Here is a 57,671-nt window from a genome sequence, read left to right on the forward strand (position 1 = left end):
GGGACAGCGATTTGCGGATGCGAAGAAAAAACATTAATTTTGATTTTCACAACTTTCGATTGCGACCGGAACCATTCGGTCGTTCGAACCAAGATTCGATTCATGTTATGGATTTCAGAATAGGACACGGATATGACGTGCACGCGCTGGCCGACGACCTGAAGCTGGTGCTGGGAGGGGTGGAGATACCCTACACAAAAGGGCTGGTCGCCCACTCGGACGGCGACGTGGCGATTCATGCGGTGTGCGACGCACTCTTGGGTGCAGCCGCATTGGGCGACATCGGGCTTCATTTTCCGGACACTTCGTCCGACTATTCGGGCATCGACTCGAAGATTCTGCTGCACCGCACGGCCGCGATGGTACGGGAAAAGGGATATGAAATCGGCAACGTCGACTGCACGATCCGCATGCAACGGCCCAAGCTGCGCCCTTTCATCGACGCCATGCGCCGCGCCTTGGCCGATGCTATGGGTGTAGACGATGACCGGGTGTCGGTCAAAGCTACGACCACAGAGCATCTGGGCTTCGAAGGACGCGAAGAAGGGGTTTCGGTGTCGGCCGTAGCACTGATATTCAGGCCATAAATTCAGCTTCGATGTTCAGGCCCTGAGAATCCGCACACCAGCACGCTGTCTCTGCCGACCGGCCCGAACCGGCAAAATGCAACCCGCCGAACGACATCTGCGGGCAGCCAAAAATCCGGAATTCAATCCAGTCTGCGGAATTTCGGATCGCCCATGCGCTTGTTCCAGAGCCAACCTGCATAGCGCATGGATGTTTCAGGCGTATCGAGCATCAAAACGGTCTCTCCGGTAACCGTGGAGACGGTCAGTTCGGCACGATATTCCTCGGCGCCGTCGACGAACCCGAACGAAACCTGCCAGGCCGATGCTCCGCGCACGGCCCGATAATCGCGGATCGACGGCGCATCGAAATTGAGCATCCCCACATATTGGGTCGCGCCGGTCTCGACGGGCAAATGCACCTCGACACGATCGACCAGCAGACCGAAAAAGAAATAATCCGCATAAATCGAGCGTATCAACCCTTTCGGCCGTTGCTGCATCGAATTGGGATAGAACAGATAGTTGCGCGACTGCACGAGCGAATCGATGCGCGCGGCATAGACCCGGGCACGATAGGCCCGACGCTCGGGCCGGGTCATATGACGGGTCGGCTCCTCGTAGACGGTCGTATGCTCGGTAATATGCACGGGTGCCTGCTGCACAGGGACGATCGTCGTCTGCGGCACGCTGTCGACCGCCGCGGTGCCTATGGCGATCTGCGGGTTTTGAGCAAAAACGGCACCGGCTGCAAAAAGCAGCGCGGCGCCGAACGACAAAGAAAACTTCATGTCAATATAACTGCGAAATGCTTCCCGAATACTCCACGGCGTTGTACCACGGATTGGTAATCGTCAGGTTGGCACCGCCCGTGCGGGAGAAAATCTCGAACGTGAACGTATAGGTCGACGACGAGTAAAGCGACGTGCTGAAAGTCACCATCCATCCTTCGTGGGTCTGTTCGGTGGTGTAGCCCTGAAGATCGGTAACCGTATAGTTGAGCACCGTCACGAAATAAGGCTGGACGTAGCCCTTGATGTAAGGCAGGCAGATGTCGGCGGTTCCGTCCCAGATGGCGACGTTGAACGAAGGGTTCATGATCTGACGCATGGGGCCGGCCGGCTGGCGCTGCATAGTCTGGGGATTGAACTGGAAGCTGTGCGAAAGGACGATCGAGTCGACCATCTTTTCGTAATCGGCGATCCGCTGGGCACGGCGTTTCTCGCGCACCTCGCGGCGCTCCTCCTTGGGCGAAAGCATCTTCTTCTGGCCGATGACCGTGACGGCCGCCACACAAAGCATCAGGCCGCAAAGAAGAATGGCTGTTTTTTTCATGGCACGTAATGGTTTGGTTTTGCGGCCATGATTGCAATTTCGGTGCCGAAGAGCAGACAAAAAAAAGACCTCGCAGTTTTTGCGAGATCTTTTCACTTCGACACATCAAATATTATCGACGGAACACATATTAGCTGCTAAATATTCAAATGGATCGACATCATTCGAGCTATCTACCGATTCAGTAAGTTCTGCAACCGAAGAGGGCATAACTGAATAACACCGAAGATCGAAGAATGGGAAACCTTTTATTTCATCCTGAAACCTTTGAAATCTGTCCGTTGTCGGGTTCCATCTGAATGCGACGGCACTTGCCACCATATCCGCAACCTGAATTCCGAAACAATCTTTAGAATCAGTCATTGTAAGCTTCGTTATCGGCAGTGGAAACAGTTGCTTGCGGGAATCATATCCTACCTCTTGTTTATTGGGAATAGACATTAAACCATTTATGATATTTTCATGGGCTTCTATCTGTTTTGAATTGTCCGTCAATATGTTCAAATATGTTCCCGTCTTCTTATGCCAATAGTTAGTCAGCACTAATAAAGAACTAATAGTAACATCCAACGAATAGGTTTTATCCCCGGTAAGTACAACATCCAACATCTGTCGGCTCATTAGTATGTATTCCAATAACTCGCTGAAACGGGAAGCCGCTTGTTCTTTCAATTGAATAACGACTTGATAAAAATCTTCAGCAGTTTCTATCTGCGGCTCTCTCATCATTCGTTCAAAAGTCTCCCTAAATTTTTTAACAAGTGCTTTATCGGAATGATTCTCCGCAAAAACATAAAGGCAATTGGCCAAAACCATATTTCTTCTTTGCGTATATAAGTCTTGCCGCAAAACATAGTGAATAACAGGTTCGATGAGCATGTCTACCATTTTAGCATATATGCAAAATCGCTTATGCGTGAACGCGTAATAGACATGTTTGTCATCTATCAATTCATGTTGCAGAAATTTCTTAATCGCCTCGCGGCCTTCGTGGCTCTTTTTCATCTTAACGAAGTGCATTTCGCGATCGTATCCGATGTCGTTCTTGATCCGATCCAGTTCTTCTTCAGAAAATTTGACAGCCGATAATACGAAATATTGCCGCCTTTCATCGGTTAGGTTAGAGCCCGTATTGCCGGCGTCGTCTACATAGATCGTTGTCTCCTTGTTCATAATTCTGCGGATTTTGTCAAAAGAAAATATTAAAAATAAATGTATCTAACATTACCGAATCTTACGGTATTCGATATCAATAGTATGACCGTTATAGGTCCAGCTACCAGAAGTAAATCGATAATCATAGTCAGGATCGCTCGGGCTCGGCCCCGTCGGGATAGTATTATTATCGAACCACGCCGTTACATAGAAAACATATCCCTTCCCAGGGTTGGAGTCGCACTGCAAAGACTCCAACAATGTATTCTTCGAGATATCCAACGATGTTAATTTATTGGAATGACAACCCAACCACATCAACGCAGTATTCCTCGACACATCCAATGAGGTTAACTGATTGTAGTGACAATACAACTTTGTCAAAGCAGTATTCCTCGATACATCCAACGAAGTCAACTGATTGTATTCGCAGTTCAAATGTATCAACGCCAAATGATTCGATACATCCAACACATTTAACTTATTATAGGAACACAATAAATACTCTAACAAAGTATTTTTCGAGATATCCAACGATGTTAATCTATTGGAATGGCAACCTAACCGCCTCAAAGCAGTATTCCTTGACACATCCAGCAAAGTCAACCGATTGTAAGAAATATCCAAATTTGTCAATGCCAAGTTATTCGATACATCCAACGCTATTAACTGATTGTATTGACAATCCAACGAGGTTAACGCAGTATTCTTCGACACATCCAACGAGGTCAACCGATTGAGGTAGCAATTCAACGTCGCCAAAGCAGTATTCCTAGACACATCCAACAAGGTTAACTCATTGTTGCGGCAATTCAACTTCGTCAAAGCAATATTCCTCGACACATCCAGCAAGGTCAACCGATTGTAAGAAATATCCAAATTTGTCAATGCCAAGTTATTCGATACATCCAACGAATTCAATTGAGTACTACTACAATCCAAGTATTCCAATGCCGTACAACCGGAAATATCCAATGATATCAATTGATTGAAGTAGCAGATCAAACTTGTTAATGCTGTACATCCGGACACATCCAACGAGGTTAACTCATTGTTGCGGCAATTCAACGATGTCAAAGCCGAGAAATACTCAATACCCTGTAAAGAGGTAAGACCTCTTCCAGAAACATTCATTTGCGTAATATTCCTAACCTCCTTATAGGTAATATGGTTCGCATCGGCAATATACCCACGGCTCTGTAACGTTCGGGCAAAAAACGGATCGAAAGCCGCAGTGATATCCACGTCATCATCATTTTCCGACTGAACGACAGATAATTCACATGATTGCTCTCCATAAAAAATACGAACAGTAGCTTTGCGTTGTAAAGAATTGAGACCGCTGCCAGTGATAGTCAATGCGACTTTTCCCGCCTTTCCGCTTTCAGGCGTCAAAGTCAGCCATCCGGAATCGCCTGCTGCATATTCAATCGAAGTTTTCCAGTCGACATTTACCTCGAACGGCACTTCTACGGAACCGCCCTTGGCTGCAACCGCATAGTCTGTATACTCAATCTTCAAAGTTGGAATTATGGCCGACTGGATAATAGTCAATGTGTTGTATTTTTCGCCATAAAGAATACGAACGAACGCTTTTCGCTGCTCGGTAGTAGAATTTGCTTCGGCTGTTATAGTCAATACGACATTTCCGGCTTCTCCGCTTTCTGGCGTCAAAGTCAGCCATCCGGAATCGCCTGCCGCATACTCGATCGAAGTTTCCCAATCGACATTTACCTCGAACGATAGCTGCCTATAATCGCCTTTAGCTAAAAAATAATGTATCGCAGTCACATTTGGAGTTAAAACAGGGGGTTCTGGTGTTCTGGCGGACTGAATGACAAATACTTCGCATAATCTCCCGCTATAAAGAATATGAACGGTAGCAGTCCGCTGCTCGGTAGCGGAATTGGATTCGGCCGTTATGGTCAATACGACATTTCCGGCCTCGCCGCTTTCGGGCGTCAAGGTCAGCCATCCGGAATCCTCCGTGCGGTACTCGATCGAAGTTTTCCAGTCGACATTTACCTCAAATGGTATCTGCACAGAACCGCCCTCGGCAGGAAACGTGTATTTTGTAGTCCCGATTGTCAAAGCAGGAGTCTCTCCCGGTGTTTCGGAAGGTTGTCCCGGAGTTTCTCCGGGCCGGTTCGGACTTTCAGCTATCGCATCATCTTTTTCACTGCACCCTGCGAAGATCATAGCTGCAAGAAAAAATAGCGCACAAAATTTCTTCATACAATTCGATTGTAGTTTAGAAAAATACTCGGTTTGTCCTTTTCGAGGTCGAGGCACGCACATAAAAAAAGCGCGGACAAAACTCTTTATCTGTTCTTGAGGTCTTAGGATACCATGCAACCAAATAAATGAGTAAAGCCCACGCCGTGAGGGCGTGAGCGTCACCGCTTTACTCTTGGTTGCTCTGTGAAGTTTCCTAAGTTTCAAGAACAAGAATAAAAGCTAACGCTTTTTCCGAATATGTCTACAATGTGCGCACAGGCACCACTATTTCATAGGCAGCAGAATTGAATACTATGCAAATATAATCATTTTTAAGACAAAATAATTTACAGCCCCATCTTTTTCAAGAACTGCCCGGTGTGGCTGCGGGAACACTGCGCCACTTCGTGGGGCGTACCCGTGGCGACGACTTCGCCGCCGGCAGCGCCGCCCTCGGGGCCGATGTCGATCAAATGATCGGCAACCTTGACGACATCTAAATTGTGCTCGATGACGATTACCGTATTGCCGCGGTCGACCAGTTTGTTGAGCACCTCCAGCAGCAGCCGGATGTCCTCGAAATGCAAGCCCGTCGTCGGTTCATCGAGGATGTAGAGCGTGCGCCCGGTGTCGCGCTTGGAGAGTTCCGCCGCCAGCTTGATGCGCTGGCTCTCGCCGCCCGAAAGAGTCGTACAGGGCTGCCCGAGGGTCAGGTAGCCCAGCCCCACTTCCTGTATCGCGCGCAACTTTTGATAGATGTTCGGGATGCTCTCGAAGAACTCCACGGCCATGTTGACCGTCATGTTCAGCACATCGTCGATCGACTTGCCCTTATACTTGACCTCCAGCGTCTCGCGGTTGTAGCGGTGTCCGCCGCATGCTTTGCAACGTACATAAACATCGGGCAGGAAGTTCATCTCGATGGTCTGCACCCCCGCCCCGCGGCACTCCTCGCAGCGGCCGCCCTTGACGTTGAACGAGAAGCGCCCCGCTTTGAAACCGCGGATCTGCGCATCGGGCGTCGATTCGAAAAGTTTGCGGATGTCGGTAAACACATCGGAATAGGTGGCCGGATTGGAGCGCGGCGTCCGCCCGATGGGCGACTGGTCGACAACCACAAGTTTGTCGACATGCTCGATCCCCTCGACGGCATCGTATTCGAGCGGTCGGTCGAACGAGCGGTAGAGCGTCTTGGAGAGAATCGGACGCAGGGTCTCGTTGACCAGCGTCGACTTGCCCGAACCGCTCACGCCTGTGACGCAGATCAGCTTGCCCAGAGGGAATTCGACGTCGATATTTTTCAGGTTGTTGCCCCGGGCGCCGCGAATGACGATGCACTGCCCCGAACCGGGACGCAGACGCTCGGGAATCTCGATTTTCCGCCGCCCCGTGAGGTAATCGGCCGTCACGGAATCGGCGTGCAAAATATCGTCATAACAACCTGCGGCTACGATATGCCCGCCCCGACGGCCCGCCTTTGGACCTACGTCGACAATAAAATCGGCGGCACGCATCATCTCCTCGTCGTGCTCGACGACGATGACAGAATTGCCGGCATCGCGCAGTTCCTCCAGGCTGCGGATGAGCCGCTGGTTGTCGCGCTGATGCAGCCCGATGGAGGGTTCGTCGAGGATATAAAGCACGTTGACCAGCTTCGAGCCGATCTGCGTGGCCAAGCGGATGCGCTGGCTCTCGCCGCCCGAAAGCGACCGCGACGACCGGGCGAGCGAAAGGTAGCCCAGGCCCACCTCCATCAGGAACCGGAGCCGCTCGCGAATCTCCTTGACGACCTCCTGGGCGATGCGCCGCTCCTTTTCGGTCATCCGCTCCTCGACATGCTCCATCCAGGCAGAAAACTCCTCGATCGAGAAGGCCGAGACCTCGGCGATATTCTTGTCGGCAACCCGAAACTGCAACGCCTCGGGTTTGAGACGTGAGCCGCCGCATGCCGAACAGGTGCGGTAGACCAAAAACTGCTCGCGCCACTTGCGGCCGCGCGCCGTATCCTCATCCTCGCTGCGTCCGATATATTCGGCAACGCCCTCCCACGAAAGGAACTGCCGCCCTCCGGCGGGCGCTCCGAACTCCGAAAGATCGACGGCCAACGGCTCCGGATCGCCGTAGAGCACGGCATGGAGCGCCGCCTCGGAGAAAGTTGCGACCGGATCGTCGAGCGTGAAGTCGTAGCGGCGGCCCAACATCTCCAGCAAGGCGAAAAGCGTATTGTTGCGATACTTACCCAATGGCTCGACCGCCCCCTCGCGCAACGAAAGGCCCTTGTCGGGGATGATCTTGGCAATGTCGAACACAGCCTCCTCGCCCAGCCCGTTGCAATGGGGGCAAGCTCCCTTGGGCGAGTTGAACGAAAAGGTGTGCGGCGCAGGATCTTCGAACGCCACGCCCGTAGAGGGGCACATCAGATGCCGCGAATAGAACCGCTGCTGGTCGGTGCCGTAATCGTAGAGGGCCATCGTGCCCTTGCCCTGCCGCATGGACTCCTTGAGCGAGGTCATGAGCCGCTCGCGCGACTCCTCGCCCACCGTCAGGCGATCGACGACCAGATCGATCGTGTGTATCTTATAGCGGTCGAGGCGCATGCCGGGCGAAATTTCGCGAATCTCCCCGTCGATGCGGGCATAGATATACCCTTTCTTGGCCAGGGTCTCGAACAACTCGCGGTAATGACCTTTGCGCCCCTTGACGACCGGCGCCAGGAGGGCGATTTTGCGCCCTGCGAAGTTTTCGAGGATCAATTCGGCGATCTGCTCATCGGTGTAATGCACCATTTCTTCGCCGGTAACGGGCGAATAGGCACGCGACGCCCGGGCATAGAGCAGACGCAGAAAGTCGTTGATCTCGGTCACGGTGCCCACCGTGGAGCGGGGATTCTTGTTGGTGGTCTTCTGCTCGATGGCCACGACGGGGCTTAAACCCGTGATCTTGTCCACGTCGGGACGCTCCATCGCCCCGACGAACTGCCGGGCATAGGTCGAGAGCGTCTCCATGTAACGCCGCTGCCCCTCGGCATAGATCGTATCGAAAGCCAGCGACGACTTCCCGGAACCGCTCAACCCCGTGACGACGACCAAACGGTCGCGCGGAATCTCCAGGTCGACATTTTTGAGGTTATGCACCCGAGCACCGAATATTTTGATCGAATCTTCTTTCATCCTCATTACGCTTTCAGTTCGAAATCGTCCGCATCCTGCCATGCAGGAAACGAGTCGCGGAAAGCGCACTGCTGATCGAGGTCGAGCGTCACAACCATCGTCCACTCGCCGCTGTCGGCCCCGGCAATGGTGCGGCCAAGGAAGTCGAGCGCCATCGAGTCGCCGATGTACACCGCATCGGGATCGGTGCCCACACGATTTACGCCGATCACATAACACTGGTTCTCGATCGCCCGGGCACGCAGCAGCGCACACCAGGCATCGCGCCGCTTGTTGTCCCACGAGGCACAATAGATGATGGCGTCGTAGTCGCCCCGATTGCGGCTCCAAACCGGGAAACGCAGATCGTAGCAGATTTGCAGCAGAAAGCGGAACCCCATGTATTCGACCACCACACGCCGGTCGCCCGGGGTGTAGTCGCGCCCCTCGCCGCCCGGGCGGAACAGATGGCGCTTGTCGTACCACTCGGTTTCGCCCGAGGGTTTGACAAAGAACATCCGGTTGCGGTAGGTGCCGTCATCGAGAATCACGGCACTGCCCACGATCGCCTTGCCGTAGGTCGCGGCCCAGCGGCGCATGGTCGTAACGACCAGTCCGTCGGCGGGTTCGGCCACCACCGAAGGGCGCAGCTTGAAACCGGTGGCGAACATCTCGGGCAGCACCACGACATCAGCATCGGCGGCCGCCACCACCGGCTCGATGCGTTCCAGATTGCGGGCCGTATGCTCCCACTCCATATCTACCTGACAAAGCGCAATACGAATCTTCATAAATCCCAATATTTACATAAATCCCTTTATAAGCAGACCTAAGTATGATTCAAAAAGGGTTGTCTCCCTTCTTGCAAAATTAACCATTTTTCGGATACGCGCAATCCCTGCCCGGCAAATTCGCCGGAAAGTTGCGATCCAACGAAATAAAACGTACTTTTGCAACCTAATCCCACGAACCATGCTCAAAGCAGGCCGCAACCACACCCTTACCGTCAGCCGCATATCGGACTACGGTCTCTATCTGGAAAACGAAGACCACGACGAAGTGCTGCTTCCGAACCGTTATGTTTCGCTCTCGGACAAACCGGGCGACACCAAGGAAGTGTTCGTCTACCACGATTCGGAAGACCGCCTGGTGGCAACGACCGAGACGCCGCTGCTGCGCGTCGGCGAAGCCGGGTTCCTCAAGGTGGTGGATAAGACCGTGCACGGGGCTTTCCTCGACTGGGGACTCACGGGCAAGGACCTCTTCCTGCCCAACCGCAACCAGCAGGGCGGCATTCTGGCCGGCCACAGCTACCTCGTCTACCTCTATGAAGACAGCGTGACGGGCCGCTGCGTGGCGACGAACAAGCTGAAAACCTTCATCGACAACGATGAAATAACGGTGCGCCCGCGCGAAGAGATCGACCTGCTGGTGGCATCGGAAAGCCCGATCGGCTATCGGGTAATCGTCAACAACCGCCACTGGGGCATGATCTACCGCAACCAGATTTTCCGCCCCGTGGCTGTCGGCGACCGCCTGCGGGGCTACGTGCGCCGCATCACGGAGGACAACCGCATCGACGTGAGCCTGCAACAGACGGGTTTCGCGCAGGTCAAGGATTCGGCCCGCACCTTGCTGCAACTGCTGCGCGACAACGGCGGGCATCTGCCGCTCAACGACGCCAGCGACCCGGCCGAGGTACAGCGCCTGACGGCGATGAGCAAAAAAGTTTTCAAACGCTCGGTAGGCATGCTGCTCAAACAAGGCGACGTGGAGATGACCGACCGCGAAATCAAAATCCGCAAACGATGAAAAGCATCCGAACCGCCGAACGGGTTTCGGGCGAGGCTTCCGACAATTTCGTGTTCCAGCGCTCGCTGTTGGCCTACCATGCCGCCGCGGAGCGCATCAAGGGCGACGTTTTGGAAATCGGCACCGGCTCGGGATACGGCATCGAAGTCGTGGCGCCGCATGCCGCGCGCTTCATTACCATCGACAAGCATGTTCCGGCCGTGGATCCGGCCCGATTCCCGGGCGTAGAATTCCACCGGGCGACCGTGCCGCCGCTGCCCTTTGCGACCCACTCGTTCGACTGCGTGATTTCGTTCCAAGTCATCGAACACATCCGCCGCGACCTGGAGTTCGTCCGCGAAATCGAACGCGTGCTGCGCCCCGGCGGCCGTTTCATCGTCACGACGCCCAACGCCCCGATGTCGCTCACGCGCAATCCGTGGCATGTACGCGAGTACACGGCCGAAGAACTGCAAGGGTTGTTGGGCAGCGTCTTTCCTCAAGTCGAGATGCTGGGCGTCTTCGGCAACGAGAAAGCGATGGCTTACTACGAGAAAAACCGCCGGAGCGTGGCCCGTATCACACGCTACGACATCCTCGACCTGCAACATCGCCTGCCGCGCCGCCTGCTGCAACTGCCCTATGACATACTGAACCGCATGAACCGGCGCAAACTGCTGCGGGACAACACCGAGCTGACCGGCTCGATCCGCATGGACGACTACCGGCTGGGGCCGGTCGACGCCGCATGCTTCGACCTCTTTTACATCGCGCAAAAATAAACGGCGGAACAATCCGGTCTACAAAAAACAATCGAATCTGCGGGACATAGCCGGCAGGGCGAACGTCTCGAAACAGGCAAAGCGGAACGAATCATCGTTCCGCTCTTTTTTGTCTGTCCCAAAAGACCTTACGCAGTCTTGATCAACGAGCGGCCCAACCACACGAGCAGCAGCCCCAACGCGAAACTCAACCCCACGTAGAGACCGAAGTTGAGCCACTGTTTATGCTGCAAAAGCAGATACATATCGTCGGAAAACGACGAGAAAGTGGTAAAACCGCCGCAGAAGCCCGTAATAAGAAACACATTCATCGACGGCGAAATCATATGCGTCTTCTCGGCCAAGCCGAAGAAGATGCCGATGATGAAGCTGCCGACCAAATTGACCGTGAAAGTGCCCCACGGAAAAGCGGCGGCTCCCGCGAAGTGGAAAAGTTTGCCCGTCAGAAACCGCAGGCAGGTGCCGATGAAGCCGCCCAGCCCCGCAATAAGCATCGCTCGAAACATAACTAACAATTTTTGGAGTAAAGATATAACAATAATTCGGCTCTGTCTGCAAATTCCGAACCACAACCTGCAAACAACCGCACGGCCGCGGCGATCGGAACGCCATACGGCCTGCACCGAATCGATCTTGGCATACTCTTTGAATTTCTTCAATGCGTCGGACGAACCGTCGATCCCCGCAAGGATGACGGCGGATGCCGAACCACCAAAAATCCATCCAACTATGCACTTATCACCGAAAGAGATCGACAAACTGATGCTCCTTTCGTTGGGCATGATCGCCGAACGACGCATGAAGAAGGGGCTCAAACTCAACTATCCGGAAGCTGTGGCCTACATTACCTCGACGGCGCTGGAGGAAGCTCGTGCGGGCAAGACCGTCGAAGAGGTCATGACCAGCGCCGCCGGCGTCCTGCGCAAGAGCGACGTCATGGAAGGCGTGGCCGACATGATCGATCTGCTGCAAGTCGAAGCCGTGTTTACCGACGGTTCGCGTCTGGTAAGCATCCACCACCCGATCAAATAACTCGTAACGCATCGAATCATGGACAATAACACAACAAAGAACACTCCGGCTGCCCAACAGCGGCAGGCCCCGGATCTCTATCCCGGCCGGCCGGGCTTCAAGCCCTCGCAGCCGGTCGCCGTGGGCGGCGTACTGCTGGCCGGCACCCCCATCGAATACAACACCGGCCGCAAGACGGCAAAACTGGTTGTCCGCAACACAGGCGATCGTCCCATCCAGGTAGGCTCGCACTTCCATTTCTTCGAAGTGAACCGCTATCTGGAGTTCGACCGCGACGCCTCGTTCGGCTGCCACCTGAATATCCCGGCCACGACAGCCATCCGCTTCGAACCGGGCGACCAGAAGGAGGTCGAAGTCGTGACCTTCGCCGGCAAGCGCCGCATCATCGGCTTCAACGGTTTAGTCATGGGCTACACGGGCGACGAAGACAACCCCACCTACTTCCCGGCCCGCATGAAAGCCGTGCGCAAGGTGCGTGAAGCGGGATTCAAGGAGATCGGCGAAAAACAGGCCGAAGCAGACTACAAGAAATACGAAGCCGCCGCCGCACAAAAGAACGACAACACAAAAAAATAACGACCATGGCAACCATTTCACGTCAAGAATACAACAACCTTTTCGGGCCGACCGTGGGCGACAAGATCCGCCTGGGCGACACCGATCTGTATGTGGAGATCGAGCAAGACCTCCGCGAATACGGCGATGAAGTCGTCTACGGCGGCGGCAAAACCCTGCGCGACGGCATGGGGCTGGCCAACACGATGACCTCGAAGGAAGGGGCGCTCGACATCGTCATTACCAACGTGACGATCATCGACCCCATACTCGGCGTTGTGAAGGCCGACGTGGGCATCAAGGACGGTCTGATCGCCGGCATCGGCAAGTCGGGAAACCCCAACACCATGCACGGCGTGCACCCCGACCTGATAACCGGCGCCGCGACCGATGCCATATCGGGCGAGCATCTGATTCTGACGGCGGCCGGCATCGACGGCCACGTGCACCTCATCTCGCCGCAGCAGGCCTATGCCTCGCTGAGCAACGGCATCACCACCCTCTTCGGCGGCGGCATCGGCCCCACCGACGGCACCAACGGCACGACCATCACTTCGGGCAAATGGAACACCGAGCGCATGCTCGAATCGCTCGAAGGCATTCCGGTAAACGTCGGCATGCTGGGCAAGGGCAACTGTTCGGTGGCCCAGTCGCTCGAAGAACAGATCGAAGCGGGCGTCTGCGGACTCAAGGTACACGAAGACTGGGGATCGACCCCGGCAGCGATCCGTGCGGCGCTCGACGTCGCCGACCGCTACGACGTGCAGGTGGCCATCCACACCGACACGCTCAACGAGGGCGGCTACGTCGAAGACACCATCGCCGCCATGGACGGCCGCACGATCCACACCTACCACACCGAGGGTGCCGGCGGCGGCCATGCGCCCGACCTTTTGAAAGTGGCGTCGATGCCCTACGTGCTCCCCTCGTCGACCAACCCTACCCTGCCGTTCGGCATCAACTCGCAAGCCGAGCTGTTCGACATGATCATGGTATGCCACAACCTCAATCCGAAGATTCCGTCGGACGTGGCGTTCGCCGAGAGCCGCGTACGCCCCGAGACGCAGGCGGCCGAAAACGTGCTGCACGACCTGGGCGTGCTGTCGATGGTCTCGTCCGACTCGCAGGCCATGGGCCGCATCGGCGAATCGTTCATGCGCACGTTCCAGACCGCTTCGTTCATGAAAAACGCCTGCGGCAAACTGGCCGAAGACGCCGAGGGCAACGACAACTTCCGCGTACTGCGCTACCTGGCCAAGGTCACGATCAACCCGGCCATCACGTTCGGCGTGTCGGACTACCTCGGATCGGTCGAGAAAGGCAAGATCGCCGACCTGGTGCTCTGGGAACCGCATTTCTTCGGTGCCAAACCCAAGATGGTCATCAAGGGCGGCGTCATCAACTGGGCCAACATGGGCGATCCCAACGCTTCGCTGCCCACACCGCAGCCATGCTACTATCGGCCGATGTTCGGAGCCTGCGGCCGTGCGCTGCCGCAGACGTGCATCTCGTTCGTTTCGAATGCGGCCTACGAAAACGGCATCAAACAACGGCTGTCGCTCGAACGCATGGTGCTGCCCGTGCGCCGCACGCGCCAGCTCACGAAATTCGACATGGTGCGCAACGGCGGCATGCCGCGTATCGACGTCAACCCCGAAACGTTCGACGTGCTCGTGAACGGCGTCCGCGCCTACGTCACGCCGGCCCGCGAATTCCCCTTGAGCCAGCTCTACTGGTTCAGCTGACGTTCCGTCCGGTTCCGGAGACCCCGTTTTCCGGAACCGGACTTTTTCTCCACCTCGTAAAACGACACTCTTGCCCATGAAAATCTACACTGCAATCCTCGGCAACCTGCATGCGCCCGAGTGGGCCGAACGTGCCCGGGAAGCCGACATCGAAACCGTCGATCTGGATCAATGGACGGCACAAAAAAGCCGTTTCGTGGCCCCCAGCGACCGCGGCACTGAATATGCTGTGGCACTCCAACGGCGCGCACAGCTGCTCGACGGCGACATTCTCGAATACGACGCCGACCGCAGGCGGATCGTGGCCATCGGCATCCGTCTGAACGACGTGCTGGTCGCCGACTTGAGCGGCCTGGCCCGCGAACAGCCCGAAAAGATCATCCATATCGCCCTCGAACTGGGCCACGCCATCGGCAACCAGCATTGGCCTGCCGTGGTCAAAGGCACGAAGGCCTACATTCCGCTGACGGTGGATAAAAAAGTGATGGACAGCGTGATGCGCACCCATCGGATCGAACACGTCGACTACTCGTTCCAACCCGGATCGGAAGTGATCCCCTACCTGGCCCCGCACGAAATCCGCCGGCTTTTCGGCGGCGCAGGCCACGAGAACGAAACGGAACATCGCCACCAACATGCCCATGTCTGACAACACAAGAGTCCTCATGCACCTGCTGGCGCTTACCGACTCGGCTTTTCCGGTGGGAACGTTTTCGTTTTCCAACGGGCTGGAGACGGCGGCCGACACGGGGCTGGTGCACGACGCGGCAACGCTCGAAGCCTACGCCCGCGAAATCGCCCGGCAGGCGGCCTTTACCGACGGTGTGGCGGCTCTGCAAGCCATGCGGAGCTACCGCCGCGACGACTTCGACGGTATCGTCGGGGCCGACCATCAAGCCATCCTCTGCAAAATGAACACCGAGGCCCGGCAAATGACCTGTCGCATGGGCAAGAAGCTGGCCGAACTCTATGCCCGCATCGCCACCGACGGCACGGTCGCCCGCTGGCTGGACGAGATCGCCGCCGAACGCACGCCGGGCACCTACCCGGCGGCTCAAGGGATCGTATTCGCCGCCAGCGGAATCGAGGAGCGGGAACTCTTCTGCTCGCACCAGTACGGCGCGATCAACACGGTGCTCAACGCCGCACTGCGCTGCGTGCGGGTCTCGCACTACGACACGCAGCGCATCTTCTTCCGGCTCGCGGCCGAAATCGGCCCGCTCTACAACGAAGCCGCAACGATGGAGTACGACGACATGAACGCCTTCGTTCCCCAGACCGACATCCTGGCCTCGCTGCACGAGAAAGGCTCCAAACGCCTATTCATGAATTGAATGCGTCGGCAACAGCCGAAAGCCGCAAAACATATAAACGTTTTCGACAAGCCGAGATGCAGAGCCAAGCTTGCTTGAGCTATGCCGAGGCGAGAAAACCTGCTTGAAAAGAACGGAATAATATTACGACTCAAAAAATGAACAACACTTGCAGAATCGGCATCGGCGGCCCGGTAGGCTCCGGCAAAACGGCGCTCATCGAAGCCATCACGCCGCGCCTGTTGGAAATGGGCTATAAAGTTCTGGTCATTACCAACGACATCGTGACGACCGAAGATGCCAAACACGTACGCAAAATGCTGAAAGGCATCCTGGTCGAAGAACGCATCATCGGCGTGGAAACGGGCGCCTGCCCCCACACGGCCGTGCGCGAAGACCCCTCGATGAACATCGCGGCGGTCGAAGAGATGGAGGCCCGCTTCCCCGACGGCGACGTGGTACTCATCGAATCGGGCGGCGACAACCTCACGCTCACTTTCAGCCCGGCACTGGTCGACTTCTTCATCTATGTGATCGATGTGGCGGCGGGCGACAAAATACCCCGCAAGGACGGGCCGGGCATCTCGCAGTCGGACATCCTGGTCATCAACAAAACCGACCTGGCGCCCTACGTACACGCCGACCTGGAAGTCATGCGCGTCGACTCGGAGCGCATGCGCCCGGGCAAACCCTTCATCTTCACGAACTGCATGACGGGCGAGGGCATCGAGGAGCTGGTGGAGCTGATCCGCCGCATGGCCCTTTTCGACGCCGACGAGCGCCGCAGCACCGCCATGCAAACAGCCGCAGCCCGATGAGTTTCTCCGCAGCCAAAGAGATGGCGCCCTACCTGGCCGAGCCGAAAGCGATGCCCGTAGGCACGCCGGGCAAGACGGGCTACCTGCGTCTGGGCTTCGAACTCGACGACCGGGGCCGCTCGATCATGCGCGACCTCGAACGCCGCGCTCCGCTCATCGTTCAGCAGGAACTCTACTTCGACGAGGGGATGCCCGAGATGCCGTGCGTCTACATCCTTTCGTCGGGCGGCCCCAATGTCGACGGCGACCGCTACGAACAGCATTTTACCGTACGCCGGGGAGCCTACGCCCACCTGTCGACAGGCGCCGCCACCAAGTTGGCCGAAATGCGATACAACTATTCGGGACTGCGGCAGCGCTTCGAACTGGAAGAAGACGCCTACCTGGAGTTTCTGCCCGAGCCGACGATCCCCTGCCGCCACACGCGCTTCATCGCCGACACGACGATCCGCATCGACCCCACGGCCACACTTTTCTATGCCGAAATCTACATGAGCGGGCGCAAATATTTCGATCGGGGCGAACGCTTCGCCTACGACGTGCTGTCGGTAACTGCGCGGGCCGAGCGACCCGACGGGCAGCAGCTGTTCCGCGAAAAATTCGTTGTCCGGCCCGAAATCTATGCGCCGACCTCCCTCGGAGCCATGAACGGCTACGACGTATTCGCCAACGTGATCGTGCTCACGCCGCCCGACGCAGCGGAACGCATCTATGCCCGAACGGAGGCTTTCATCGACGCCGACCGGCGTCTGGCGGCGGGCATCACGCACCTGCCCAACGGCTGCGGCCTGCTCTACAAGGTGCTGGGCGACGAAACGGGGCCTGTGAAACGCTTGGTGCGGCAATTCTGCTCGACCGTACGCGAAGAAGTCAAACAACGTCCGCTGCCGGAAGAATTTCCGTGGCGGTAAAACGAACCATAAAAGACCTGAATCATGGCAACGACTCTTACTACCCCGACAGCCCATGCAAGCGTAGGCTGTCTCAAAAAACTATTGCGCGGTGCGGGACAAGTGATGTTCCAGCCCAGCGCATGGACGGGACTGCTCTTTCTCATCGGCATATTCTGGGGTTCCTATGCCGGCCATGCCGGTATCGTAGCCTGGGGAGCGCTCGTGGGAACGGCGGTATCGACGCTGACGGGACGCCTCCTGCGGCTGCCTGCCGACGACGGTGCGCAGGGCCTCTGGGGCTTCAACGGCATTTTGGTAGGCTGCGCCTTCCCGACCTTCCTGGGCAACACGTTCTGGATGTGGCTGGCGCTCATCCTCTGCGCGGCTCTTACTACCTGGGTGCGCACGGGTTTCAACAACGTGATGGCCCCTTGGAAAGTCAACTCGCTGACCTTTCCGTTCGTTTTCTGCACCTGGATTTTCCTGCTGGCGGCACGCGCCATGCACGGCATGCCGCCCGAACACCTGAACGACCCGACGCTGCCGACGTTCTTCACGTCGGTCGAAAACCTGCGGTTCGGCCATTTGCTGGGCTACTGGCTCAAAGGCATCGCGCAGGTCTTCCTGATCGACTCATGGATCACGGGGCTGTTCTTCTTGGCGGGTCTGCTCGTGAGCAACGTCCGGGCCGCACTGTGGGCCGCTACCGGTTCGGCCGTGGCGCTTGTCGTGGCCCTGCTGTTCAAGACCTCGGGCGCCGACATCGCCCACGGCCTCTATGGATTCAGCCCGGTGCTGACGGCCATCGCCCTGGGCACGGTGTTCTACAAACCGGGCCTGCGCTCGGGTGTGTGGGCCTTGGCGGGCATCGTCGTCACTGTATTCGTACAAGCAGGCATGGATGTGATGCTGACCCCGCTGGGCATCCCCACGCTGACGGCGCCTTTCTGCCTCACGACGTGGCTTTTCCTGCTGCCGCTCATCCGCTTCGACCACGTGGAAAAACCCGACCACTCGAACTGGAATCCCGACAACAAAACGCATCTGGCACGCCGGCCCGACTCCGCCGGCACCGACATACCCGTAAAATAGCTCCGCCATGCACATGTCCGACGCGCTGGTCTCCCCGACGGTATTTGCCGTCGCGGGGGCCGCATCGCTCGCCCTGCTGGGCACGGCGATCCGCAAAATGCAGTCCGCAAACTCCGCCCCGCACAACGCGAGGGAACACAACGAACGCATCGTGCCATTGATGGGTGTCATGGGCGCCTTCGTATTTGCGGCCCAAATGATCAACTTCGCCATTCCGGGCACGGGATCGAGCGGCCACATCATCGGCGGCATCCTCCTGGCAGCGGTTCTGGGGCCGTGGGCGGCGTTTCTCACGCTCTCGTCGGTGCTGCTGCTCCAATGCCTGCTTTTCGCCGACGGCGGGTTCATGGCCCTGGGATGCAACATTCTGAACATGGCAGCGCTCTCATGTCTGGCGGCCTACCCGTTCGTCTTCCGCCCGATCATGCGCCGCAACGCCTCGCCTGGCCGGATATTCGCGGCCTCGCTGCTCGCCTCGGTCGTAGGGCTGGCGCTGGGCGCCGTGGCCGTGACGCTGGAAACCGAAGCCTCAGGCATCACAGCCCTGCCTTTCGGCCGCTTCCTGCTTTTCATGCTGCCGATCCACCTGGCGATCGGCATCGGCGAAGGAGCGGCCACGGGCGCCGTGCTCTGCGCCGTGCAACGCGGCAAGCCGGAGTTGCTGGCCGACGTCCGCCGCCGGCATTCCCACTCCGGATTGCACCTCGGCAAATCGCTGGGTCTGATCGCGCTTGTCGCGTTATTGATCGGCGGATCGTTCTCATGGCTCGCCTCCTCGCAGCCCGACGGACTGGAATGGTCGATCGAACGGACGAGCGACGCCAGCGCCGCATCCCCTGCCACCGATGCCGTGCACCGCGCCGCCGCAACGCTCCAGAAACAGACTGCGGTCATCCCGGACTACGACACCTCGCTGGCCGGTCTGATCGGCTGCGGCATCATTCTGCTGGCGGCCTGGGGCGGTTCGCAACTCCATCGTGCAGGACGCAGGCAGACATGAAAAACCGGCTCCAGTCCGCCCTCCTGGCCCTCGAATCGCTCGAAACTGCCGCCCGCCAGGAAAGCCCGCTGCACCGTACGGACGCCCGGGCCAAACTGCTGACGACAACGGTCTTCCTGACGACGGTGCTGTCGGTGCCGCTCGCCCGGCTGTCGGAAATCCTGCTCTATGCGCTTTTCCCGATCCTTACCGCGGCCATGGGCGGCATGCGCTACACTTCGATTTTTCGCAAGTCGCTGTTGGTGCTGCCGTTCGTGGCGCTGATCGGAATATTCAACCTTTTCTACGATCGCACCCCGGCCTTCCGTCTCGGCACACTCATCGTAACGGAAGGTTGGATTTCGTTTCTGTCGATCCTGCTGCGCGGCCTGCTGGCAACCCAAGCGCTGCTGATACTGGTCGGCAGCACGGGCATCCATGCCCTCTGCCGCGGCATGCAACGGCTCGGTATGCCGCGCATCTTCGCCGTCCAGCTGCTTTTCGTCTACCGCTATCTACACGTGCTGCTCGACGAAGCCTGCCGCATGGCCCAGGCGCGCGAAGCCCGCAGCTACGGCCGCCGCACCTTCCCGCTTCGGGTGTGGGGGCCGCTCGTGAGCCAGCTGTTGATCCGCACGTTCGAGCGGGCGGAACAGATCCATCGGGCGATGCTCGCCCGCGGATTCGACGGCCGCATCCCCGACTGCACCGGCTCCGAAACCCCGTGGCGCAGCCAAGACACCGTTTTTCTGGCAACCTGGAGCACGGCACTGCTTCTTGCCCGGCTATGTTGGCCGGTCGAGACGCTGACCCGCCTGCTCCGCTGAACTCCGACCCCATGAGTCATCATTACCTCCATTTCGAACAAGTATGCTACCGCTATCCGAACGGCCATGAAGCATTGCGCGATGCCACATTCCACATCACGCACGGCGAAAAAACAGCCTTGATGGGCATGAACGGCGCGGGGAAGTCAACGTTGCTGCTGCTGTTGGCAGGCCTGCTGCTGCCCACGGCGGGCGAGGCGATCATCGGAGGCATCCGCTCGACACGCCGCACGCTGGGAGCGATCCGCCGCTCGGCGGGAATGGTGTTCCAGAATCCGGACAACCAACTTTTCATGCCGACGGTCGAAGAAGATGTGGCTTTCGGCCCTGCAAACATGCAGCTAACACCCGCAGAGATCGAGCACCGGGTGACGGAAGCCCTCGAAGCAGTCGGAGCGCTGCACCTGCGCAAGCAAGCGCCCTATCATCTTTCGGGCGGGCAGAAACGCAGCGTCGCGATCGCCACCGTGCTGGCGATGGAACCATCGGTACTGCTGCTCGACGAACCCACCTCCAACCTCGATCCCCGGGCCAGACGCCAGACCATCGACCTGCTGCGCCGGTTCGACCACACGATGCTGCTGGCCACGCACGACATGGAAATGGCATACGAACTCTGCCCGCGCGCAATCGTTCTGCACGATGGCAAGATCGTAGCCGACGACAATACGCATACCATCTTCCACGACACGGCCCTGCTCGAAGCCTGCGGTCTCGAAGCGCCAGCGTCCTTGCGCCCACGATGAAAAAGGACTGCTTTCGCAGTCCATTACAGCATCATATGCGATCGAGAAAAAATTGGAACCGGAGAAAAAGGCCCTTGCGCTCGAATTGAGAAGCCTTGCCCAGCCGCAGGAGCATCCGATAGAAGCGCGTATTGCGCCGCTCGTTCCAGCGCACCAGATAATAAAGTCCGAACGTGACCAGGAAGCTCAGCGCGACAACAGCATAGAACTGCCCCGAAATCGACACGCCGACGGCATACAACACCCAAAAAGTGCCGACGACCAAAGCATTCAGAAACAAAATGCTGAGCGTCGTCCCGATATGCGAGAACCCCAGGTCGATGAACAGATGGTGCAGATGGGTCTTATCGGGATGGAACGGCGAGACACGGTTCTTGACACGCACAGACATCACGCGCAAGGTGTCGAACACAGGCACGGCCAGCACAGCCAACGCAAAGGGAATCAGCCCGAAACCCTCGGGGGCGAAAACCGCGCACAACGACCCGCTGTCCAACACATGGATGACGAAGACCGACATGACCAATCCCATGACCAACGTGCCGCCGTCGCCGATGAACATCCGGGAAGTCTTGCCGAACACATTATGGAAGAAAAACGGGATCAAAGCGCCGATACACCCGGCAGCCAACAACACCATGGTAATGTCGCCCGCACAATAGAAGAACCCGCCGAACTCGGCGCAGGCCATGATGCAGAAACCGGAAGAAAGACCGTTCACGCCGTCGATCAGATTGATGGCATTGATGATCCCCACGGCCGACAAAACCGTCAACAAGGCGCTGCACCACCAATAGGGCAAGGCTCCGACACCCCACAACCCATGGAAATGATTGATTACCAATCCTCCGACCAGAATAAGCAAAAGCACGCAAAAAATCTCTACAAAGAGACGGAACCCGGGCGACAACTCCAGGATGTCGTCCATCGTCCCGATGTAGAGCATCACGGTCATCGAAGCCAGAATCATTACCATCTGGGACGAATCGTAAAACGGGCTGACGACACCCGCCCCCAGCGCCAGACCGAAGAAAACGGCAACGCCGCCCAATACCGGAACGGGCCGCCGCTGCAACTTGCGTTGATCGGGATTGTCCACGATGCCTTTCAGGTAAGCCAATTTTACCAGCCGCGGATGGATCCAGCAGACCGACAAAAAAGCTACGACGAACGGAATGAGCGGCAACAGCCATTCATGCGCCAGGAATATCTGATTCATAAGCCGTAAAACGGTATCTAATCGTTCAACATCGCAAAACTTCGATTTCACGAGGCATTCGGTCTCCCGACATTCCGCCCGGCATGGCACCGCCCCATCCATCGCGCCCGTTCCGCCCGCATCGCAACGACAAAGCAGATTTAGCATACAAATGTAACACATTTAAAACAAGTTACCAAATAATTCCAGGCCTTATCCTCCTGCTTCGGACGCGGCGCAAGGAACAAACATTTGACAACCAACATGTTGTACAGCAAATATTTTGATCGGAGGCAGCATTCGGCCAATCGATCGTTTACGTGCGGACATCGTGCCCCGGGAAATCGACCGCGCTCCGGAACGCAATAAAACGAGCTGCCGCAAGGTTCCGTTCGGGCGGATGTGTACCCCGTTACGCCTTTCCGCCCCATCGGCAGGCAGAGATTTTCACAACTTGACCAAAATTGATTATATTTGCATCGTTAACCTGAAAACAACTAAAAAACATCGAATTTATGATCAATTTCCTTCAAGCGGTTCCCGTCGAACCCCAGCCCGGATTCATGCAGCAGTACAGCTTCCTCATCATGATCGGCCTTATGGTGCTGGTGCTGTGGCTCTTCATGTGGCGCCCCGAAGCCAAGCGGCGCAAGCAGATGCAGGCTTTCCGCGACGGTCTGAAGAAAGGCGACAAGGTAATTACGGCCGGCGGCATCTACGGCACGGTCAAGGAAGTGAAGGAATCTTCGCTGCTGATCGAAGTGGACAGCAACGTGACGCTGCGCATCGACAAAAACATGGTCGTAGCCGACAGCAACAACACGCAGAAATAATCCGGGCGACCGTCCTGCGAAAAAAGTTCTCCTTGCGAAAGGGGAACTTTTTCATTTTACAGCAGCCGCCAAGCCTCATTTTGAACAGCCTCAAGAATAGATTTGTCATTGTGCCCGGCTTGCGCTATCTTTGCAGACGGATACCCTCGCCCCGGCGATGTGCCCCGGACAATCCGGCACCGCTCCCGGCCTGGGCATCCCCGAATTTTACGAAACCATGACCCGGAAAATCATCTACCCCTGCGTCGGCACCTGCTCCACGCAAATAACGATCGAACTCGAAGACGGCATCATCCGCGAAGTAGCATTCACGGGCGGCTGCCACGGCAACACCCAAGGCGTGGCGGCCTTGGTGCACGGCATGCGGGCCGAGGAAGCCGTCGTACGGCTCAAAGGCATCGACTGCCGCGGCCGCGGCACCTCGTGTCCCGACCAGCTGGCCCGCGCGCTGGAGCAGGCCATGCACTGAACACCCTGCTTTCGTTTTATCCCACCCTTTTTCGGCGAAATGCCCCTGCTCTGCTAAAACGTTTTAAAATCGTTGCTAAAAGGCTGCGGCGGCTCTGAACTGCGGCAACAAAAAGAACGAATCCGCTGACGAGCGACCCGCCTGCCGTCGCATTACGCTCCATGCTCGAAGCGACGGTTCGCAATTTCGGGAACGGATTTTGCATCGTGATCTTCCGTCAAGTCTAAAAAACGGAAGATTATGTATTTCTTATGGTATCTCTTAATCGGTCTGGCGGCCGGATGGATCGCCAACCTGATCGTCAAGGGCGACGGCTCGGGACTGATCATCAATCTGATCGTCGGTCTTATCGGCGGCGTACTGGGCGGCTGGCTCTTCTCGCTCTTCGGCTGGGTCCCCGTAGGCACGTTCGGCAGCCTGCTTACCTCCGTACTGGGTGCGATCGTCCTTTTGTGGATCGTCTCGATGATTACGCGGCGAAAACACGCAAATGTCAAACAATGAAAAATTGAACCTTATGGACAACATGAAAAACAACTGGGAAAACCAGCAGACCGAAAAAATGATGGCCGACAAGCTCGACAAGGCCACGAACTGCACTGAAAACAAGGCCGGCAAGGCTGTCGACGCAGTAAAGAACACTGCCGAGCGCGCAGGCGAACGCCTGGGCGAAGCCGGCCAGAAAGTCGGCGATGTCGCACACAAGGTAGGCGACAAGATCAAGCAGGGCGCCGAGAAAGCGACCGACAAGATCGGGCAGGCCGTCGACACGGCAGCCGACCGCATGCAGGGCAAGAAGAACTATTGATGACTTCGGCCCCCGAAAGACAGAAGCGGAGACCTCGACGGGTCTCCGCTTCTGTTCGAAAAAAACGTTGAGCTGCCAGGACTCGAACCTGGAACGACAGAACCAAAATCTGCTGTGTTACCATTACACCACAGCTCAATCGACGCTCGAAAGCGCTGCAAAGATAAACAAAAAAACGCAATATCCAAGAATCGCGCCCCGAAATACCGCGAACCAAAAATTCTGAACCATGATTGCAACCATGATCGTGCTTTTCCTTGCCGGCTATCTGCTGATCGCCCTGGAGCACAAGATCGGAATCAACAAATCGGCCGTCGCACTGGTCATGTGCGGCGCGCTTTGGACACTGCTGAGCCTTGCGGGTCACGACCCGCAGATCGGTTCGCAGCTGACCGGTCAGCTGGGCAGCACCTGCGAAATCCTGGTCTACCTGATCGGCGCCATGACGATCGTAGACCTCATCGACATGCACGGCGGATTCAACGTCATTACGTCGCGCATTACCACCCGCAACAAACGCCGGCTGCTATGGCTGCTGGTGCTTATCACGTTCTTCATGTCGGCCGTGCTGGACAACATGACCACGGCGATCATCATGGTAATGCTCCTGCGGCGGATCATCGCCGACCGGAACGAGCGCTGGATATTCGCGGGGCTGGTCGTCATAGCAGCCAACAGCGGCGGCGCCTGGTCGCCCATCGGCGATGTGACGACCATCATGCTCTGGATGCGCGGCAACGTCTCGGCCTGGCCGCTGATGTACCACCTGTTCCTGCCCTCGCTGCTCTCGGTGGTCGTCCCGACCCTGCTGGCCCAACGATACGTCGCCCAGAGCGAAAGGGCAGGCACCGCAACTCCGGCCCTGCCGGCGGAGACTCCAGGCAAAAAGACCGAACCGCGCATGAGCCGGCTCATCCTCGCAACGGGCGTCGCAGGACTACTTTTTGTACCTCTGTTCAAGGAACTTACAGGACTTCCTCCCTACATGGGCATGACCATCGCGCTGGGTGCGAACTGGGTGCTGACCGAAATCATCTACGACCGCCGCCGCGACATGGAAGAATCGATCCAGAACCGCGTATCGAAAGTGCTCAAGCATATCGACATGCCGACGATCCTCTTTTTCCTGGGTATCTTGATGGCTGTCGGCGCCTTGCAGAGCGCGGGCATCCTCAGCGACACGGCCCGCTGGCTCGACCGGCACCTGCACGAACCGTTCGCCATCACGGGATTGATCGGTCTCCTCTCATCGGTAATCGACAACGTACCGCTCGTGGCGGCCTGCATGGGGATGTATCCGGTCGCGGATGCCGCGGCAGCAGCCGCAAGCGCCGATCCTGCATTCGCACAGAACTTCGTGGCCGACGGGCTGTTCTGGCACCTGCTCTCCTTCTGCGCAGGCACTGGCGGCAGCCTGCTGATCATCGGCTCGGCGGCCGGAGTCGTAGCCATGGGGCTGGAAAAGATCGACTTCGGGTGGTACCTGCGTAAAATCGCGCCGTTGGCGCTGGCGGGCTATCTGGTCGGCATGCTGACCATCTGGCTCCAGCACCTGGCGGCCTGACGTCCGCAGGAAGAGGCTATTTTACTTTGGCGAGGAACCGCTCTCGGTCGACGACAAACCGTACGTGGGTGCCCTCGCCGATCGGCCCCTCGCCGTCGCGGGCACCGACCGTGAAGACGATCTTGCGCCCGTCGACCTCCGTAACGACGGCCGAGGCGGTAATCTCCGCGCCCAGCCCCGAGGGCTTGATATGCGAGGTGTTCATTTCGGCACCGACGGTCGTCGCCCCTTCAGGCAGCGCCGCGGCAACGGCCATCATGGCCGCATGCTCCATCAAGGCCACCAGCGCCGGCGTAGCGAACACCGGCAGATCGCCCGACCCCATTGCGGCGGCCGTATTGGCGGCCGTCACGGTTGTACGGGTGGTGGCGGAAAGACCTTTTTCCAACATAATATAGCTCGAACAGAATTCGTTTAACGTCTAAATCATTACCTTTGCCCACGGACAAGGCCCGAACAGGCTGTAACCCGGCAGCCCGAAAACGCCTCCTGCCGTCGCACGCGGCATGTTCGCCGTTGCGGCATCGGGCGGGCGCCCCGCAGACCAGGCAAAGATATGTTTTTTTCGCTGACTATGAAAAAATGGCTGCTGCTTCTCGGTATGCTTGCAACCCTGCACCCCATGGTGCAGGCGCAAAGCGGCCGCGGCTACTGGCACCAGGAGTGGAGCACCGAACAAGGCGACTCGATAGCGCTGGTGCACATCCTGCCGGTCTACGTCTTCAGCCGTCCGGTCGATCTGCGGCGCTACCGCCGGCTGGTCGACGCCGTGAAGAAAGTATACCCCATAGCCCAGATCGCCAAAGCGAAAATGGCCGACATGGAAGCCGAACTGACCCGCCTGCCGACAAAAAAAGAACAAAGAGAATACATCAAGACCATCTACGACCAGATCAAAGAGGAATACACGCCCGTACTCAAACGCATGACCCGCACCCAGGGGCGCGTGCTGCTGAAACTCATCGACCGCGAAACGGAGTACACCGCCTATGAAGTGCTGCGCGAATTCCGCGGCGGATTCGTGGCCGGATTCTGGCAGGGCATCTCGAAGATCTTCGGCCAAGATCTCAAATCCGAGTACGACCGCGAGGGCGAAGACCGCATCATCGAACAGATCGTCATCTACTATGAAGCGGGACTCTTGTAAAAATCGCCCGAAAACATTCCTCCGAAACGAAGGCTGGAAAACGACGCAAACATCATCATAGGAAAACAGCACGGCCCATCCCGCCGGGGCAGCCAGACGACGGAAAGAATCCGCATTTCCAGACACCGCACAGCGATGCCGCAAGAGGATTCCCGCTCGACAAGGGGATCGTCCCGCCGCATTGCGGATTCTCAATAAATTTCGTATCTTTGCCTCGCAAAAACAAACCCCATGTTTGAAAACCTGACAGACAAACTCGAACGCTCGTTCAAAATACTCAAGGGCGAGGGCCGCATCACGGAGATCAACGTGGCGGAGACGCTCAAGGAAATCCGCCGTGCGCTGATCGATGCCGACGTCAACTACAAGGTGGCCAAGTCGTTTACCGACACGGTAAAGCAGAAGGCGCTGGGTCAGAACGTGCTGACGGCCGTGAAGCCGGGGCAGATGATGACCAAGATCGTGCGCGACGAACTGGCCGCACTGATGGGCGGCACGGCGACCGACATCCGCCTGGAAGGCACACCGGCCGTGATCCTGATCGCAGGTCTGCAAGGCTCGGGCAAAACCACGTTCTCGGGCAAGCTGGCGGCGCAGCTCAAGAACAAGAAAGGCCGCCAGGTGCTGCTGGTGGCGGGCGACGTCTATCGTCCGGCGGCCATCGACCAGCTGAAAGTGCTGGGACAGCAGATCGGTGTGGAAGTCTACACCGAAGAAGGCAACAACAATCCCGTAGAAATTGCGCAGAACGCCATCAAACATGCGCGTCAGAAAGGTTACAATGCAGTCATCGTCGACACCGCCGGCCGCCTGGCCGTCGACGAAGCGATGATGCAAGAGATAACGGCCGTCAAGGCAGCGGTAAACCCCTCGGAAACGCTCTTCGTGGTGGATGCCATGACGGGCCAGGACGCCGTGAACACGGCCAAAGAATTCAACGACCGCCTCGACTTCGACGGCGTGGTGCTGACCAAGCTGGACGGCGACACGCGCGGCGGTGCGGCGATCTCGATCCGCTCGGTGGTGGACAAACCGCTGAAATTCATATCGAGCGGCGAGAAGATGGACGCTCTCCAGGTATTCCACCCCGAACGCATGGCCGACCGCATCCTGGGTATGGGCGACGTGGTGTCGCTGGTGGAACGCGCCCAGGAACAGTTCGACGAGGAGGAGGCCCGCAAACTGAAAAAGAAGCTGGTAAAGAACCAATTCGACTTCAACGACTTCATCGCGCAGATCCAGCAAGTCAAGAAGATGGGCAACCTGAAAGACATCGCCTCGATGCTCCCGGGCATGGGCAAGGCGCTCAAAGACATAGACATACCGGACGATGTGTTCAAACAGACCGAAGCGATCATCGGCTCGATGACTCCGGCCGAGAGGTCGAAGCCCGAAATCATCAACGCCCGGCGCCGCGAACGCATAGCCAAAGGCTCGGGCACGACGATGGCCGACGTCAACCGGCTGATGAAACAATTCGAACAAACCCGCAAGATGATGAAAACCGTGGCGGGCGGCAACCTGAAAATGCCCAAATTCCCGGGCGGCATGATGCGCCGCTGAGACGGGTGTCCGAAATTTTGCAACTTCACGCGATGGCAGCTTTCCAGGAATGGTAAAGCTGCCATTTTTTACAATCGCAACCAGAAATAGGAAAAATCACAAGAAATTTCTACCTTTGGAAGATAAAAACCTCGTTTCGAACATGCACAAATCGGGCTTCGTAAACATCATAGGCAATCCCAACGTCGGAAAATCGACGTTGATGAACGCACTGGTCGGCGAACGGCTGTCGATCATTACCTCCAAGGCGCAGACCACGCGCCATCGCATCATGGGCATCGTCTCGGGCGACGACTTCCAAATCGTCTACTCCGACACGCCGGGCATTCTCAAACCCTCCTACAAGTTGCAGGAGTCGATGATGAAATTCGTCACGGGCGCGCTGACCGATGCCGACGTACTGCTCTATGTAACCGACACCGTGGAGCAGAGCGACCGCTCGGAGGAGATCGTCGAACAGATCGCCCGCAGCGGCATCCCGGCGATCGTGGTCATCAACAAAATCGACCTCTCGACACCCGCCGCGCTGGAGGCACTGGTGGAAAAATGGCATGCCAGACTGCCGGACGCGCGGATCGTACCAGTATCGGCCAAGGAAAAATTCAACATCGAGGGAGCTTTCGAAACCATCCTCGGCCTGCTGCCCGAAGGCCCGGCGTTCTATCCGAAAGATACGCTGACGGACAAAACCCTGCGCTTCTTCGCATCGGAAATCATCCGCGAAAAGATTCTGCGCTTCTATGACAAGGAAATCCCCTACTGCTGCGAAATCGAAATCGACAGCTACAAGGAAGAACCGGCCATCGACCGCATAGCGGCGACGATCTACGTATCGCGCGACTCGCAGAAAGGCATCCTGATCGGTCACAAAGGCGAAAAACTGAAGCGTGTGGGGCAGGCGGCGCGCGAAGACCTGGAACAATTTCTGGAAAAGAAGGTCTTCCTGCAACTTTTCGTCAAAGTAAACGACGACTGGCGCAACAACCCGCGCCAACTGCGCAGGTTCGGCTACGAACAAGAATAAAAATGCACGAACCGAATCGCAGGAACAAGATTCCGCAAACCGGATTCGCTCCGATGCCGGATCGTTCTTTCGTGAGATGAAAGATCGGCCCACGGAGCGGGATAAAATAAACGACCGAAAATCGCGTTAGAGAAACAACATGCGGAAGTGGATCACAGGAATCGCGTTGGCGGCAGCCCTGCTTTGCGGGGCCGATGTCCAGGCGCAATACAACCGGGAGTATTTCTTCTGGATGGGTCAGCGCTGCATGATGGATAACAACTACCAAGAGGCCATCCGCACGCTCAACACCCTGCTGCGCTTCGACGAAGACGCCTACGAAGGCTATTTCCTGCGCGGCATAGCCAAATACAACCTCGACGACCTGATCGGCGCCGAAGCCGACTTCTCGACCGCCATCGACAAGAATCCGGTCTACACCCAAGCCTACACCTACCGCGCCGTAACCCGTTCGCGCCTGGGCAACTACGACGACGCACTGCAAGACTTCCGCGAAGCGATCGACCTGCGGCCCGACCTGCCTGGGCCTTATTATAGCCGCGGCGTGACGCGCCTGCTCAACCAGCAGTTCAGCGAAGCGATCGAAGACTTCGACCAATTCATCCGTCACGAAAACAAAGTGGCCGACGCATTCATCTGCCGCGGTCTGAGCTATCTCCATCTGAAGGACACGCTGCGCGCCTACGACAACTTCACGACAGCCATCCGCACCAACCGCGAAAACCCCAACGGCTACAACCGCCGCGGCGATCTCTACATGCAGCAGGCCCGCTACCCGGAAGCCGAAGCGGACTTCAACAAAGCCATAACCTGCGACTCGACCTATCTGCTCTCCTACTTCAACCGGGCGTTGGTCTACTCGTCGACCCACCGCCCGATGCTGGCGCTGGCCGACTTCGACCGCGTGATCGAACTCGACTCGCTCAACTCGCTGGCCTACTTCAACCGGGCCATGCTGCGCACGCAGATCGGCGACTACAACCGGGCGCTGGAAGACTACGACCGAGTGGCGGCCTACGCGCCGAACAACGTGCTGGTCTACTACAACCGGGCGGGTGTACATGCCCAGCTGGGCGAAATCGAAAAAGCCGTCGACGACTACTCGTCGGCCATCCGGCTCTACCCCGACTTCGCCAATGCCTACATCTATCGCGGCCGCCTGCGCGAACTGCTGCGCGACTCCAAGGGCGCCCGCGACGACCGCAACACGGCGCAGCGCAAGATCGCCGAATACCGCTCCCGCCTCAACGACAGCACCTACTCGATCTACGCCGACACGACGCAACACTTCGACCGGCTGCTATCGTTCGACACCAAACTTTCGGGCAACCGCTTCGACAACCTGACCGGACGCAACGGCGGCCGTGAAGAAATGCGTCTGCTGCCGCTCTTCAAGTTCACGTTGATGCGTCCCGACACGCTGCCGCAAGTCGAACGCCACCATCTGCAACGCGTCGAGGACTTCAAACGCCGCATAGGCAATCCGTGCCTGACCCTGACATGCCGCGAAAGCGACCTGGCGCCCGACACGCTCATGACGCTCGACAGAGACTACGCCCGAACGCTCAAGACGGGCGACCCCTCGTGGGAAGTCTACTTCGGACGCGGCATCACGCAGTCGCTCATCAAACAATACACCAACGCGGTAAACACCTATTCGACGGCCGTCGAACTGAACCCGACCAACCCGTTCCTCTATCTGAACCGCTCGACCACACGTGCCGAAATGATCGATTTCATTTCGTCGATCGACAACTCCTACCAACGGATCACGATCGACTCCGACCCGGCCAACCGGCTCAACAACAACACGAAACGCACATACAGCTACGACGAGGCCATCGCCGATCTGAACAAAGCCGTCAAACTCTACCCCGACTTCGCGCACGCCTACTACAACCGCGCCAACCTCAAGGCGCTTTCGGGCGACCTGCCCGAGGCGTTCGAGGACTACACCCGGGCCGTCGAACTCGACCCCTGGTTCGCCGAAGCCTACTACAACCGCGGCATCATCCAACTTTTCATGAAAGACACGCGCAAGGGCTGCCTCGATCTGTCGAAAGCCGGAGAACTGGGCATAGATCAAGCCTACGAAGTGCTCAAACATTACACGCAGACCGAAAACTAATCCACAAAAAACGAATAAATCATGACAGAAACTATCCAACGGAAACTCAACGACTCGGCGTTCGCACGCTGGACGGCGCTGATCCTCATCGCCTCGATGATGTTCTTCGGCTACATGTTCGTCGACGTGATGTCGCCGCTCAAATCGCTCATCGAATCGGCCCGCGGCTGGGACAGCGCCACGTTCGGCACCTATGCCGCATCGGAGTACTTCCTCAACGTGTTCTTCTTTTTCCTGATCTTCGCAGGCATCATCCTCGACAAGATGGGCATCCGCTTCACGGGCCTGCTCTCGGCAGGACTGATGGTCGCCGGCGCGTCGATCAAGTTCGTGGGCATTACCGACTGGTTCCAGACCACGGCGTTCTGCTCATGGCTCGACAGCTGGTGGGTCGCTCTTCCGGGCAGCGCCAAGATGGCGTCGCTGGGCTTCATGATCTTCGGCTGCGGCTGCGAAATGGCCGGTACGACGGTCTCCAAAGCCATCGCCAAATGGTTCCAAGGCAAGGAAATGGCTCTGGCCATGGGGCTGGAAATGGCCATCGCCCGCCTGGGCGTCTTCGCCGTGATGTGGCTGGCACCGATGATCTCGAACCGCTACGACCACTCGATCGTGGCTCCTGTGGCTTTCTGCACCGCCTTGCTTGTTATCGGCATGCTGTGCTACACGGTATTCGTCTTCATGGATCGGAAACTCGACGGCCAGCAGATCGCCGCCGGCGAAATGAAGGAAGAGAAATCATCGGACGAGGAGTTCCACATCCGCGACCTCGGCAAGATTTTTACCAGCAAGATGTTCTGGCTCGTGGCGCTGCTCTGTGTGCTCTACTACTCGGCCATCTTCCCGTTCCAGCGCTACGCCCCGAACTTCTTGGAGGTAACGCTGGGCATCGACGCCGAATCGGCCGCCCGCCTGTTCAGCTGCTTCCCCATTCTGGCCATGATCCTTACGCCGTTCCTGGGCGCGCTGCTCGATTTCCGGGGCAAGGGCGCCACGATGCTGATGATCGGAGCCATCATCATGATCTGCTGCCACCTGAGTTTCGCTTTCGTTCTGCCGTTGTTCCCCTCGCAGTGGCTGGCGCTGCTGCTGGTCGTGACGCTCGGCGTATCGTTCTCGCTGGTGCCGGCGGCGTTGTGGCCCTCGGTTCCGAAGATCATCGACGAAAAGATTCTCGGCTCAGCCTACTGCCTGATCTTCTGGATTCAGAACATCGGACTCTGCCTCGTGCCGCTGCTCATCGGTCTGGTGCTCGACGCCACGGGCGGCTACACCGTACCGATGATCATCTTCTCGTCGTTCGGCGTGCTGGCCTTCATCTTCAGCTTCTATCTCAAGATCGAAGACCGCAAGAAAGGCTACGGTCTCGAACAACCCAACATCAAGAAGTAGCCCAAGCTACACTCGAATAAATGAAGAAGCGCCGGCGTCCTTCAAAGGACGCCGGCGCTTTTTATAAATACCCGGCCTTGCGCACCCGGGCCGCGCGAACCGCAACTTTCCGATTCGGAAACCCGCTATCGTATGCTCCGGCTGCCAAAAACGGAACGAAACGTTATTTTACCTTTTCATACAACTCCATTATGCGGCTGCACATTTCGTCCCACGAAAACCGGCGCCGTTCGTCGATGCAGTTTTCACGGAACCGTTCCAGCACGCCGGGTTCGTAAATCCGCTCAATGGCATCGGCCACTCCCTCGGCCGTCGGCGGGCAGACATACCCCACCCGCCCGTCGGGCACGATCTCGGCCAGGCCGCCGACCGCCGTGACGATCATCGGCGTGCAGAACTGGTAGGCGATCTGCGTCACGCCGCTCTGCGTAGCTGTCTTGTAAGGCTGCACGACGCAATCGACCGCCGAAAAATAATATTTGACCTCGGCATCGGGAATGAACCGGTCGTGCAGAATCACTTCGTCCTGCAATCCGAGTGCGGCGATCTGCGCCAGATAAGGCTCCCTGGGAGTATAAAACTCCCCCGCCACGATGAGTTTCTTGCCTTCGATACGGCCCTCACACCGCAACTTGGCCCAAGCATCCAACAACAGATCCAACCCCTTGTAATCGCGGATCAGACCGAAGAAAAGCGCATAGCCGCTCGCCGGGTCGAGACCCAAGCGCACGCAGGCCTCGCCGCGATCGACCCGCCCGCCGAAGTGCTCGAACAACGGATGGGGCGAAAAGAGCGCCGGAGCATCGGTATAGGCCTCCAGCTCGCGGTGCACCTGCTCGGACATGTAGACGAACCCGTCGACCGAACGCAGGAAATAGCGGTTGAAAGGCCGGTCGACAACATGATGCTCGTGCGGCTCGACGTTGTCGATCTGACACAGCACGCGGGTGTGGCCGTTGCGGCGGGCCAGCCGGGCGATCGTCCCGAAACAGGGCGCCATGAAGGGCGTCCAGTATTTCAGCAGCACGAAATCGGGCCGCTCGCGCCGCAAACGCCGCCCGATGCGCAGCCAGTTGAACGGATTCACCGTATTCACGCTGCGCTCGATATGCAGGTCGTCGGGCGGCGGCGTGTCGACCGTCTGGCTCTTTCCCGGAAAGAGCCACGAAGGATACTGCAAGCTGAAGGTGTCGATCTTCACCTCGTGGCCCCGGTGCCGGAAGACACGGGCCATCGTCTCCATGATCGACGCCAGACCGCCCCGGTAGGGATGCGCCGGGCCAAGAATCGTGATTTTCATAGAAAGAGTGGAATCAATTCGTTTCTTCGTAGGGCGACTGCCAGAACCGCCGGTCGTCCGACGTCAGCTGCACCGCGCTTTCGTCGGGACGGAAGCCCTCGGGCACCAAAGCGACATAGGACATCCTGGGCCGGCCCTCACACCGGGTTTCGGTGTTGTACATGCTCCATTCGGAACAGACCACGTAATAAAGATTCTTGGCCATATAATAATCGAGGTAATGTTCCTTGGTCTCTGCCTCCTTGCGATTCCAGTTGGCATCCTCGTTCAGCACGAGCGGCCGTCCGTCGCGCAGGCGCTCGCGCACCTCGGCAATCGAAAGCAGGGTGCCGTTCTCGTCCATGACATAGGCATTGAACGTCGGATCGACCCACACCCATTTGTCGAGCGTCGCGGAATAAACCGCATTGATAACATGGCAATCGTTGAACAACTTGCGGGGCATGCAGGTAACGAACCGCGACTTGAAGCCCATGGCCAGGTAGCATTCGTTGAGAATCTGGGCCAGCATGCGGCAATTGACACCCCGGCCCTCGCGCCGGCAAAGTTCGATCATCGCCTCGGCATTCCTTTCCGAGGGGTTGTCGGAGCCGCCGTCGTGGCGTACGGCATCGTGCACCCAGGTCATCAGATTCAGTATCTTCGATATTTCATCCCCGGCCCCGGCGATGCTGTCGAGATCGAACTTCCGGCGCAGGCGCACCAGATTGCGGTCGTTGGGCGCAGCGTAGCGGAAGCGCGGCATCGTATCGACGCTGTCGGCCCGGTAAGGAGCCGCACTGCACAGAACCGATTTGTAGTCGCCGTACTGCGAAAGGCGTTCGAGAACCCGTCGGAACCGCTTGTCGGAGCGGATGTTGTCGAGGTCGGAATCCTGGCATATCCAGGGGAAATCGACTTCTTCGCGGCCGATTACCCGGTCGGCATAGTGTTCGAACGTCTCCACAGCGGCCTTGCGGCGTCCGGCCATCGAGAGGTAGCAGGCTTTGTTGTAATAAAAACCGCCAAACAGCTCCCCGTCATCGGAAAACTGCGTGCGGAGGGAATCGGGCAACTCGGCAAAAACTTTTTCGGCCTCCTCGTAACACTTCACGCACGATGCGTAATCGCCTTGCTTGACAAACTCGCGAGCACGGTTGAGCAAAGCATCAAACGGCGGCAGGGAATCGGTCTGCGCCGCAGCACCGGATGCTGTGACAGCTAAAAGGAGAAGCAGGAAGAGTCGTTTCATCATGATATCCATTGTTTTCAGCGAATATACAAAAAAACCGGGACTCCGATGTCGGAATCCCGATAATTTCCGGCCCTGACCTTACACTTCGATGCTTCGACAGCAGAGGAACGGCATCTCCGATCCGGGCGCAGCCGTCCGCCCCGTCATTCTGCCGAGAGCCAGGTTCGGAGAACAGATGTTGCGGGAAGCAGCCGTTCCGGATGTTTGCGTTCCGGACTACTCCTCGTCGTGGGCATGATGATGCAGGCCCTTGGCCGCATGCTTACTGCCCGCCACCGACTGGAGCGCAAGATACTCCTCGCCGTAGTCGGTCAGGTTCTGCAACTCGGTGCGGAACGTGTCCAGATGCTTCTCCTCCTCGGCAATGATGTCCTGGAACATTTTGTGCGTCACGGCGTCGTTGTGCTCGGCGGCGACGCGCGACGCATCGTTGTAATGGTCGATCGTACTCTGCTCCAACTGCATGGCGAAAGCCAACATCTCCTTGACGTCGGTAATCTGCCGCGTGCGGAACGCTGCGTTCATGTCGACGTCGCCCTCCAGAAAGAGAATGCGGTCGGAGAACTCCTCGATATGACGCATCTCGGCGATCGAAATTTCGCGCATGATCCGCGAAAGATACTGATATCGCGCATCCTCGAAACGGGTGTGGAAATACATGTACTGAAGCGTGGTGGCGATCTCTTTGCCTACGGCGCTGTTCAGCAGGTCGATGCTGACCTGGTACTTGGCTTTTACTGCGGTATTTTCCATAAGATGAAAGGTTTTGCAGGGTCTCTGCAAAACCCGTTCCACCAACCGCAGCCGGACGGCGGTTACTGCGGCCACTCGATGGCGGCCCGGACAGCGGCGGCGCCCTCGTCGCCCGCGATTTCGAAGAAAGCGCCGTTGTCGCGGTGTTCGACACCTACGGTCAACGTCTGCCCATACCGGCACTCTTTCATGAAATGGATGTCGAAACGCATGGGCGCCCCGTCCGTAAGCCGTTCGATGGGCAACATGTCGAGCATCATTTCGATGTAACGCATGGTGTTGACATGGCGGTTGAAGTCGATGTCGCTGTACACGACCCTATGCTGGCAGGAAACCGAGGGCGCGACGGCGCGGATCTTGCGCGGCATGGCGGCCGGCGGCGGCGCATCGACTACGGCATCGGCATGCGCGTCTCCCACCCCCGAAAGATCGACCGCCGCGCGGGTCGAAAGATCGATCATCGCCCATTGCGAAACGGCACGCCCGAACTCGTTGCCGGACGAATCGCAGAGCGTGAAGTTACGGGTCGAGAGCACCCGCCCGTAATCGCTGATCCAGGTAGCGATCCGGTAATCTGCATACTGTTCGGGGCGGCTGTCGAACTCGAAAGCGATGCGCGAAAGCACCCACGAATAATTATCGGCATGGAGCGCATCGACTCCGAAGCCCTTGCCGTGGGCATCGATGCCTGCGGTATTGAGCACGGCACTGCCCAACGAAGAAATCGTAGCCCGCAACGTGAAATCGACGTCCTGCGGCTCGACCCGAAACGGATAGATCGATTTTTCTGCTTTCATCGTAATATACTCGACCGAACCGAGACAAAGCAACAACTTTGTCCGAACGGAAACTTTCCTACACAAAGATAGGACAAAATAATCCTTCTGATTATCGAACGACAAAAAAAGTACGCTTATTTGCAAAAAACGATTCCGACATCCATCCGGATACCCTGCGGATTGCCGCCCGCCACTGCCGGATTTGATGAAAACCATGCGATTTTTTTGTCGATCTTATCGAAAAACGATAAAAATTATTTGTCTTTCGAGGAGAAATCGTATATTTGCCCTAACGAAACTATGGCTCAGAGAAGCGATCGCACGATCCGCACCCCGGAAACCGTCGCCGCACACGCCCTGCGCCCCTTTTGTCTCAAACAAAAACACAAGGAAGATGCAAAACAAAAAAACCTTCCTGCGACGACTGCTGGTAATCTACATAACGTTTTTCCTGGTTCTTGCGACCGGACTGGCTCTCGAAATCCTGCCGGGATTTTCGCAAGGCTATAACGAAGGCGGCGAAATCGGTACGGACATTGCCGCCAACTGGCTGTCGGGCAATCCGCGGATGATCTACATGCTGGAAAACATCCCGATCGCCGAAAGCCCCGATGCTGCGGCAACCGCGACGACCGCGCATCCGGACACGAAGATCGCACTCCAAATCCGCCGCATCGGCATGACGGTGGAACAGGAAGCCCCGGGCGCCTCGATGCTGACGCTGGCCTTCCGCTCGCTGGGCGGCAGCGGCTGGATCTACGCCTCGATCATGCTATGTATGGGAGCCTATCTGACCATCGTCGTACTGATGGTGCTCATCATCCGCTCGCTTCGCGGCTCGATCCGCGAAGAACGCCCCTTGGACAAGCGCAATGTTTGGTATCTGCGCGCCATAGGCGGACTGGCGATCGCCACCGAACTGCTCGACGATCTGGTGGGGCGAGCCATGAACCTGCGGGCGGCCGAACTGCTTGCCGGCAGCGGATACACCGTAGACACGACGTTCCATGTATCCTATTCGACGATCATCATGGGCATACTCATCCTTTTCGCTGCCGAGGTATTCGCCATCGGGCAGAACTTGAGCGAAGAACAAAAACTGACCATCTGAAACATGACCATACTGCATTGTAACACACGACCCGGAGGGGGGGGGACGATATGGCTATAATCATCAACATCGACGTGATGATGGCCCGGCGCAAAATATCGCTCGGCCAGCTGGCCGAGCGCGTGGACATCACGCCGGCGAACCTCTCGATCCTCAAAAACGGCAAGGCGAAAGCCATCCGCTTCTCGACGCTGGAAGCCATCTGCCGCGAACTGGAATGCCAGCCGGGCGATATCATCGAATATCGCCCCGAAGAACCGGTCTCTCGTCCATGAGCCGATGCACCGGCCCCCGACGCACCGGAGCCAACCGAAAACAATCGTTTCAAATAAACCGCTGTATGAAGAAAAAAATGATGTTGCTGCTGCTCACGGTACTTGCCGCAGGCAGCATGACGGCCCAACCGGGTCTGACGCCCATCCCGGCAGACAAGGAGCTGCGCACGGGCAAACTGGAGAACGGGATGACCTATTACATCCGTCACAACGAGAAGCCCAAGGGACAGGCCGACTTCTACATCCTGCACGACGTGGGAGCCATCCAGGAAAACGACGACCAGCAGGGGCTGGCCCACTTCCTGGAACACATGGCATTCAACGGCACGAAGAACCTGCCGGACAAGATGCTGACGGAATATCTGGAGACCGTGGGCGTGAAGTTCGGCTACAACCTCAATGCCGGAACAGGCTGGGACCAGACGACCTACCAGATCAAGGACGTGCCGACGACCCGCGAAGGGATCATCGACTCGGCCCTGCTGATTCTGCACGACTGGTCGCACTTCATTGCACTGGAGGGCGACGAGATCGACGCGGAACGCGGCGTGATCTGCGAAGAACTGCGCACGCGCGACGGTGCCTCATGGCGCTCGATGATGACGATGCTGAAAGCGCTGGGCAAGGGTTCGAAGTATGAACACCGCAACCTGATCGGCTATCTGGACTACCTGAAGAGCTTCGACCACCAGGTGCTGCGCGACTTCTACCACCAATGGTACCGCCCCGACTACCAGGCCGTCATCGTGGCGGGCGACGTAGACGTGGATGCTGTGGAAAACAAGATCAAGACGCTGATGAGCGACATCCCGGCTCCCGAAGCCAGCGCCTCGCAGAAAGAGAGCGTCACGGTGCCCGACAACGAAGCGCCGATCGTTGCGATCCTGGCCGATCCCGAAATGCAGGATTCGAAAATACAAATTTTCATCAAGCGTCCGGCACTGCCCAAGGCGATGAACAACACGGTGCAAGCCGAAATGTTCAACGTGATCCAGGCTTACATCTCGACCATGGAAAACGACCGGCTGCAAGAGATCGCCATGCAGCCCGACGCACCGTTCATCGGTGCCGGCATGGCCACGGGCGACATCTTGGGGCTGATTCCGACGTTGGAATTCACGGCTTTCATTGCGGTGACGCAGGACGGCAAACTGCCCGCAGGTTTCGAAGCGATCTACGGCGAAATGGAGAAAGTGCGCCGCTTCGGATTCACGCAAGGCGAATTCGAACGCGCCCAGAATGACCTGATGCGTCAAGCGGAGCGTACCTACACCAACCGCAACGACCGCACGAACAACGAATTCGTACACACCTATCTGAACAATTACAGCAAGAACAAACCGATGCCCGATGCCGAGACCGAATGGCAGATCGACAGCATGCTGCTGCAATCGGTCGACCTGAACACGGTCAATGCGGTGGCCCAGCAACTGATAACGCCGGTCAACCAAGTAATCGTAATCACGGCACCTGCCAAGGAAGGTCTGACAACGCCCACAGAAGCCGAAATCCTGGCCATCCGCGACAAGGTAACGGCCTCGGAACTGGCCGCACACGAAGACACGACGGTCAAGGAACCGCTGCTGCCCGAAGGAGTGAAGCTGAAAGGCTCGCCTGTGAAGAAGACGGTGGAAGACGCCGCCTACGGCACCACGGAATGGACGCTCAAGAACGGTGTGAAGATCGTTGTGAAGCCCACGACGTTCAAGGCCGACGAGGTGCGCATAAACGCAACGTCCGAAGGCGGTCTGTCGGTACTCGAAGACGACGAACTGGCCATGGCCGAATGGCTTCCGGCCATCAACTCGATGTCGGGCATGGGCAAATTCTCGGCCACGGAGCTGCGCAAACAACTCTCGGGCATCACGGCGTCGGTAAACACGGGCGTAGACAACTATACCAGCTCGATCGAGGGCAGCTGCTCGCCCAAGGACATCGAGACGATGCTCCAGCTGCTCTATCTCAACTTTACGCAGCCGCGCTTCGACGAGACCGACTACAACACGCTGATGAAGATGGTGCGTTCGCGCTTGGAGAACGTCAAGTCGGATCCCCAGTTCCTGATGGAAGAACGCTTTACCGACGTAGCCTACGGCCACAACCCCCGCCGTCAGGTAACGACGCCCGAAACGCTCGAAAAATTCCGCTTCGAAGCCCTGCCGACGATCTACCGCAAGCTCTACCCGGGAGCGAACGACTTCACGTTCTTCTTCGTAGGCAACGTCGACCTGGAAACGCTCAAGCCGCTGGTCGAGAAATATATCGGCTCGATACCCGTGACCAAGAATAAGACGACGGCCATCGATGACAACTGCGCACCGGTCAAGGGCCAGGTGGCGGATACGTTCCGTGTGCCGATGCAGCAGCCCAAGGTGTCGGTACGCTACCTCTTCTCGGGCGACATGCCCTACACGTTCGAAAACAAGCTGGCCTTGTCGTTCCTGACCCAGGCGCTCGACTCGCGCTACCTGATTTCGATCCGCGAGGAGAAGGGCGGCACCTACGGCGTCGGCGTATACGCCACGAACGAATACCTGCCCAACGAGACCTACAAAATGTACATCGTCTTCGACACCAACGAAGAAATGGTAGACGAACTGCTGGAGATCGTGATGCAGGAACTCGAAAAGATCGCTGCCGAAGGCCCGCTGACGGAAGATATCGAAAAGAGCCGCGAATTCATGCTCAAGAGCTGGGCCAACAGCATGGAACAGAATCCCCAGTGGATGAAATATGTGAAATCGAAATACACGTCGGGCGAAAACTACCTGGCCGACTACGAAAAGGCGCTGCGCAACGTGACCAACGCCGACGTACAGGCCATGGCGCAAAAGATTCTTTCCGACGGCAATCTGGTAAAGGTCGTGATGCGTCCGGAAAAAGCTGAATAACGCACAGATCGCTAAACAATCCTACCGTCCGCCGCCCAATAGGAGCGGCGGACGTTTTTTAACAGACAGTATTCCCGGTCTATACCCCGAATTCCTCCTCCACGTCGCGAGACTCCATCGTTCCGTCGCCTGCCGTTCATGCCGCTGTATTCGCTCGTTCCTAACACCTTTCCCGACACCCCGCTCCGACAAAAAAAGAGGTGCTTTTCAGCACCTCTTGAAGTAAGGAGAATAGGGCCAAACCGCCCGCCCCTTATGAACTAATCGTCGTACTCGCCGGCGCCGTCCTTGACGGGCGGATTATAAGACGCCGGGGGCGTATTATGGTCGATCCAAGCCTGCGAAACCAACGAAGAAGCGGGAAACTCAAGGTCCTGCATGCGGTTGACCGTGATCTGGTACTGCGCATAATCGTTCAGACGCTGGGAATAGATACTATAAATGCCCAACACGTTGCCCACCGAACCGTTGCGCGGCACGGGCCGCATGGCGAAACGCGAATAACCGCTCGTGCGGATCGAATAGGCACCCGGATCGGCCGAGCCATTGGCATTCTCGTTCAACACCATGAGCACGGCGCCATAGAGGCTGACGTTCTCGCGGCTGTAAGCCCAATAATACCAAGAACTGAAGATAGGCGATCCCGAGTCGGTAACGATCCAGTTGGGGAACGGATCGCCGTTAGTGCCGAATGCGGGCGCAGTGATGTTATCGCCCCAGATGATGTTGCCGTTGGCATCGTACTCGATATTGCCGTTGGCATCGCGCTTCTCATCCTGGTAAGTGACGTTGGCATAACGGACTTTCACGTCTATGAAACGGATCAGACGGCCATAATAATCCTGGTTGAGCTTATTATAGTTGGAACGATCGACCACGATGATATTGGGTTTGTTCTCGTCGGGCGTGGTATTGATGACCACGTTGTCGATGCTGGCCTCGACCAACTTGCAGGGAGCGCCCCGCAGCACACGGTTGAACTCGGGGTTATTGAGGTTGCACCACAACTCGGGACTCTCGAAATTGGAATTGGCATAGTATTTATCGCGCAAGCCCGTGTTGAGCGCATTCGACGGGCCGTCGCCCAACGAAAGCATCATACGGTAGTTGCCGAGATAGAAATCCTTCAACTTGACGTAGACCCACGAACTATCGTTGGTCGACAGATCGAGCCGGTAGGTGGTATACAACGTACCGCAGAGCTTCAACTCGATGGCAGCCGTACCGTCGTCGATATACAACGACTTGTAGACGTTGCCCTGGGCGTCGCTGGAAATGACCTTGCCCTTGATATAACACTCGGCAGCCTCCTCCCAGAACTTCATGTTGCCGGGATTGCTCTCAAAACCGGCCTCGACAGGTGTTGCGGGCACCCCCAGCTTGAGGGTCTTGGTGTCCGACCAACTATTGTTGGAACCGGTGTTCTCCAACGAACCGAAAGCGGAGACGAACCGATCTTTTACCTCCTTGATCGAAATCTGCCGAAGCCCCATCAGCTCCATATCCTCGTCGCTCCATATTTTGGCGGGTGCGGGGGTGTCGAAATCGTTGTAACACCCCACAGCCAACACACAGACCGCGGCAGCCAGAAATAATTTATAGTTTTTCATAGTACGCAATCGCTTTTCGGGATTAGAAACGGAAATAAACATTCAGATAATAGGTAGTTCCCAACATGTAGAAATATTTCGAATCGAAACGCGAGAACTTCACACCCTCCTTTGTACGCACGCGCCGCAGACGCATCTGCTCGTAACCGCCCGTGCGGATATCCTGGTCGTTGAGCAGATTCTTTACCTCCAGGCTGAAACCCAGCATATACTGGCGATGGATGTACCAGTTCTTGCCGACGCTGGCGCTCAACGTGCAATAGCCGCCGAACTTCTCCTGTGCGCGCATGTCGTCGATACCCTGGAGAGCAGCCCGGACTTTGGACATGTCCATGTCGGGGCCTTTGAGCACCTCGTTGGCAATGACCTTGTTGTAATATTCCGACGCCTGCGAGGTACGGTAGAACGGGTTCATCGAGAGGTAGAGGTTGTCATAATAATTGAAGTTCAACGCCGCGAACCAGTTGTGCGGGCCGCGATAATCGAGACCGATGTTGAACGCCAATTGAGGCGAACTCTCGACGTGCATCCCCTTCCAATTAACCTTTTCTCCAGGATTGGAAACGATCTTGTCTACGTTGTCGATGGTCTGGGTAAAATTGGGATTCGACGTATAGGTGTAGTCGCCCCAGCTTACGGCACCGATGGCCGAAATACCGTTCCAGATGGGTACCGACACGGCTGCCTCGACACCGTAGTAACGCTTGTCGATGCCGCTCATGGCGAAGTTGGTAAACGAACGCTCGACATCGTCGTAGAACGAAATGACCTTGGTCTGATCGTTCATGGTAGAGAAGTAACCCGACACACGGGCCTTGATATAAGGCAAGTTGAGGTTGTAGGTCAAGTCGACGCCGAAAATCTTCTCGGCCGACACGCCCGGCGTGGTCGTGTTGCGCGTACGGGGCGAGACGAAAGCGTTGACGAACTTGGGCGCATTCTGCATGAAGACCAAACCGGCTTCCAGCGAATGGGCGCCCGAAAAACGATACGATGCGTTGACCTTGCCGCTGTAAACGAAGTAATCGAGCTTCTTGGAATCGCCCTGCGAATTGTTGGGGAACAACCCCTTGCGCCACAGACCCTCGCGGTGCATGGTCGAATAACCCAACTTGGCACCGACGTTCAGAGAGAAACCGCCGATGGCATAGTTGTAGAGCGCCCAAGCATTGGTCTCGAACAGATGAGCCCGGTAGTTGTAGCTGATCTTGTTGCCTTTGCGCGCGATGCGGGCATGCCCCGTCTGCTCGTAATAATCCAGATCGTTCTGGTAGCTGATGGCATTCTGCGACATGTCGCGCTCGGCGAACTTGTCGATATCGTACCAATAATCGCCGCCCAACAAATCCTTGACCTCATCGTAATACCACGTACGGTTGGCGCGCAGGTTCAAGCCGCCGACGATACGCATGTTGTTGCGGATCTGGTGCGAAGCATCGACCGCAAGGTTGTAGTCGAGCTGGTCGGTATGACGCTCTTCGAGGATGATGTTCGAACGGTTGTAAATCGAAATCATGCGCTTGAAATTCTCGTCGTCGCTGTTGGCGAACTGCTCGACCAACGTATTGTCGACGAAGCGGTTCTCCTGGAAGAACCGGTCGTACTGCAACATGCCGGTAAAGTTCTGGGCCAACTGCTGCGCCCGCTGCAAATATTCGTAGATCGTCTCTTCGGAAGTCACGCCGGGAACGATCTGGCTGGTAAGCGACGACGGCAGATAACGATAGTAATCGCCGCGGGGATCGGCGGCATCCTTCCAAGTGAGGGCCGAATAACCGTTCTTACCGAAACGCAAGGAGGTGGCGGCGTTCAGGCGCGTGCGCTCCGTAGCGTCCCAGGTGTAGTTGAGCATGACGATCGGCTCGTGGGTGTCGCGGACGCGGGAGTTGCGCAACTTGCCGTCCTGGTAACCGACGTTGGGATTGTAATAATTATTGCCGAAGAGCTTGTAAGCCTCGTCGGTCGACGCCTGCTGTGCACCGCGCTCCGAAGGCGAAGCCAGGATAGTCAAAGCCAGACGATGATCGTGGTTGAAAAGTTTCTCGGCCGAGAGGAAGTAAGAATAGGAATTGTAATACACCCCGTCGACATAACCGTTGCCGCCCTGGCGCGTACCGAGCGAGAAGCCGTAAGACCAGCCGTTGTCCAACTGCCCGGAGGCGTAGGAGACCATGGCGCGGAAACGGTACATCTGGTTGCCGTTCGAAACGCTGACACGCAAACCTTTACGCATCTGCGAAGCCCGGGCGTTGATGTTGGTCATGCCGGCGATGCCGCCCAATCCGAAATCCGAAGCAGTAAGACCTGCGACGGTATTCTGGTTGCGCGTAGCGTCGTTCAGACCGCTCCACAACGACCAGGGGCCGTAACCGGTCATGGCATCGTTGAAACGGATGCCATTGAGATAGATATCGGAATACTGCGAATCGTAGCCGCGGACGTTGAAACGCATCTCGCTGAAGCGGTACGACGCGACGCTGTTGAAAAGGTCTTTGGACGCCGAGAGCGACGAAGGCAGCGCCTGCTCGTCGGAAGACGACGAATCGCTGTCGAACTCGGCAAAGATCGAATCGTCGAAGCCGGCGCCCCTTGCCAGAGGCGAAACGACGACAGCATTCAGATCGCGCACATTCTGCCCTACGCGCACACGCAATTCGAGGTCTTCGATGTCGGGAGCGTCGAAAGCCACGCGATAATCGCCCTGCGGCAGATTCTCGAAGAAGAAATTGCCGTCTTTGTCGGTGGCGGCGGTCAATCCGGTGGATTCGAGCGTCACCTTGACATTGCTCAACGCCTCGCGGTTGCCGCGCGAGACGACCTTGCCTCGGATGCCGCCATCCTGCGCATAAGTCGCAGCGCACGGGGCGACGGCGAGCAAGAAAAGAAGTAAAGATTTCAGTTTCATAAGGTTGCTGTTTGCACTGTTATTTGCCGATGTAAATATAGACGGGGAAATGGTCGCTGAAACCGCCCTGGAAATCGTTGCCGACGAACGTACGCAACGGATAACCCTTGTACTGGCCGCTCTTCTGGATCATGTAGGGACGCCGGAAGATGCCGCCGTAGAACTTGCCGACGGCCAGCAACCGCAAGGTGCCGGCAGGAGCGTCGACCAGATTGGCCGAAACGACGATATTATCGAACAAGTTCCAAGAATCGCGGTAAGCCAACGTACCGTAACCGGCCTTGAGCAAGGCGATGAACGGATTGAACATGTCGCCGGGCTGCACCTCCTGGGGCTTGCCCTTGGCGCCGAGGCCCTCGACGATGCTGTCGTCGGTAGCGTCGTCGTTCAAGTCGCCCATGACCACGACCTTGGTGGCAGGATTGGCGCACTGCACCGAATCGACGATCTCCTTGACACGACGTGCGGCGGCCATACGCTTGGGGTCGGAAGCCTCCTTGCCGCCCAGGCGCGAAGGCCAGTGGCTGACGAGGAAGAAGAAAGGCTCGCTATCGATGGTGCCCCACATGGTAACGAAATCGCGCGTACGGAAGTCGGGCAACTCGGGCATGTGGAACGGAATGGGCGCGCTGCCCTCCAACTTGAAGACATCGGGCCGGTAGTAGAATCCGACATCGACACCGCGGAGATCGGGCGAATCGTAATGCACGACACGATAATCGGCATGCGCCAACTTGGACTGGGCAATGACGTCTTCCATGACATTGCGGTTCTCGATCTCGGAGACGCCGATCACGGCGGGGAAGTCCTTGTCCTCGACAGCGATGTCGAACAACACGCGTTCGAGGTTGGCGATCTTCTTGTTGTACTTGGTCGAATTCCACCTCTTCAACCCCTCGGGCGTGAACTCCTCGTCGAGCACATCGGGGTCGTTGATGGTGTCGAAAAGGTTCTCGAAGTTGTAGAAGACCACCTTGTAGGGTTTCTGGGCGAAACAAGCCACGATCAACGCGGCGAACAATCCTGTAAGAAGGAATTTCTTCATAACGGCTTATATTAAATACGATTGATTCGAAAATTCGGAGGTCATCGAAAAAATTTTTGTACAACAATATTCATTCAAATACTCCAGTCCGTGGGGTTATGTTGGGCTTTGACCTGCGCAGCGGCATCGGCCGGGATGTTGCGGAAGAAAGTGAAGCCGGTTTTCTGCTCGATATCGGCGATCGAGGTCGAATAACGGCTCAACGGCCCGGTATTCGACGCGTCATTGGCGAACCAGAAACCGATGCCGTAGAGCTGGTCGGCGGAACTCTCCCACACGGCCCGCCGCCCGGAAGAACGCAGCAACACTTTCCAGCAATGCGACGGATAGGCGACCTTATTGCCGCTTGCGTCGGTAATCGTCCGGTCGTTGCCGAAATAAGTTCCTGTCACGACAAAGATCGTATCTTGGCGGGAAAACCCCATATTATCGCGTATCTTTTTCTCCAACTTGGCCCAAATATCTCCATTGAAATCATAGTTCTGCGGCATGATGTTGGTCGCGTAGAAAGTCATGGCATTGGTGGCCTCGTTGCTGTATCGGTCGGCCGAGGGGCACTGATGACCGCGCACGGCATCACGGCCGAAAGCCCGGACGACATTGGACTGCTCCGACTGGGGAATGGCGGGCTGCTGGTTATTGGGATCGTAAGCCCATCGGTTGGTACGCACGACCGACGGCTCGACGTAATTGGTAGTGAGGGGATAAGCGACCCAATGCGACACGCGCTTCTCCTTATCGAAGCAAATGGAGTAATTGCGGACGCGACCGCCCCGGGTAAGGGTCGTATAATAAGTTTTGTAGGTATAATCCTCGTTCTTCTGATAGGCAGGCTGTTCGCCCCACTGCCGGTCGAAGAACGCCGTAGGGGAATAAGCCAACTGCCGTAGCGTCAACGTAATAACGGACTGGCCGGAGGCACCGACGACGATAGTCGCCGAACGATCCTCGTCGCTCTCGTTGCGCGCGAGGTAGATAATCAGATGGATGCCGACCGTGCCGGACTTTTCGAGCACGACGCTGGCACCGGAAGCGAACGGCTCGAACGAACACCAAGCGCTGTCGCCGCTCTGGCTGACGATCGCGGCGGCAAAAGGCCTCTGCTCGCCGACGGTAACGATCCGATCCGTTGTAGTTTCGCAATTTACGGTCTCTGCGGCGAGCTGCACCACGAGCAAACCCTGGTCGTCATCGCCGCATCCCGCAAAGAGAAGAAGAAAACCCGCAAGTACCCACGCGGGCAAATGGAATTTGCAGAAAACAGACATTCCGAAAAACAAAAAGAGAAAAGTGTTTCAAAGAAACCGAACTCTTGGCGGGGATAATATCCCGCCAAGAGTTGGGTTTCAGAAAAGATTACAAATCGAATTCGATCGGAACACGAAACTTATTCGCTATAAACCAGTTTCCAACTGTTGACCTGAAGGTTCTTATCAGCAAACAAAACCAGACGATAAGGCGTATTTACGGCCGTTCCAGTGCAAGCGAACTCATGAAGCTGTCCCTTGTCGTTGGTTGTAGAGGTAAAGTCCGTACTGTACTTGACACCGGCAGCATCTACAATATTCAGCACATTGGCTGTGGCCATAGCTTCGCCGCAAAGAATCTCTACCGACACCAACTTATGGCCTTCGACAGCCGGGAACTCGATATAAGAATCTTTTTTACCCAAGAACAAGGCTGCTTTATATTTAGCGTTGGCCACAGTGACGCCAATACCATAACATTTGGTCGTAGCCTTTATGTTATAGTCGTAGCCATCGATAGTTACCTTTTTATTCCCGGTAAAACCATTCGCGTTGGACCACGGAATACCTATGGCTTCGAGCTGCTCTTGAGTCGTGAATTCCGCTTTCAACACCTTGTCCGTAGCAGAAACAGCACGATCCTGCTCCACGGCGAGTTCTGCCAGTTTGTCCGAGCCGATCTTGGCAACAAGCGTAGCTACATAAGGAGCACCGCTGTCATTGGCACCGACCGCATTGATGGTAACCGACGTATTATCCTGCTGCGGTGCAGTGAACTTATCGGCATTGGCACCCTCGAACAAGAACTCGACGAGCGCACCCTCGGGCAGGTTCTTCGTTACGAACTCGATCTTCTGCTGTTGGGGAGTATTACCGTCGAAAACTGCGGGTTTAGTAGTAAATACCAACGTCGGAGTCGTGGTATTCTGTGCGATCTCACGAACCATGATGTTGATCTTGGATGTGTCGAAACCAACGGCGAAACCCTTGATGTCGACCACATCGCCGCTCTTCAAGCCTGCGTAATAAGTATCGAGACCATAAGCGAGCGTTACCTTTTTCGCAGTGTAACCGGCCACCTCCACCGTATAGGTGTTGTAGGAAGTGCCAGTCTCGATGTTCAGCACGCCGGTCAACGACACGTACTCGTACTTCTTGTCGCTATCGTAAGCGGTCAGCGCAGCAGCGTCGAAGACTACCGGCTCGGGCAGCACGAGAGTCGAAGCGCCGCCGATCTCGGCCTCGAACTTCGAGAACTGAAGCAGACCGTTGTACTCGACAACCTGACCCTTGACGGTAATCGTCTTGTTCACATCGTTGATGTAGGGATTCGAATCCTGCTTGCTCCAATCATTGTTGAACGCGAGCGTGTAACCCGTACCGTCGGCTAACAACAGCCCCTTCTGGTAAACAGCGACGAGCGTAGCCTCGACCTCGTAATTGCCAGCCTTGAGTTCGTTGATCTTTGCCTTGGTGTACTCGATGGCGGGAATCTCGCCGGTAAGCTGGATATCGGCCGCCGTACGAGGCTTGACCTGCTTGGTGCCGTTGTACTGGCCTGCGATACCGATCAGCGAACCGCTCTTCTGCGGAACGATCGTGGCACCGATGGTCGCCTTGCTGCCCATGTAACCGACGAAAGTCTCATCGTTGAAAGTCATGAAGTTTACGTTGCCCTTGTTGGACGAATTGTACCAAGCCTCGTTGTAGTTGTCGGTCGGATAGCAATTCTCGATCTTCACGACCATCGACTCGTAGTCGAGCAGCTCGGCGGGAGTCACGACTACCGGTTCGGGAGCGTCGCCGGGCCAGGTGCTGACCGCTGCATCGTTGTTAAGCGTCAACTGGATGACGTTGCCATAGGTACCTACCTGTGCACCGGCCATAGGAATCGAAATGACCGTACCGGCTTCGGGCTTCAAGGTAGAGAACTGCGAATTGCTCAACGTCAGACCGGCATCCTTGACCGGCGTCGCATCCTGCACGGCGATATAGAACGCATCGCCCATGTTGCCGCCCTCGGCATCGGAGCCGACAACGCCCGTGATGGTCATGGCAGCCAGCGCCTCGCTGACGGGCTGCTTGGTCTGCGTGGGTTTCATCGCCTTGAGCAAAGCACGGATGGCTGCGACGTTGGTCTCGGGCGTAGCCTTGCCGTCTGCGGACTGACGGATGGAAATCTTGGCAGTCTTGGTATAAGGCACACCGTAGATGAGACCCGAAGTCGAAAGTACAGCGAACGCGGAACGCTCCGAAACACCTACGGGAAGAGCCTCGACGGCCGTGAACTTGACCGACGTCACGCCGGCGTTGCCCGAAAGCACGCTGGCCGTGCACCACGCCTGCTCCTGCTCGAAAGCGAGCGTCCAGACACCCGACGACACGACAGAGACTTCGGCAGTCTGATCGCCTGCCGCACCCGTGACGCCGAGCGCCACGGCACCCTTGCCATCGACCGTGATGGAAGCCTCGGCACCGCCGCCATTGTCATCATCCTTGTCCGAACAAGCAGCGAAAGCCATTACAGCCAGCGCCGAAAAGAACAAGGAACGCCAAAAATTGAACCTCTTCATAAAAATTGATTTTTAAGATAAAACAATTGTGGTTTCCGTTTACACTTTCAACATCCTATTACATAATAGTAATATTGATGTTCAAAGTTAAAATTATTTTACATACGAACAAAGTCCCTGCCACCTTTTTTCTGTTCTGAACGGTTCGAATCGTAATATACTGCATCGAAACGGCTTTTATAACGGGTAAAAAAAATCCGGCGCCAGTCTTATTTCAGAACCGGCGCCGGAAAAACGATCGTCAGCGGATCCGATCGGCCGCCCGCACCAACACCTCGTCGTGCACGATGGCCCGCGCGGCCAACCAGACGAACAACAGAGCGACCAACGGCAAGATGATGGCGGGACGCAGCCCCTGCGCCCGGAACGTCAACTCGGAGAAGACCCGCCAACTGAGAAAATAATATACTCCCTCCATGACGGCGGCACCGACCAGCAACACGGCTTCGACTACGCAAAGCCGCAGCTGCAACATACGCCGCTTGAAAAGAAAAACGACGAGCAGAGGCAAGGCACAAGCCGCCGCCAACAACACGCCCATATAAAAAGCGGGCTGCACGGACTCTCCGCCGAGCGTGCGCAACGCGAAAGCATGGAGCCGGAACTCGCCGGCATCGCCCCCGAACCAAGCCAGGGGTGCAAAAAGCGTGACGGCGAGAAGCGCCGAGACGACAAGCAAATAAAGCGTCTGGATACGTTGTATCATAACTCAAAGATTTTTATCGATCAGATATTTATTCCGGTCGGACGACCCGCGGTTGATCAACTCGCCCAAGAATCCGGCCAGAAAAAGCTGAACGCCGAGCACGACGGCCAACATGGCCAGATAGAACAACGGCTGCTCGGCGACGGGGCGCAACGGCAGCGCATGGAACTGCTTCCACAACTTGTCGACGATGATCCACACCGTAGTGCCGCCGCCCAAGAGGAACATCAAGGTGCCCAGACTGCCGAAGAAATACATCGGCGAACGTCCGAAATGGGACATGAACAAGACGGTAATCAAATCGAGATACCCCTTGACCATGCGTTCGAGTCCGAATTTCGAATGACCGTATTTGCGGGCGCGATGCTCGACGACCTTCTCGCCGATGCGGCGGAAACCGGCCTGCCGCGCAAGGATGGGTATGAACCGGTGCATCTCGCCGTAGACCTCGATGGCCTTGACGACCTTGCGCCGATAAGCTTTCAATCCGCAATTGAAATCGTGCAGCCGGATGCCTGAAGCAGCACGCGCCGTCCAGTTGAAAAACTTGCTGGGCCACCGCTTGCCGACGGGATCATGGCGCTGTTTCTTCCACCCCGACACCAGATCGAAACCCTCTTCGAGCACCATCCGCCGCAACTCGGGAATTTCGTCGGGCGAATCCTGCAAATCGGCATCCATCGTGATGACGACCTCGCCCCGGGCGGCCTCGAAACCGCAGTAGAGCGCGGCCGACTTGCCATAGTTGCGGGCGAACCCGATGCCCCGAAGGGCGGGATAATGCGCCTTCAACTCCTCGATGCACTCCCACGACCCGTCCGTCGACCCGTCGTCGACCATGATGATTTCGTAGGAAAACGCATGTCCGACCGCAACCCGATCGATCCATGCGACCAACTCGGGCAACGACTCCCGCTCGTTGAAAAGCGGCACGACGACCGAAACATCCACGCTATTCATGGTCGGAACCCTTATCGGAAAAGAGTTGCGGAGCACGCGCCGAGACCCCGGCGACGATCAACCCGAAGACGGCGCCGAAAAGCAGACTCGACCAGATGCCGCTCCAGATCGTGGCAAGAAGCGAAGGTTCAGGCATATGCTGCAACTGCTCGACGAGCATCGTCACGGAGGCATTTTGAGCGCCGCTCATGCTGACAAGCTGCGACAAAATGTCGGTAATCTTCTCGACATAACGATCATACCCCAGCACCAAATGGAGATAGATATAATTGGCCGCACCGAGAATCACGCCGGCCAACAACGACATGGCGAGCGCATAACCGTAGCCCTGCCCGAATGAGAAACCCTCCTCGACAGCATAGAGCGCGGAACGCTGACGTGTGAAACGAAGCAACAGATAGATATGCAGCGCCACGACGGCCAACCACTCGAAGATAATGACCGCATAAAGGCCCAACTTGCCGGAAAGCGCCATGCCGGTCTCCAAAACGGACGACGCGGCCAACAACAATCCGATGTAAGCTCCGCACCGGGCAGCATCGCTCCAAAAAGATTTTTTCATGACAACCATATGTTTTATGTTCATATTCAAGCTACTTTTCTTACCCCTCCCGAACGAACCCGACGCTGCGCAACACGCTACTTCAACTCGCCCTTGCCTTCGCGCAAAATTTCCGGTTCGTCGCCCGAGAGGTCGACGATCGTCGTAGGCTCCGACTCCCCGACGCCGCCGTCGACGACCCACTGCACGTCGCGTCCGTAACGCTCGTAGATCGACTCCGGATCGGTCGCATATTCGGGTGCGCACTCGTCCTCGGGCAATGAAGTCGTCACGAGAGGCTCTCCCAACGCCCCGACGATGGCCCGCGCCACGGGATGGGCGGGAATACGCACGCCGACGGTCTTGCGCTTGCCGAGCGTCTTGTCGGGCACGCGCGACGAAGCGGGCAACACGAACGTGAAAGGCCCGGGAAGATTGCGCTTGAGAATCCGGAATGCGGCGTTATCCACGCGACAGAAACCGGCGACCTGCGCCAGATCGGCGAAAACCAAAGCGAACTGCGTCTCCTTGCCTTTCAACCGCCGCAGGCGTTCGATGCCCTTGACCGACCGCACCGCACACCCGAAAGCATAACGGCTGTCGGTGGGATAAATCACGACTCCGTCGTCGGCAAGCGCTGCGACGACTCGCCGCAACTCACGCTCGGAAGGATTCTGTGCGTAGATTTTCGTCAGCATAGACTACAAATATAGGGAAAAACAGCGGAAAAGAGGAAACAACCCGAAAATAAAACGCAATGCGGCATCGACCGGCCGCCAGGCGCTTCTTTCGGAAGCCGGCGCATCCGGATGCAAAAACCCCATCCATCAACCCATCGCACCGAATTTTCTTTCGAACAGCGCCCGGTTTTTCTCGCCCCAGGCGATCATGGCGTCGATGATCGGCAGCAACGACCGCCCCAATGAAGTAATGGCATATTCCGAACGCGGCGGAAGCTCCGCGAAAATGGTCTTCGCGACCAACCCGTCCTCGGCCAGCTCCTTGAGTTGAAGATCCAACACGCGCGGCGCGGCTTCAGGCAGCGCCTTGTGCAACCCGCTGGGGCGCATCGGCCCACGACGCAGCTCGTCGAGAATACAAGACTTCCATTTGGAATTGATCAGGCTCATGGTCAGCCGCAACGGACAACTTAAATCGACGGGTATTTTCCTTTCGTACATAACACGATTCGCTTATATGATACAAAAATAGGTATAATAGCCAAATTCGAATATATACCGAAAAAATTTTCGGCACCCGAATCATTTTTCGGTACTTGCGCAAAAGACCGCCGCCAAGTAATTTTGCAACGGTCAAACCAACAACACAACCAACATGCGCGATTCGATCAAGGAATACGAAGCAGTCGAAGCGGCTGCCCTGAAATTCGTAAAAAGCGTAGCCGAAGGCGACAGCCGCCACGCACGCGAACTATTTACCGACGATGCAGTGCTGTTCGGTTTTCTCGACGGAAAACTGGAACGCGGCTCCATCGAACAATTCTACCGCAACGTCGACACGGTCGACGGCGGCCAAGAGTTCAAGGCCCGCATCGATGTCGTGGCCATAGAAGAGACGCTGGCCGTAGTCCGCGTTCTCGAAGAAAACTGGGGCGGACGCATCGATTTTACCGACTACCTGTTGCTGCTGAAAATCGACGGCGAATGGAAATGCGTGGCGAAAGCCTACAACCAGAACTCCGACACCATCGAGAAATAAAAACAACGATCCGAACCGGAAGCCGCGCAAGAATGGCAACATGTCAAACCAAGAGAGCAGCCCGAACGATACGGACTGCTCTCGTTTCATATGCCCTCCGGCTTCCGGCCGGCTACTTGATGTTCCTTCGGTTCAACTCGGCACTGTAAGCCCGGGCATTGGCGTTGTGCTCCCGCAGCGTGCGGGCGAAGTTGTGGTAACCGTCGAACTCGGGCCTTGCACAGAAGAAGATGTAGTCGTGCTCCTCGAATCCGAGCACCGCCTCGATGGCGTCCTTGCCGGGCATGCAGATGGGCGAAGGCGGCAATCCTCTATTAATATAAGTATTGTAAGGCGACGGATATTTGAGGTGGCGGTAGAGGATGCGGCGCAACGAGAAATCCTGCATGGCATACTTGACCGTCGGATCGGCCTGCAACGGGATGCGTTTGCGCAGGCGGTTGATATAGACACCGGCGATGCGGGGCATCTCGTCGCTTTTGCGGGTCTCCTCGTAGACGATCGACGCCAGGGTCATCACCTCCAGGCGGCTCAACCCGCTGCGCTCGCGGCGGGCGTCGCGCTCGGGCGTCCAGAAACGGTCGTACTCGCGCCGCATGCGCTGCAACAACTCCTCGGGCGAAACCGTCCAATAAAACTCATAGGAATCGGGAATGAACATCGAAAAGAGCGTCAAGCTGTCGAAACCGACGGCCGCAGCCGCCTCCTCGGAAGTCAAGACGCGCATCAAAGCGGCCGAATCGGCATCGATCTGCCGGGAGAGCTTGCGGGCCAGCTGGCCCGGCGTGCGGACGTTGTTGATCGTCACGCGCACGGGCGTCTGCATGCCGAACTTGAGCATGCGCGCCACGCCGAGCACATTCATCCCCGGCTCCAAGACGTAATGCCCAGGTTTGAACGACTCGGGCAGCCCGATGCGCCGGGCATAGCGGCGGAATGCGGCCCGATGCTTGATGCGGGGCTTCAGCGAATCGAGCAGCCCGTCGTAATCGGTCTGCGAACCAATGAAAAGTTCGCTCCGCTCAGGCACGGCATTGCCCTTGAACTGCACGACTCCCATGGCCACCGTCACGGTACCGACAAGAAGCGAAACCAAGACTATATAAAAAAGGATTTTTCTACGCATCGCATGAAATTTTTTGCAAAGATATAAAATTTTCCTACTTTTGTGCCCGGGTGAGTCTCATACGACCAGCTCCCGTAGAATCCCCCAGGCGAGGAATCGAGCAAGGGTATACGGTCGTAGCGGTGCGATATGAGTAGCTCACCCTTTTTTCGTACCCCTATGCAAACGGCGGGTCGTGCTGTGAAACGACCTGCCGTTTCATCTGCAAAGCCCCCGCCGTCGCACCGAAACAGGCAATCCGCTCCTTGCACAAAAACAAGGGCGGCCCGACGTATGTCGGGCCGCCGCATTTCCATGAAGCACCTCTAAAACACCACTTTGGCGCCTACGGTGCAAGCAACCCGAAAATCGGGATACCAAGGATAGTCGTAGAGCCTGCGGTCGAGCAGGTTGCGGCCCTCGGCGAAACAAGAGACCCGACCGGAAATCTTCCACTCGAAATCCACGCCCAGATCGATGGCGAACGGCACGCTGAACACCTCGTCGGAAAGCGTCTCCGCCTGCGGAACAGGCATCGACCACCGCCGCACGCTCTCGGCCCGGGCCGAGATGCCGCACACGATCTTGCGCCCCTCGTAACGAATGCCTGCCCGACCGCGGAAATGCGGCTCGCCGTTCTTCAGCTTGCGTCGCTGACCGTACAAAGACAATGCCTCGTCGTTGTAAAGGTAACCATGCACATCCAGATCGACCCGCAGGCCGTCGAGCGGCCGCCAGACGGCCTCCCCGTTGATCGAAGCGACCGTCTGCCGGGCTTGAGCCGGTGCCATGACACCGGAAAAAAGTCCGGTCTGCGGCCCGGCATAGGGAACGCCGTACCAATAAACATGGTTGTCGCGGATAACGCAAGCAACATAAATACGATAATCGAACCGATCGCGCCACACCGTACCGCCCAGCCCCAACCGGATATTGTAATCGACCGAACTCTTGCTGAGCCGCGATCCGGCGGCAAGATAAGGATTCAACTGCGAAAGCGAACGGAATCCGTTGTCACGGACAGCGCCGTCGGCCTCGACGAAAGGCCGGAACCGGCGGTTGCCCAGATCGAAATCGAACCGGGCGAAAGGCACGACATAATTCCTGCAATCCTCGCCCAAGACCTTGTCGTGGCAATAATCTGCGCCCACGACAAAACGCAACAGATCGCCGTCGAAACCGTAACGGGCACCGGCACGAATCTGCTGCTGCTCGTAATCGAACAACGATCGATGTCCGTCGGCCCACTCGTAACCGGCCTGGAGAGTAAAATGATGGCGCCCGAAAGCGCGCCCGATGCGGGCATCGGCACCCAGAAGGCTTTGCCAAGCCCGCTGCGAAATATCCGAATGATCGAAAAACGCACCTCCATGCACGGCGACCTCGAAATTGAACCGATCCATATTCTGGAAATCGTCGCCGAAGCGCAGATCGAAGTTCGCATCGCCGTAATCGACCAACGATCCGGGAGCGGCTTCCCCGCCGACCAACGGAGCCTTGGGCCGGGCGGCACCGTAGCGATGGTAAAGCCGGTTGTCGTAACTCAGCCCGCCCTCCAGCACACGGCGGCCGAAATACTTGCCCAAGGCAACGCCTGCACGGTTGTGCATCCGGATGGAATTGATCTTCTGCCCGAACGTATTCCGCACGTCGGCATATTTCCCCTGATGATTGAGGTATCCCACAACATAACCCGTACCGGGATGCTGGGTCGAGGCATAGAAATCGACGACCGAATTGAGGGGATACCCGGCCCCGGCCTTGAGGTAACATGTCCGCGGACGGTTGAACTCCCA

At 57.1% G+C, this 57,671-nt stretch carries 52 protein-coding genes, 1 tRNA gene, 1 other RNA gene and 1 pseudogene (1 of these 55 only partly in view); 29 read left to right on the forward strand and 26 right to left on the reverse strand.

Annotated features, from left to right (window positions below):
- Positions 1 to 107 precede the first annotated feature (107 nt).
- Positions 108 to 587, forward strand: coding sequence for a 2-C-methyl-D-erythritol 2,4-cyclodiphosphate synthase (gene ispF / locus QZ298_RS07020; RefSeq protein ID WP_296007276.1), 480 nt, complete (start codon positions 108 to 110; stop codon positions 585 to 587).
- Positions 588 to 709: 122 nt separating this feature from the next.
- On the opposite strand, the gene QZ298_RS07025 is transcribed toward ispF, so the two are convergent.
- The 6 genes from QZ298_RS07025 to QZ298_RS07050 all read right to left on the reverse strand — a co-directional run bounded on the left by QZ298_RS07025 (position 710) and on the right by QZ298_RS07050 (position 9,213).
- A complete protein-coding gene (locus QZ298_RS07025; RefSeq protein WP_296007279.1) occupies positions 710 to 1,357 on the reverse strand; it encodes a hypothetical protein in 648 nt (215 codons plus the stop codon).
- A gap of 1 nt (position 1,358) precedes the next feature.
- The gene (locus QZ298_RS07030; RefSeq protein WP_296007281.1) at positions 1,359 to 1,901 is read right to left on the reverse strand and encodes a DUF4251 domain-containing protein; all 543 of its coding nucleotides are present in this window, start codon (positions 1,899 to 1,901) and stop codon (positions 1,359 to 1,361) included.
- Between the two features lie 105 nt (positions 1,902 to 2,006).
- The gene (locus tag QZ298_RS07035; RefSeq protein ID WP_296007284.1) at positions 2,007 to 3,074 is read right to left on the reverse strand and encodes a DUF3800 domain-containing protein; all 1,068 of its coding nucleotides are present in this window, start codon (positions 3,072 to 3,074) and stop codon (positions 2,007 to 2,009) included.
- 51 nt (positions 3,075 to 3,125) lie between these two features.
- Complete coding sequence (locus tag QZ298_RS07040) at positions 3,126 to 5,291, reverse strand: BACON domain-containing carbohydrate-binding protein (RefSeq protein ID WP_296007287.1); 2,166 nt, start codon at positions 5,289 to 5,291, stop codon at positions 3,126 to 3,128.
- Between the two features lie 329 nt (positions 5,292 to 5,620).
- Positions 5,621 to 8,443, reverse strand: coding sequence for an excinuclease ABC subunit UvrA (uvrA, locus tag QZ298_RS07045; protein ID WP_296007290.1), 2,823 nt, complete (start codon positions 8,441 to 8,443; stop codon positions 5,621 to 5,623).
- 5 nt (positions 8,444 to 8,448) lie between these two features.
- Entirely contained in the window at positions 8,449 to 9,213 is a 765-nt protein-coding gene (locus QZ298_RS07050) for a nitrilase-related carbon-nitrogen hydrolase (RefSeq protein WP_296007294.1), read from the reverse strand.
- 181 nt (positions 9,214 to 9,394) lie between these two features.
- Between QZ298_RS07050 and QZ298_RS07055 the strand changes: the two genes are divergently transcribed.
- Both QZ298_RS07055 and QZ298_RS07060 read left to right on the forward strand, forming a co-directional pair.
- Positions 9,395 to 10,234, forward strand: coding sequence for a S1-like domain-containing RNA-binding protein (locus QZ298_RS07055; RefSeq protein ID WP_296007295.1), 840 nt, complete (start codon positions 9,395 to 9,397; stop codon positions 10,232 to 10,234).
- Positions 10,231 to 10,995 (forward strand): class I SAM-dependent methyltransferase, encoded by a 765-nt coding sequence (locus QZ298_RS07060; RefSeq protein WP_296007298.1) that lies wholly within the window; start codon positions 10,231 to 10,233, stop codon positions 10,993 to 10,995. The genes QZ298_RS07055 and QZ298_RS07060 overlap by 4 nt, the downstream gene beginning before the upstream one ends.
- Positions 10,996 to 11,123: 128 nt before the next feature.
- Here QZ298_RS07060 and crcB read toward each other — a convergent pair whose 3' ends face one another.
- Entirely contained in the window at positions 11,124 to 11,501 is a 378-nt protein-coding gene (crcB, locus tag QZ298_RS07065) for a fluoride efflux transporter CrcB (RefSeq protein ID WP_296007300.1), read from the reverse strand.
- A 223-nt stretch (positions 11,502 to 11,724) separates the two neighbouring features.
- Here crcB and QZ298_RS07070 point away from each other — a divergent pair, with 223 nt between their 5' ends.
- The 11 genes and pseudogenes from QZ298_RS07070 to QZ298_RS07120 all read left to right on the forward strand — a co-directional run bounded on the left by QZ298_RS07070 (position 11,725) and on the right by QZ298_RS07120 (position 20,995).
- Positions 11,725 to 12,027: an urease subunit gamma gene (locus QZ298_RS07070; protein WP_296007303.1), complete on the forward strand. Its 303-nt coding sequence runs from the start codon at positions 11,725 to 11,727 to the stop codon at positions 12,025 to 12,027.
- Between the two features lie 18 nt (positions 12,028 to 12,045).
- Positions 12,046 to 12,435 (forward strand): annotated as a pseudogene (locus QZ298_RS07075) (urease subunit beta); the annotation flags it as partial.
- Between the two features lie 173 nt (positions 12,436 to 12,608).
- Positions 12,609 to 14,327 carry an urease subunit alpha gene (locus QZ298_RS07080; protein WP_296007309.1) on the forward strand — a complete coding sequence of 573 codons (1,719 nt, stop codon included), beginning with the start codon at positions 12,609 to 12,611 and terminating at the stop codon, positions 14,325 to 14,327.
- A 76-nt stretch (positions 14,328 to 14,403) separates the two neighbouring features.
- A complete protein-coding gene (gene ureE, locus QZ298_RS07085; RefSeq protein WP_296007314.1) occupies positions 14,404 to 14,976 on the forward strand; it encodes an urease accessory protein UreE in 573 nt (190 codons plus the stop codon).
- Positions 14,969 to 15,661 (forward strand): urease accessory protein UreF, encoded by a 693-nt coding sequence (locus QZ298_RS07090; RefSeq protein WP_296007316.1) that lies wholly within the window; start codon positions 14,969 to 14,971, stop codon positions 15,659 to 15,661. Before ureE ends, QZ298_RS07090 begins: the two co-directional genes overlap by 8 nt.
- Positions 15,662 to 15,798: 137 nt before the next feature.
- Positions 15,799 to 16,458, forward strand: coding sequence for an urease accessory protein UreG (ureG, locus tag QZ298_RS07095; protein ID WP_296007320.1), 660 nt, complete (start codon positions 15,799 to 15,801; stop codon positions 16,456 to 16,458).
- The gene (locus tag QZ298_RS07100; RefSeq protein WP_296007324.1) at positions 16,455 to 17,369 is read left to right on the forward strand and encodes an urease accessory protein UreD; all 915 of its coding nucleotides are present in this window, start codon (positions 16,455 to 16,457) and stop codon (positions 17,367 to 17,369) included. The genes ureG and QZ298_RS07100 overlap by 4 nt, the downstream gene beginning before the upstream one ends.
- Positions 17,370 to 17,393: 24 nt before the next feature.
- Positions 17,394 to 18,443, forward strand: a complete 1,050-nt coding sequence (yut, locus tag QZ298_RS07105) for an urea transporter (RefSeq protein ID WP_296007327.1) — start codon at positions 17,394 to 17,396, stop codon at positions 18,441 to 18,443.
- Positions 18,444 to 18,450: 7 nt separating this feature from the next.
- The gene (locus tag QZ298_RS07110) at positions 18,451 to 19,443 is read left to right on the forward strand and encodes an energy-coupling factor ABC transporter permease (RefSeq protein ID WP_296007330.1); all 993 of its coding nucleotides are present in this window, start codon (positions 18,451 to 18,453) and stop codon (positions 19,441 to 19,443) included.
- Entirely contained in the window at positions 19,440 to 20,249 is an 810-nt protein-coding gene (cbiQ, locus tag QZ298_RS07115; RefSeq protein ID WP_296007334.1) for a cobalt ECF transporter T component CbiQ, read from the forward strand. The genes QZ298_RS07110 and cbiQ overlap by 4 nt, the downstream gene beginning before the upstream one ends.
- Before the next feature lie 11 nt (positions 20,250 to 20,260).
- A complete protein-coding gene (locus QZ298_RS07120) occupies positions 20,261 to 20,995 on the forward strand; it encodes an ABC transporter ATP-binding protein (protein WP_296007338.1) in 735 nt (244 codons plus the stop codon).
- A 31-nt stretch (positions 20,996 to 21,026) separates the two neighbouring features.
- On the opposite strand, the gene QZ298_RS07125 is transcribed toward QZ298_RS07120, so the two are convergent.
- Complete coding sequence (locus QZ298_RS07125; RefSeq protein WP_296007341.1) at positions 21,027 to 22,214, reverse strand: MraY family glycosyltransferase; 1,188 nt, start codon at positions 22,212 to 22,214, stop codon at positions 21,027 to 21,029.
- Between the two features lie 494 nt (positions 22,215 to 22,708).
- Here QZ298_RS07125 and yajC point away from each other — a divergent pair, with 494 nt between their 5' ends.
- From yajC to QZ298_RS07145, 4 genes are all read left to right on the forward strand, one after another.
- Positions 22,709 to 23,026, forward strand: a complete 318-nt coding sequence (gene yajC, locus QZ298_RS07130) for a preprotein translocase subunit YajC (RefSeq protein WP_296007344.1) — start codon at positions 22,709 to 22,711, stop codon at positions 23,024 to 23,026.
- A gap of 217 nt (positions 23,027 to 23,243) precedes the next feature.
- Complete coding sequence (locus tag QZ298_RS07135) at positions 23,244 to 23,495, forward strand: TIGR03905 family TSCPD domain-containing protein (protein WP_296007347.1); 252 nt, start codon at positions 23,244 to 23,246, stop codon at positions 23,493 to 23,495.
- A gap of 240 nt (positions 23,496 to 23,735) precedes the next feature.
- Positions 23,736 to 23,999 carry a GlsB/YeaQ/YmgE family stress response membrane protein gene (locus tag QZ298_RS07140; protein WP_296007350.1) on the forward strand — a complete coding sequence of 88 codons (264 nt, stop codon included), beginning with the start codon at positions 23,736 to 23,738 and terminating at the stop codon, positions 23,997 to 23,999.
- Between the two features lie 13 nt (positions 24,000 to 24,012).
- On the forward strand, positions 24,013 to 24,303 hold the full coding sequence (locus QZ298_RS07145) for a hypothetical protein (protein WP_296007353.1): 291 nt from the start codon (positions 24,013 to 24,015) through the stop codon (positions 24,301 to 24,303).
- Positions 24,304 to 24,370: 67 nt separating this feature from the next.
- On the opposite strand, the gene QZ298_RS07150 is transcribed toward QZ298_RS07145, so the two are convergent.
- Positions 24,371 to 24,441, reverse strand: a tRNA-Gln gene (locus tag QZ298_RS07150).
- A gap of 91 nt (positions 24,442 to 24,532) precedes the next feature.
- Here QZ298_RS07150 and nhaD point away from each other — a divergent pair.
- Positions 24,533 to 25,867: a sodium:proton antiporter NhaD gene (gene nhaD, locus QZ298_RS07155; protein WP_296007356.1), complete on the forward strand. Its 1,335-nt coding sequence runs from the start codon at positions 24,533 to 24,535 to the stop codon at positions 25,865 to 25,867.
- A 16-nt stretch (positions 25,868 to 25,883) separates the two neighbouring features.
- On the opposite strand, the gene QZ298_RS07160 is transcribed toward nhaD, so the two are convergent.
- Positions 25,884 to 26,258, reverse strand: coding sequence for a hotdog domain-containing protein (locus tag QZ298_RS07160; RefSeq protein ID WP_296007358.1), 375 nt, complete (start codon positions 26,256 to 26,258; stop codon positions 25,884 to 25,886).
- A 183-nt stretch (positions 26,259 to 26,441) separates the two neighbouring features.
- On the opposite strand from QZ298_RS07160, the gene QZ298_RS07165 reads away from it, so the two are divergent.
- The 5 genes from QZ298_RS07165 (at position 26,442) to QZ298_RS07185 (ending at position 33,121) form a co-directional block, all read left to right on the forward strand.
- Positions 26,442 to 27,014, forward strand: a complete 573-nt coding sequence (locus QZ298_RS07165) for a DUF4294 domain-containing protein (protein ID WP_296007360.1) — start codon at positions 26,442 to 26,444, stop codon at positions 27,012 to 27,014.
- 231 nt (positions 27,015 to 27,245) lie between these two features.
- A complete protein-coding gene (gene ffh / locus QZ298_RS07170) occupies positions 27,246 to 28,577 on the forward strand; it encodes a signal recognition particle protein (RefSeq protein ID WP_296007364.1) in 1,332 nt (443 codons plus the stop codon).
- Positions 28,578 to 28,719: 142 nt separating this feature from the next.
- Entirely contained in the window at positions 28,720 to 29,601 is an 882-nt protein-coding gene (era, locus tag QZ298_RS07175) for a GTPase Era (protein WP_296007566.1), read from the forward strand.
- Positions 29,602 to 29,740: 139 nt separating this feature from the next.
- The gene (locus QZ298_RS07180; RefSeq protein ID WP_296007367.1) at positions 29,741 to 31,729 is read left to right on the forward strand and encodes a tetratricopeptide repeat protein; all 1,989 of its coding nucleotides are present in this window, start codon (positions 29,741 to 29,743) and stop codon (positions 31,727 to 31,729) included.
- 21 nt (positions 31,730 to 31,750) lie between these two features.
- The gene (locus QZ298_RS07185) at positions 31,751 to 33,121 is read left to right on the forward strand and encodes a nitrate/nitrite transporter (RefSeq protein ID WP_296007371.1); all 1,371 of its coding nucleotides are present in this window, start codon (positions 31,751 to 31,753) and stop codon (positions 33,119 to 33,121) included.
- A gap of 163 nt (positions 33,122 to 33,284) precedes the next feature.
- On the opposite strand, the gene QZ298_RS07190 is transcribed toward QZ298_RS07185, so the two are convergent.
- The 4 genes from QZ298_RS07190 to QZ298_RS07205 all read right to left on the reverse strand — a co-directional run bounded on the left by QZ298_RS07190 (position 33,285) and on the right by QZ298_RS07205 (position 37,205).
- Positions 33,285 to 34,421 (reverse strand): glycosyltransferase, encoded by a 1,137-nt coding sequence (locus tag QZ298_RS07190; RefSeq protein ID WP_296007373.1) that lies wholly within the window; start codon positions 34,419 to 34,421, stop codon positions 33,285 to 33,287.
- A gap of 13 nt (positions 34,422 to 34,434) precedes the next feature.
- Positions 34,435 to 35,655 carry a transglutaminase family protein gene (locus tag QZ298_RS07195; RefSeq protein WP_288849126.1) on the reverse strand — a complete coding sequence of 407 codons (1,221 nt, stop codon included), beginning with the start codon at positions 35,653 to 35,655 and terminating at the stop codon, positions 34,435 to 34,437.
- Positions 35,656 to 35,871: 216 nt separating this feature from the next.
- Positions 35,872 to 36,408: a ferritin-like domain-containing protein gene (locus tag QZ298_RS07200; protein WP_296007381.1), complete on the reverse strand. Its 537-nt coding sequence runs from the start codon at positions 36,406 to 36,408 to the stop codon at positions 35,872 to 35,874.
- A gap of 62 nt (positions 36,409 to 36,470) precedes the next feature.
- Positions 36,471 to 37,205 (reverse strand): acyl-ACP thioesterase domain-containing protein, encoded by a 735-nt coding sequence (locus tag QZ298_RS07205; RefSeq protein ID WP_296007384.1) that lies wholly within the window; start codon positions 37,203 to 37,205, stop codon positions 36,471 to 36,473.
- 376 nt (positions 37,206 to 37,581) lie between these two features.
- Here QZ298_RS07205 and QZ298_RS07210 point away from each other — a divergent pair, with 376 nt between their 5' ends.
- From QZ298_RS07210 to QZ298_RS07220, 3 genes are all read left to right on the forward strand, one after another.
- Positions 37,582 to 38,298 (forward strand): DUF2975 domain-containing protein, encoded by a 717-nt coding sequence (locus QZ298_RS07210; protein ID WP_296007388.1) that lies wholly within the window; start codon positions 37,582 to 37,584, stop codon positions 38,296 to 38,298.
- Between the two features lie 50 nt (positions 38,299 to 38,348).
- Positions 38,349 to 38,573: a helix-turn-helix transcriptional regulator gene (locus QZ298_RS07215; RefSeq protein WP_296007391.1), complete on the forward strand. Its 225-nt coding sequence runs from the start codon at positions 38,349 to 38,351 to the stop codon at positions 38,571 to 38,573.
- An 80-nt stretch (positions 38,574 to 38,653) separates the two neighbouring features.
- Positions 38,654 to 41,464, forward strand: a complete 2,811-nt coding sequence (locus QZ298_RS07220) for a pitrilysin family protein (protein ID WP_296007571.1) — start codon at positions 38,654 to 38,656, stop codon at positions 41,462 to 41,464.
- Between the two features lie 260 nt (positions 41,465 to 41,724).
- On the opposite strand, the gene QZ298_RS07225 is transcribed toward QZ298_RS07220, so the two are convergent.
- The 10 genes from QZ298_RS07225 to QZ298_RS07270 form a co-directional block, all read right to left on the reverse strand.
- On the reverse strand, positions 41,725 to 43,074 hold the full coding sequence (locus QZ298_RS07225) for a DUF5689 domain-containing protein (RefSeq protein WP_296007393.1): 1,350 nt from the start codon (positions 43,072 to 43,074) through the stop codon (positions 41,725 to 41,727).
- Positions 43,075 to 43,096: 22 nt separating this feature from the next.
- Complete coding sequence (locus tag QZ298_RS07230) at positions 43,097 to 45,979, reverse strand: TonB-dependent receptor (RefSeq protein ID WP_296007395.1); 2,883 nt, start codon at positions 45,977 to 45,979, stop codon at positions 43,097 to 43,099.
- Between the two features lie 19 nt (positions 45,980 to 45,998).
- On the reverse strand, positions 45,999 to 47,024 hold the full coding sequence (locus tag QZ298_RS07235) for an endonuclease/exonuclease/phosphatase family protein (RefSeq protein WP_296007398.1): 1,026 nt from the start codon (positions 47,022 to 47,024) through the stop codon (positions 45,999 to 46,001).
- A gap of 74 nt (positions 47,025 to 47,098) precedes the next feature.
- Positions 47,099 to 48,292, reverse strand: a complete 1,194-nt coding sequence (locus QZ298_RS07240; protein WP_296007401.1) for a DNA/RNA non-specific endonuclease — start codon at positions 48,290 to 48,292, stop codon at positions 47,099 to 47,101.
- A 119-nt stretch (positions 48,293 to 48,411) separates the two neighbouring features.
- Positions 48,412 to 50,844, reverse strand: coding sequence for a DUF5689 domain-containing protein (locus tag QZ298_RS07245; RefSeq protein WP_296007404.1), 2,433 nt, complete (start codon positions 50,842 to 50,844; stop codon positions 48,412 to 48,414).
- 241 nt (positions 50,845 to 51,085) lie between these two features.
- A complete protein-coding gene (locus QZ298_RS07250) occupies positions 51,086 to 51,550 on the reverse strand; it encodes a DUF4293 domain-containing protein (RefSeq protein WP_296007406.1) in 465 nt (154 codons plus the stop codon).
- Between the two features lie 3 nt (positions 51,551 to 51,553).
- Positions 51,554 to 52,510: a glycosyltransferase family 2 protein gene (locus QZ298_RS07255; RefSeq protein ID WP_296007408.1), complete on the reverse strand. Its 957-nt coding sequence runs from the start codon at positions 52,508 to 52,510 to the stop codon at positions 51,554 to 51,556.
- Positions 52,503 to 53,072: a DUF4199 domain-containing protein gene (locus QZ298_RS07260; protein WP_296007410.1), complete on the reverse strand. Its 570-nt coding sequence runs from the start codon at positions 53,070 to 53,072 to the stop codon at positions 52,503 to 52,505. Before QZ298_RS07260 ends, QZ298_RS07255 begins: the two co-directional genes overlap by 8 nt.
- Positions 53,073 to 53,149: 77 nt before the next feature.
- Positions 53,150 to 53,749, reverse strand: coding sequence for an L-threonylcarbamoyladenylate synthase (locus QZ298_RS07265; protein ID WP_296007413.1), 600 nt, complete (start codon positions 53,747 to 53,749; stop codon positions 53,150 to 53,152).
- Positions 53,750 to 53,878: 129 nt separating this feature from the next.
- Positions 53,879 to 54,232 carry a helix-turn-helix domain-containing protein gene (locus QZ298_RS07270; protein WP_296007416.1) on the reverse strand — a complete coding sequence of 118 codons (354 nt, stop codon included), beginning with the start codon at positions 54,230 to 54,232 and terminating at the stop codon, positions 53,879 to 53,881.
- 154 nt (positions 54,233 to 54,386) lie between these two features.
- On the opposite strand from QZ298_RS07270, the gene QZ298_RS07275 reads away from it, so the two are divergent.
- The gene (locus QZ298_RS07275) at positions 54,387 to 54,770 is read left to right on the forward strand and encodes a nuclear transport factor 2 family protein (protein WP_296007419.1); all 384 of its coding nucleotides are present in this window, start codon (positions 54,387 to 54,389) and stop codon (positions 54,768 to 54,770) included.
- Between the two features lie 112 nt (positions 54,771 to 54,882).
- Here the strand turns inward: QZ298_RS07275 and mltG are convergent, their stop codons facing one another.
- Positions 54,883 to 55,896: an endolytic transglycosylase MltG gene (mltG, locus tag QZ298_RS07280; protein WP_296007421.1), complete on the reverse strand. Its 1,014-nt coding sequence runs from the start codon at positions 55,894 to 55,896 to the stop codon at positions 54,883 to 54,885.
- 48 nt (positions 55,897 to 55,944) lie between these two features.
- Here mltG and ffs point away from each other — a divergent pair.
- Positions 55,945 to 56,043, forward strand: an RNA gene (gene ffs, locus QZ298_RS07285) — signal recognition particle sRNA small type.
- 158 nt (positions 56,044 to 56,201) lie between these two features.
- On the opposite strand, the gene QZ298_RS07290 is transcribed toward ffs, so the two are convergent.
- Positions 56,202 to 57,671 carry the 3' portion of a hypothetical protein gene (locus QZ298_RS07290; RefSeq protein WP_296007423.1) on the reverse strand. 249 nt of this gene lie beyond the right edge of the window, so the window shows 1,470 of its 1,719 coding nt (coding positions 250-1,719); the start codon falls outside the window, past its right edge — the gene reads right to left on this strand; the stop codon is at positions 56,202 to 56,204.

This window comes from uncultured Alistipes sp. (assembly GCF_910580175.1).
GTDB lineage: Bacteria > Bacteroidota > Bacteroidia > Bacteroidales > Rikenellaceae > Alistipes.

Coding starts and splice junctions, on each gene's coding strand:
- QZ298_RS07225 (WP_296007393.1), bottom strand. CDS start 43,074: ATGAAAAACTATAAATTATTTCTGGCTGCCGCGGTCTGTGTGTTGGCT.
- crcB (WP_296007300.1), bottom strand. CDS start 11,501: ATGTTTCGAGCGATGCTTATTGCGGGGCTGGGCGGCTTCATCGGCACC.
- QZ298_RS07230 (WP_296007395.1), bottom strand. CDS start 45,979: ATGAAACTGAAATCTTTACTTCTTTTCTTGCTCGCCGTCGCCCCGTGC.
- QZ298_RS07090 (WP_296007316.1), top strand. CDS start 14,969: ATGTCTGACAACACAAGAGTCCTCATGCACCTGCTGGCGCTTACCGAC.
- QZ298_RS07040 (WP_296007287.1), bottom strand. CDS start 5,291: ATGAAGAAATTTTGTGCGCTATTTTTTCTTGCAGCTATGATCTTCGCA.
- QZ298_RS07195 (WP_288849126.1), bottom strand. CDS start 35,655: ATGATGAAACGACTCTTCCTGCTTCTCCTTTTAGCTGTCACAGCATCC.
- yut (WP_296007327.1), top strand. CDS start 17,394: ATGGCAACGACTCTTACTACCCCGACAGCCCATGCAAGCGTAGGCTGT.
- QZ298_RS07215 (WP_296007391.1), top strand. CDS start 38,349: ATGGCTATAATCATCAACATCGACGTGATGATGGCCCGGCGCAAAATA.
- QZ298_RS07030 (WP_296007281.1), bottom strand. CDS start 1,901: ATGAAAAAAACAGCCATTCTTCTTTGCGGCCTGATGCTTTGTGTGGCG.
- QZ298_RS07035 (WP_296007284.1), bottom strand. CDS start 3,074: ATGAACAAGGAGACAACGATCTATGTAGACGACGCCGGCAATACGGGC.
- ureG (WP_296007320.1), top strand. CDS start 15,799: ATGAACAACACTTGCAGAATCGGCATCGGCGGCCCGGTAGGCTCCGGC.
- QZ298_RS07270 (WP_296007416.1), bottom strand. CDS start 54,232: ATGTACGAAAGGAAAATACCCGTCGATTTAAGTTGTCCGTTGCGGCTG.
- QZ298_RS07025 (WP_296007279.1), bottom strand. CDS start 1,357: ATGAAGTTTTCTTTGTCGTTCGGCGCCGCGCTGCTTTTTGCAGCCGGT.
- QZ298_RS07275 (WP_296007419.1), top strand. CDS start 54,387: ATGCGCGATTCGATCAAGGAATACGAAGCAGTCGAAGCGGCTGCCCTG.
- QZ298_RS07240 (WP_296007401.1), bottom strand. CDS start 48,292: ATGTCTGTTTTCTGCAAATTCCATTTGCCCGCGTGGGTACTTGCGGGT.
- QZ298_RS07120 (WP_296007338.1), top strand. CDS start 20,261: ATGAGTCATCATTACCTCCATTTCGAACAAGTATGCTACCGCTATCCG.
- QZ298_RS07260 (WP_296007410.1), bottom strand. CDS start 53,072: ATGAAAAAATCTTTTTGGAGCGATGCTGCCCGGTGCGGAGCTTACATC.
- QZ298_RS07220 (WP_296007571.1), top strand. CDS start 38,654: ATGTTGCTGCTGCTCACGGTACTTGCCGCAGGCAGCATGACGGCCCAA.
- QZ298_RS07055 (WP_296007295.1), top strand. CDS start 9,395: ATGCTCAAAGCAGGCCGCAACCACACCCTTACCGTCAGCCGCATATCG.
- QZ298_RS07140 (WP_296007350.1), top strand. CDS start 23,736: ATGTATTTCTTATGGTATCTCTTAATCGGTCTGGCGGCCGGATGGATC.
- mltG (WP_296007421.1), bottom strand. CDS start 55,896: ATGCGTAGAAAAATCCTTTTTTATATAGTCTTGGTTTCGCTTCTTGTC.
- uvrA (WP_296007290.1), bottom strand. CDS start 8,443: ATGAAAGAAGATTCGATCAAAATATTCGGTGCTCGGGTGCATAACCTC.
- ffh (WP_296007364.1), top strand. CDS start 27,246: ATGTTTGAAAACCTGACAGACAAACTCGAACGCTCGTTCAAAATACTC.
- era (WP_296007566.1), top strand. CDS start 28,720: ATGCACAAATCGGGCTTCGTAAACATCATAGGCAATCCCAACGTCGGA.
- QZ298_RS07190 (WP_296007373.1), bottom strand. CDS start 34,421: ATGAAAATCACGATTCTTGGCCCGGCGCATCCCTACCGGGGCGGTCTG.
- ureE (WP_296007314.1), top strand. CDS start 14,404: ATGAAAATCTACACTGCAATCCTCGGCAACCTGCATGCGCCCGAGTGG.
- QZ298_RS07070 (WP_296007303.1), top strand. CDS start 11,725: ATGCACTTATCACCGAAAGAGATCGACAAACTGATGCTCCTTTCGTTG.
- QZ298_RS07080 (WP_296007309.1), top strand. CDS start 12,609: ATGGCAACCATTTCACGTCAAGAATACAACAACCTTTTCGGGCCGACC.
- QZ298_RS07205 (WP_296007384.1), bottom strand. CDS start 37,205: ATGAAAGCAGAAAAATCGATCTATCCGTTTCGGGTCGAGCCGCAGGAC.
- yajC (WP_296007344.1), top strand. CDS start 22,709: ATGATCAATTTCCTTCAAGCGGTTCCCGTCGAACCCCAGCCCGGATTC.
- QZ298_RS07110 (WP_296007330.1), top strand. CDS start 18,451: ATGCACATGTCCGACGCGCTGGTCTCCCCGACGGTATTTGCCGTCGCG.
- QZ298_RS07255 (WP_296007408.1), bottom strand. CDS start 52,510: ATGAATAGCGTGGATGTTTCGGTCGTCGTGCCGCTTTTCAACGAGCGG.
- QZ298_RS07165 (WP_296007360.1), top strand. CDS start 26,442: ATGAAAAAATGGCTGCTGCTTCTCGGTATGCTTGCAACCCTGCACCCC.
- ispF (WP_296007276.1), top strand. CDS start 108: ATGGATTTCAGAATAGGACACGGATATGACGTGCACGCGCTGGCCGAC.
- QZ298_RS07250 (WP_296007406.1), bottom strand. CDS start 51,550: ATGATACAACGTATCCAGACGCTTTATTTGCTTGTCGTCTCGGCGCTT.
- QZ298_RS07145 (WP_296007353.1), top strand. CDS start 24,013: ATGGACAACATGAAAAACAACTGGGAAAACCAGCAGACCGAAAAAATG.
- QZ298_RS07050 (WP_296007294.1), bottom strand. CDS start 9,213: ATGAAGATTCGTATTGCGCTTTGTCAGGTAGATATGGAGTGGGAGCAT.
- QZ298_RS07160 (WP_296007358.1), bottom strand. CDS start 26,258: ATGTTGGAAAAAGGTCTTTCCGCCACCACCCGTACAACCGTGACGGCC.
- QZ298_RS07135 (WP_296007347.1), top strand. CDS start 23,244: ATGACCCGGAAAATCATCTACCCCTGCGTCGGCACCTGCTCCACGCAA.
- QZ298_RS07265 (WP_296007413.1), bottom strand. CDS start 53,749: ATGCTGACGAAAATCTACGCACAGAATCCTTCCGAGCGTGAGTTGCGG.
- QZ298_RS07100 (WP_296007324.1), top strand. CDS start 16,455: ATGAGTTTCTCCGCAGCCAAAGAGATGGCGCCCTACCTGGCCGAGCCG.
- QZ298_RS07210 (WP_296007388.1), top strand. CDS start 37,582: ATGCAAAACAAAAAAACCTTCCTGCGACGACTGCTGGTAATCTACATA.
- QZ298_RS07060 (WP_296007298.1), top strand. CDS start 10,231: ATGAAAAGCATCCGAACCGCCGAACGGGTTTCGGGCGAGGCTTCCGAC.
- QZ298_RS07125 (WP_296007341.1), bottom strand. CDS start 22,214: ATGAATCAGATATTCCTGGCGCATGAATGGCTGTTGCCGCTCATTCCG.
- QZ298_RS07180 (WP_296007367.1), top strand. CDS start 29,741: ATGCGGAAGTGGATCACAGGAATCGCGTTGGCGGCAGCCCTGCTTTGC.
- QZ298_RS07185 (WP_296007371.1), top strand. CDS start 31,751: ATGACAGAAACTATCCAACGGAAACTCAACGACTCGGCGTTCGCACGC.
- QZ298_RS07235 (WP_296007398.1), bottom strand. CDS start 47,024: ATGAAGAAATTCCTTCTTACAGGATTGTTCGCCGCGTTGATCGTGGCT.
- QZ298_RS07200 (WP_296007381.1), bottom strand. CDS start 36,408: ATGGAAAATACCGCAGTAAAAGCCAAGTACCAGGTCAGCATCGACCTG.
- cbiQ (WP_296007334.1), top strand. CDS start 19,440: ATGAAAAACCGGCTCCAGTCCGCCCTCCTGGCCCTCGAATCGCTCGAA.
- QZ298_RS07245 (WP_296007404.1), bottom strand. CDS start 50,844: ATGAAGAGGTTCAATTTTTGGCGTTCCTTGTTCTTTTCGGCGCTGGCT.
- nhaD (WP_296007356.1), top strand. CDS start 24,533: ATGATTGCAACCATGATCGTGCTTTTCCTTGCCGGCTATCTGCTGATC.